Origin of the sequence: Xanthomonas boreopolis, from assembly GCF_046529185.1 — a bacterium.
Classification (GTDB): domain Bacteria; phylum Pseudomonadota; class Gammaproteobacteria; order Xanthomonadales; family Xanthomonadaceae; genus Pseudomonas_S; species Pseudomonas_S boreopolis.
The window spans coordinates 340,758-397,539 of the sequence record NZ_CP097162.1; the positions used below are offsets into that span (position 1 = coordinate 340,758).

General features: G+C 67.9%; 50 protein-coding genes (2 of these 50 only partly in view). 28 read left to right on the top strand and 22 right to left on the bottom strand.

The window, feature by feature from the left end:
* The 7 genes from M3M27_RS01465 to M3M27_RS01495 all read right to left on the bottom strand — a co-directional run.
* Positions 1-153, bottom strand: the 5' portion of a protein-coding gene (locus M3M27_RS01465; protein ID WP_434026934.1) for a hypothetical protein. It extends 87 nt beyond the left edge of the window; the window shows 153 of its 240 coding nt (coding positions 1-153); the start codon lies at positions 151-153; its stop codon lies off the left edge, out of view.
* 172 nt (positions 154-325) lie between these two features.
* The gene (locus tag M3M27_RS01470) at positions 326-1,330 is read right to left on the bottom strand and encodes a T6SS immunity protein Tli4 family protein (protein ID WP_434026935.1); all 1,005 of its coding nucleotides are present in this window, start codon (positions 1,328-1,330) and stop codon (positions 326-328) included.
* On the bottom strand, positions 1,327-2,973 hold the full coding sequence (locus tag M3M27_RS01475) for an esterase/lipase family protein (protein ID WP_434026936.1): 1,647 nt from the start codon (positions 2,971-2,973) through the stop codon (positions 1,327-1,329). The genes M3M27_RS01470 and M3M27_RS01475 overlap by 4 nt, the downstream gene beginning before the upstream one ends.
* An 11-nt stretch (positions 2,974-2,984) precedes the next feature.
* Positions 2,985-5,915 carry a type VI secretion system Vgr family protein gene (locus tag M3M27_RS01480; protein ID WP_434026937.1) on the bottom strand — a complete coding sequence of 977 codons (2,931 nt, stop codon included), beginning with the start codon at positions 5,913-5,915 and terminating at the stop codon, positions 2,985-2,987.
* 187 nt (positions 5,916-6,102) lie between these two features.
* Positions 6,103-7,137 carry an energy transducer TonB gene (locus M3M27_RS01485; RefSeq protein ID WP_434026938.1) on the bottom strand — a complete coding sequence of 345 codons (1,035 nt, stop codon included), beginning with the start codon at positions 7,135-7,137 and terminating at the stop codon, positions 6,103-6,105.
* A gap of 159 nt (positions 7,138-7,296) precedes the next feature.
* Positions 7,297-7,905: a TIGR00645 family protein gene (locus M3M27_RS01490; RefSeq protein WP_140725364.1), complete on the bottom strand. Its 609-nt coding sequence runs from the start codon at positions 7,903-7,905 to the stop codon at positions 7,297-7,299.
* A gap of 99 nt (positions 7,906-8,004) precedes the next feature.
* Entirely contained in the window at positions 8,005-9,261 is a 1,257-nt protein-coding gene (locus M3M27_RS01495) for a cation:proton antiporter (protein WP_140725367.1), read from the bottom strand.
* A gap of 272 nt (positions 9,262-9,533) precedes the next feature.
* On the opposite strand from M3M27_RS01495, the gene M3M27_RS01500 reads away from it, so the two are divergent.
* The 3 genes from M3M27_RS01500 (at position 9,534) to M3M27_RS01510 (ending at position 15,392) form a co-directional block, all read left to right on the top strand.
* Positions 9,534-10,223, top strand: coding sequence for a glutathione S-transferase C-terminal domain-containing protein (locus tag M3M27_RS01500; RefSeq protein WP_434026939.1), 690 nt, complete (start codon positions 9,534-9,536; stop codon positions 10,221-10,223).
* Between the two features lie 193 nt (positions 10,224-10,416).
* Complete coding sequence (locus tag M3M27_RS01505) at positions 10,417-12,651, top strand: DPP IV N-terminal domain-containing protein (RefSeq protein WP_434026940.1); 2,235 nt, start codon at positions 10,417-10,419, stop codon at positions 12,649-12,651.
* 962 nt (positions 12,652-13,613) lie between these two features.
* The gene (locus M3M27_RS01510) at positions 13,614-15,392 is read left to right on the top strand and encodes a DUF885 domain-containing protein (RefSeq protein WP_434026941.1); all 1,779 of its coding nucleotides are present in this window, start codon (positions 13,614-13,616) and stop codon (positions 15,390-15,392) included.
* 173 nt (positions 15,393-15,565) lie between these two features.
* On the opposite strand, the gene M3M27_RS01515 is transcribed toward M3M27_RS01510, so the two are convergent.
* Positions 15,566-15,994 (bottom strand): hypothetical protein, encoded by a 429-nt coding sequence (locus M3M27_RS01515; RefSeq protein ID WP_140725382.1) that lies wholly within the window; start codon positions 15,992-15,994, stop codon positions 15,566-15,568.
* Between the two features lie 178 nt (positions 15,995-16,172).
* On the opposite strand from M3M27_RS01515, the gene M3M27_RS01520 reads away from it, so the two are divergent.
* The 3 genes from M3M27_RS01520 to hemB all read left to right on the top strand — a co-directional run bounded on the left by M3M27_RS01520 (position 16,173) and on the right by hemB (position 18,496).
* Positions 16,173-16,421, top strand: coding sequence for a hypothetical protein (locus tag M3M27_RS01520; RefSeq protein WP_140725385.1), 249 nt, complete (start codon positions 16,173-16,175; stop codon positions 16,419-16,421).
* A 132-nt stretch (positions 16,422-16,553) separates the two neighbouring features.
* Positions 16,554-17,471 (top strand): bestrophin family protein, encoded by a 918-nt coding sequence (locus M3M27_RS01525; RefSeq protein ID WP_140725389.1) that lies wholly within the window; start codon positions 16,554-16,556, stop codon positions 17,469-17,471.
* A gap of 32 nt (positions 17,472-17,503) precedes the next feature.
* Entirely contained in the window at positions 17,504-18,496 is a 993-nt protein-coding gene (hemB, locus tag M3M27_RS01530; protein WP_140725392.1) for a porphobilinogen synthase, read from the top strand.
* Between the two features lie 48 nt (positions 18,497-18,544).
* Here hemB and M3M27_RS01535 read toward each other — a convergent pair whose 3' ends face one another.
* Positions 18,545-19,300 carry a DNA/RNA non-specific endonuclease gene (locus tag M3M27_RS01535; protein WP_434026942.1) on the bottom strand — a complete coding sequence of 252 codons (756 nt, stop codon included), beginning with the start codon at positions 19,298-19,300 and terminating at the stop codon, positions 18,545-18,547.
* 195 nt (positions 19,301-19,495) lie between these two features.
* Between M3M27_RS01535 and M3M27_RS01540 the strand changes: the two genes are divergently transcribed.
* Both M3M27_RS01540 and M3M27_RS01545 read left to right on the top strand, forming a co-directional pair.
* Positions 19,496-22,018 carry a PepSY domain-containing protein gene (locus M3M27_RS01540; RefSeq protein WP_434026943.1) on the top strand — a complete coding sequence of 841 codons (2,523 nt, stop codon included), beginning with the start codon at positions 19,496-19,498 and terminating at the stop codon, positions 22,016-22,018.
* Between the two features lie 51 nt (positions 22,019-22,069).
* Complete coding sequence (locus tag M3M27_RS01545; protein WP_434026944.1) at positions 22,070-22,507, top strand: GNAT family N-acetyltransferase; 438 nt, start codon at positions 22,070-22,072, stop codon at positions 22,505-22,507.
* Positions 22,508-22,519: 12 nt separating this feature from the next.
* Here the strand turns inward: M3M27_RS01545 and M3M27_RS01550 are convergent, their stop codons facing one another.
* On the bottom strand, positions 22,520-23,407 hold the full coding sequence (locus tag M3M27_RS01550) for a TolB family protein (RefSeq protein WP_434026945.1): 888 nt from the start codon (positions 23,405-23,407) through the stop codon (positions 22,520-22,522).
* A gap of 54 nt (positions 23,408-23,461) precedes the next feature.
* On the opposite strand from M3M27_RS01550, the gene aroE reads away from it, so the two are divergent.
* Genes aroE through dinG form a run of 3 tightly spaced genes read left to right on the top strand, consistent with a single transcriptional unit; the run spans position 23,462 to position 26,857 of the window.
* On the top strand, positions 23,462-24,310 hold the full coding sequence (aroE, locus tag M3M27_RS01555) for a shikimate dehydrogenase (protein ID WP_434026946.1): 849 nt from the start codon (positions 23,462-23,464) through the stop codon (positions 24,308-24,310).
* Positions 24,311-24,344: 34 nt separating this feature from the next.
* Positions 24,345-24,674, top strand: coding sequence for a hypothetical protein (locus M3M27_RS01560; protein WP_434026947.1), 330 nt, complete (start codon positions 24,345-24,347; stop codon positions 24,672-24,674).
* A 53-nt stretch (positions 24,675-24,727) separates the two neighbouring features.
* Positions 24,728-26,857, top strand: coding sequence for an ATP-dependent DNA helicase DinG (gene dinG, locus M3M27_RS01565; protein ID WP_434026948.1), 2,130 nt, complete (start codon positions 24,728-24,730; stop codon positions 26,855-26,857).
* Positions 26,858-26,893: 36 nt separating this feature from the next.
* Here dinG and M3M27_RS01570 read toward each other — a convergent pair whose 3' ends face one another.
* Positions 26,894-28,990, bottom strand: a complete 2,097-nt coding sequence (locus tag M3M27_RS01570; protein ID WP_434026950.1) for a TonB-dependent siderophore receptor — start codon at positions 28,988-28,990, stop codon at positions 26,894-26,896.
* Between the two features lie 469 nt (positions 28,991-29,459).
* Entirely contained in the window at positions 29,460-30,335 is an 876-nt protein-coding gene (locus M3M27_RS01575) for an SDR family oxidoreductase (RefSeq protein ID WP_434026951.1), read from the bottom strand.
* 159 nt (positions 30,336-30,494) lie between these two features.
* On the opposite strand from M3M27_RS01575, the gene M3M27_RS01580 reads away from it, so the two are divergent.
* Positions 30,495-30,878 carry a winged helix-turn-helix transcriptional regulator gene (locus tag M3M27_RS01580; RefSeq protein WP_140725426.1) on the top strand — a complete coding sequence of 128 codons (384 nt, stop codon included), beginning with the start codon at positions 30,495-30,497 and terminating at the stop codon, positions 30,876-30,878.
* 91 nt (positions 30,879-30,969) lie between these two features.
* On the top strand, positions 30,970-31,989 hold the full coding sequence (gene dusA, locus M3M27_RS01585) for a tRNA dihydrouridine(20/20a) synthase DusA (RefSeq protein WP_434026952.1): 1,020 nt from the start codon (positions 30,970-30,972) through the stop codon (positions 31,987-31,989).
* Between the two features lie 131 nt (positions 31,990-32,120).
* Here the strand turns inward: dusA and M3M27_RS01590 are convergent, their stop codons facing one another.
* Entirely contained in the window at positions 32,121-33,047 is a 927-nt protein-coding gene (locus tag M3M27_RS01590; RefSeq protein WP_434026954.1) for a phosphoribosylaminoimidazolesuccinocarboxamide synthase, read from the bottom strand.
* 177 nt (positions 33,048-33,224) lie between these two features.
* On the opposite strand from M3M27_RS01590, the gene M3M27_RS01595 reads away from it, so the two are divergent.
* The 6 genes from M3M27_RS01595 to M3M27_RS01620 all read left to right on the top strand — a co-directional run bounded on the left by M3M27_RS01595 (position 33,225) and on the right by M3M27_RS01620 (position 38,657).
* Entirely contained in the window at positions 33,225-33,554 is a 330-nt protein-coding gene (locus M3M27_RS01595) for a J domain-containing protein (RefSeq protein WP_434026955.1), read from the top strand.
* Positions 33,555-33,576: 22 nt separating this feature from the next.
* Complete coding sequence (gene rpe, locus M3M27_RS01600) at positions 33,577-34,269, top strand: ribulose-phosphate 3-epimerase (protein ID WP_434026956.1); 693 nt, start codon at positions 33,577-33,579, stop codon at positions 34,267-34,269.
* The gene (locus M3M27_RS01605; RefSeq protein ID WP_434026957.1) at positions 34,266-34,772 is read left to right on the top strand and encodes an N-acetyltransferase family protein; all 507 of its coding nucleotides are present in this window, start codon (positions 34,266-34,268) and stop codon (positions 34,770-34,772) included. The genes rpe and M3M27_RS01605 overlap by 4 nt, the downstream gene beginning before the upstream one ends.
* A gap of 221 nt (positions 34,773-34,993) precedes the next feature.
* Positions 34,994-35,920, top strand: a complete 927-nt coding sequence (yegS, locus tag M3M27_RS01610; protein WP_140725484.1) for a lipid kinase YegS — start codon at positions 34,994-34,996, stop codon at positions 35,918-35,920.
* A gap of 203 nt (positions 35,921-36,123) precedes the next feature.
* Positions 36,124-37,599, top strand: a complete 1,476-nt coding sequence (gene trpE, locus M3M27_RS01615) for an anthranilate synthase component I (RefSeq protein WP_434026958.1) — start codon at positions 36,124-36,126, stop codon at positions 37,597-37,599.
* A complete protein-coding gene (locus tag M3M27_RS01620) occupies positions 37,599-38,657 on the top strand; it encodes a threonine aldolase family protein (RefSeq protein WP_434026959.1) in 1,059 nt (352 codons plus the stop codon). The genes trpE and M3M27_RS01620 overlap by 1 nt, the downstream gene beginning before the upstream one ends.
* 74 nt (positions 38,658-38,731) lie before the next feature.
* Here M3M27_RS01620 and M3M27_RS01625 read toward each other — a convergent pair whose 3' ends face one another.
* Entirely contained in the window at positions 38,732-40,735 is a 2,004-nt protein-coding gene (locus M3M27_RS01625) for an acyltransferase family protein (RefSeq protein WP_434026960.1), read from the bottom strand.
* A 595-nt stretch (positions 40,736-41,330) separates the two neighbouring features.
* Here M3M27_RS01625 and M3M27_RS01630 point away from each other — a divergent pair.
* A complete protein-coding gene (locus M3M27_RS01630) occupies positions 41,331-42,611 on the top strand; it encodes a tyrosine-type recombinase/integrase (RefSeq protein WP_217109930.1) in 1,281 nt (426 codons plus the stop codon).
* Here the strand turns inward: M3M27_RS01630 and M3M27_RS01635 are convergent.
* Entirely contained in the window at positions 42,585-43,277 is a 693-nt protein-coding gene (locus M3M27_RS01635; protein WP_434026961.1) for a LysR family substrate-binding domain-containing protein, read from the bottom strand. The genes M3M27_RS01630 and M3M27_RS01635 overlap by 27 nt on opposite strands.
* A 119-nt stretch (positions 43,278-43,396) precedes the next feature.
* Between M3M27_RS01635 and M3M27_RS01640 the strand changes: the two genes are divergently transcribed.
* Positions 43,397-43,690: a helix-turn-helix domain-containing protein gene (locus tag M3M27_RS01640; RefSeq protein ID WP_217109932.1), complete on the top strand. Its 294-nt coding sequence runs from the start codon at positions 43,397-43,399 to the stop codon at positions 43,688-43,690.
* A gap of 22 nt (positions 43,691-43,712) precedes the next feature.
* On the opposite strand, the gene M3M27_RS01645 is transcribed toward M3M27_RS01640, so the two are convergent.
* From M3M27_RS01645 to M3M27_RS01675, 7 genes are all read right to left on the bottom strand, one after another.
* Entirely contained in the window at positions 43,713-44,603 is an 891-nt protein-coding gene (locus M3M27_RS01645; RefSeq protein ID WP_217109933.1) for a LysR family transcriptional regulator, read from the bottom strand.
* Positions 44,604-44,877: 274 nt separating this feature from the next.
* Positions 44,878-45,894: a zinc-dependent alcohol dehydrogenase family protein gene (locus M3M27_RS01650; protein WP_217109934.1), complete on the bottom strand. Its 1,017-nt coding sequence runs from the start codon at positions 45,892-45,894 to the stop codon at positions 44,878-44,880.
* 2 nt (positions 45,895-45,896) lie between these two features.
* Positions 45,897-46,670, bottom strand: coding sequence for a carboxymuconolactone decarboxylase family protein (locus M3M27_RS01655; RefSeq protein ID WP_434026962.1), 774 nt, complete (start codon positions 46,668-46,670; stop codon positions 45,897-45,899).
* Complete coding sequence (locus M3M27_RS01660; RefSeq protein ID WP_217109935.1) at positions 46,660-47,175, bottom strand: (R)-mandelonitrile lyase; 516 nt, start codon at positions 47,173-47,175, stop codon at positions 46,660-46,662. The genes M3M27_RS01655 and M3M27_RS01660 overlap by 11 nt, the downstream gene beginning before the upstream one ends.
* 41 nt (positions 47,176-47,216) lie before the next feature.
* The gene (locus tag M3M27_RS01665; RefSeq protein WP_217109936.1) at positions 47,217-47,642 is read right to left on the bottom strand and encodes a (R)-mandelonitrile lyase; all 426 of its coding nucleotides are present in this window, start codon (positions 47,640-47,642) and stop codon (positions 47,217-47,219) included.
* Positions 47,643-47,939: 297 nt separating this feature from the next.
* The gene (locus tag M3M27_RS01670) at positions 47,940-48,833 is read right to left on the bottom strand and encodes a LysR family transcriptional regulator (protein ID WP_434026963.1); all 894 of its coding nucleotides are present in this window, start codon (positions 48,831-48,833) and stop codon (positions 47,940-47,942) included.
* Between the two features lie 15 nt (positions 48,834-48,848).
* Complete coding sequence (locus M3M27_RS01675; RefSeq protein ID WP_217109938.1) at positions 48,849-49,742, bottom strand: LysR family transcriptional regulator; 894 nt, start codon at positions 49,740-49,742, stop codon at positions 48,849-48,851.
* A gap of 550 nt (positions 49,743-50,292) precedes the next feature.
* Here M3M27_RS01675 and M3M27_RS01680 point away from each other — a divergent pair.
* The 7 genes from M3M27_RS01680 to M3M27_RS01710 all read left to right on the top strand — a co-directional run.
* A complete protein-coding gene (locus M3M27_RS01680) occupies positions 50,293-51,312 on the top strand; it encodes an aldo/keto reductase (protein ID WP_434027933.1) in 1,020 nt (339 codons plus the stop codon).
* A 54-nt stretch (positions 51,313-51,366) separates the two neighbouring features.
* On the top strand, positions 51,367-51,870 hold the full coding sequence (locus M3M27_RS01685; RefSeq protein ID WP_434026964.1) for a DUF2255 family protein: 504 nt from the start codon (positions 51,367-51,369) through the stop codon (positions 51,868-51,870).
* A gap of 10 nt (positions 51,871-51,880) precedes the next feature.
* Positions 51,881-52,903 carry an alpha/beta hydrolase gene (locus tag M3M27_RS01690; RefSeq protein ID WP_434026965.1) on the top strand — a complete coding sequence of 341 codons (1,023 nt, stop codon included), beginning with the start codon at positions 51,881-51,883 and terminating at the stop codon, positions 52,901-52,903.
* A 26-nt stretch (positions 52,904-52,929) separates the two neighbouring features.
* Complete coding sequence (locus M3M27_RS01695; protein ID WP_434026966.1) at positions 52,930-53,997, top strand: PQQ-dependent sugar dehydrogenase; 1,068 nt, start codon at positions 52,930-52,932, stop codon at positions 53,995-53,997.
* 4 nt (positions 53,998-54,001) lie between these two features.
* Positions 54,002-55,120 (top strand): amidohydrolase family protein, encoded by a 1,119-nt coding sequence (locus M3M27_RS01700; protein WP_434026967.1) that lies wholly within the window; start codon positions 54,002-54,004, stop codon positions 55,118-55,120.
* Positions 55,121-55,233: 113 nt separating this feature from the next.
* Positions 55,234-55,998, top strand: coding sequence for an SDR family NAD(P)-dependent oxidoreductase (locus M3M27_RS01705; RefSeq protein ID WP_434026968.1), 765 nt, complete (start codon positions 55,234-55,236; stop codon positions 55,996-55,998).
* A 115-nt stretch (positions 55,999-56,113) separates the two neighbouring features.
* Positions 56,114-56,782 carry the start of a membrane-bound PQQ-dependent dehydrogenase, glucose/quinate/shikimate family gene (locus M3M27_RS01710; protein ID WP_434026969.1) on the top strand. It continues 1,743 nt past the right edge of the window, so 669 of the gene's 2,412 nt are visible here — the first part of the coding sequence; the start codon lies at positions 56,114-56,116; the stop codon falls past the right edge of the window.

Here is a 56,782-nt window from a genome sequence, read left to right on the forward strand (position 1 = left end):
ATGTTCGTAGCCCGGGACATGCTTGCAAACCAATCTTGCATGTGGATCAAGACCCGCAGCGGATGACTTCATCGGCACGGTGGAATCTCCGGGATCGGCCTTGCGCAGTATCGTTGCTTTCAACTCGATCCCGGACTCGTTGCGGAGATCCATCCTGTCGTTGCCATCGTGCCTGAAACGGACGAAAGCGGGCGTGCGGGATATCCGGTCCGAGGGGCCGCTTCGCATCGGGTTGGGGTTCTCGGACACGGCGAGCGAACCACGCCGGTGGTCGTCGATGCCCGCGCCGGCCACCTGGATGGTGCAGGGCGCTTCGGCCCGGCCACTACGTGGCGCCGGGCCTCGGCCTCAGCGTCGCAAGGATCGAATCCCAGATCTCCAGCATCTCCTCGTCGGAAGCCGGGGAGGCCGCGGTTTCGCCCGACGTGCTCAGTTCGAGCGACATGAAAGGAAACGCGAGCGAGTTCGCCCGTCCCTGGGTCTCCCACAGGAAGTGGTAGCTGCGCCGTCCGCCGTCATCGCCGCGCACCAGCAGTTCCTGTCCCTTCAGCGGCCCGATGTTCCGCTCGCCGCGACGCAACGTCTTCATCCGCGCCACGGCGCCCTCGAACCCGGGCGGGACGTTCGATGCGCGCTTCAGCAGGTCCATGTCCGGCTTGCCGGTGACGTAGGACATCAGCTTGATCGAAACGCCGGGGTATCGTTTCAGCCCGATGCCGGCGGTGAACTCCTCCTGGTTGAGTTCACGGTCCGCGATGAACCCGCGGTCGAAGCAGAACCCCGCCTCGTCCGGGATCTCTTCGTTCGCGCGATAGCGCAGCGTCCGCGTCAGGAGCTCCTGGCCGAACGCCTGCGCATCCGCGCGCGCCTGCGGCGTGGCATCGCCATCGCCTTCGAAAACGTAGAGCACCTGCTCGCCGCGGAAGTAGGCGACGTCCTGGTACCGGTACAGCCCGCGGCTGTTCGGGCTCGCCCAGGACACGTACATCCGCCGCCCGGGCGCGAACTCCACCCGGTCGACCAGCATCCCGCCGCCATGCCCGTGGCGGCTGCCCTCCAGTTCCGCTTCTCGGGCAGCCATCCTCCGGTCGAACTCCTGCTGGGTGACGCCGGGAAACGACGCGATCGTGCCGTCCGCGAACTTGTAGCGGGAGCGCAGGCTCGCGTCTGCCGGCAGGTCGATGAGGTAGCGGCCAAGGCAGTGCGTCTTCTTCCCCGGTTCACTCTGCTTCATGCGATCTCCTCCGCCATAGTCCGTTGCGATCACGCAGCCGCTCAACACCAAGGCCAGGAGGGCGAACACGTTGGCCCGCTTCGATTGGGTTCTCATGCCCAGTCGGCCCCCTTGGCAATCCTGACGATCCCATACAGGGTCGCCCACTGTGCCCGCACGTCGTTGTAGGCGGACTGGTGCTCATATCCCTTGTCCTTTCCATTGCCGTTCTTCCTGACGTATGCACCTATGCCTTGGTCGCCTTGCCTGAAGATCGCCTCCACCCCCGCGTCTCCGGGAGCGCCGCCGGACTCGCTCGGCACCGTGCCGTCCCCGGCCCCGATGGGATCGGCGAATTCCAGCCTTATGCTTCCTGCGCCGCCCGTGACCGAAAGACGCCCGTTTCCGTCGTCGTTCTCCACTTGAAGTTCGTCGGGCAGCCCGGACAAGCGGCCTTGCCATCGCGTTTCCGACCAGGTCTTGCTTCGCGTATCCGCGCCGTAGTGGCAGAAGGCGGGTTTGGCATACTTCATCGAGAATTGCCTGTGAAACGCCTGGACATCATCGATCTTGGCATCGAATGCAGTAAAGCTGCTCCTGCTCCCGCCGATGGACTTGATCTTCTGCGTGTTCGAAGCCAGCTTCCCTGGCTCGATGAGGTCCTCGTTGTGCTTCGGGATGAGGCCATACCACGCCCTGTTCTTGTAGATCTCTTGATAAGGATCCCCCGATGCCGGCAATGCGCATCCCGGCATCGATTCGGCGGCGTCGCCGAGCTTCAACCATGCACGCCCGCCTGCATAGTCGAACGTGGGGGTCAACTCCAGTGCGCCGGGGGCATTGGCGGCGACAGCCACGACTTCGGCCGCGTCCCGCCCGAGGATCACGCTCTCGATACCTTCGTACCCGCAACGGACGTGATGATAGAAGGCCGGCGCGCCCGTGGCGGGCATGGCGCCGTGCACGACACCCAGAACCTTGTCGAAGCCATGGATCTCGGTCAGGGCGCGCGCCACGAATCCCCCCATGGAGTGGGTAACGAGGATGACCTTCATCTTTGCGCGCTGGTCTTCGGGATAGCTCGCGAGGATCTTGTCTTCGATATAGGCCTTGATGTCAGCTGCCGACTGTATGTTCGACTGCAACCAGTTGTAGCCCCCGGCCCACACTTCGTAACGATACCGGGCCGCTTGCTTCAACTCGTCTTCGGAGAGCTTCGGGTTGCCGTGTTGCTCCCCATAGTCGGAGGGTTCGCGCTGTCCTTCGGCATCCCACCATTCCATGGCTTCGCAGGCTTTCAGAATGTTATTAAGACGAAGCTCCATCTGGGCCATGATCGGGTTGTAGGCCGACCTCATGACGCTTCCCCAGCCGCGCTGGCGGGCAAGTTCCTCGTTGATCGTATCCTCGGCGTTGATCGAGCCACTTGGGTCGACCTCGACGTTCGTCGGGTCCAACTGTCGCTTGCGGGTGGCAGGCCCTTTGAACCAGAAGGCGAAGAGCTGGGCCAACGCGTCCAGAATGGATCCGACGCCGTCCATGTTCGGCGGGCGCCACACGGAGTTTCCGCTGTCCAGCGCCTTGAGATTGGTACCCATGATGCCGGGCAGGAACACGATCGGGATGACCGCGGCGGGTGGCATCAAGCACACCTTGTCGCGCGTGTCCTGGCTCGGGGTCAAGCGAGGCCTCGCGATCGGCCGGCCTTGTTCGTCCCTGTCCGATGCGTCGATGATGTGGTCGTTGCCGTTCTGGGTCATCGGATATCCGTTCATGCCTTGCCGATGATCTTGATCGCGATGTCTTCCGGACCCAGGCCTTTCTGTACCGGAAGTCGCCCTTCGCCATCCGTCACCAACTGCAGTCGCGCGCCATCCGCGCGCGTCAGTTCGACGCGCATGTTCCGCAGAGGTTCGTTGGTTGCGCGATGTCGCAGGATGTAAGGATCGTCGAATTTTGCCTGAGGCCACTCGTTCATTTCGCGGCTCAAGTGCGTAGCGCCCAGGAACGACTTCTTGGCGGCATGCACGGTGATCTTGCCCGGGCAGGCGATGCTGATGTTGCCGCCCTCGATCGTCACGCTCGCCCCGCCCGCCGTCGCCAGCCGCACCCGCTTGCCCGCCGCCAGTTCCACCGCCGCGTTCGCGCTGACGACCTTCAGCCCCTGCCGCGCCTGCAGCCGCACCTCGTCGTTCTGCGCCTGCAACTCCAGCTCGCCCTCGCCGCTGACCACGCTCAGGGTGTGGCCCTGCGTGTTGCCGCCTTCCACCGCCGCCGCCAGCACCCCGATCGCCTGGCCCGCATGCAGCCGCGCATCGCCGGCCACCGCCACCTCGCTGCCTCGCCCACTCGCCAGCGTCAGCGTCTCCCCCGCGCTCCAGTGCAGCGCCTGGCCCGCCACCAGCCCGATCCCGGCCGGGGCCGCCAAGCCCAGCAGCGGATCGCCCGTGTGCGGCACCCGGTCCGCCCCGGGGCTGGCGCTGCGCTCGTGCGCCGCCCCTTCGGCCTCGCCGTAGGCCGTGCCCGGCACCGTCGTCGACACGCTCGTCAGCGTCGCCTGCAGCGGCGCCTGGTCCGGGACCAGCTGCGACACGCCAGCCTGCTTGACGCCCTCGGCCGCCGCCAGCCGCGCGGTCTGGTGCGTGCCGGCCGCCTGGGTGAAGGTCTTGCCCAGGGTCTGCAACTGCTTCAGCAACGCCGCCGGTTGCGCCGCCGTGCCGGCCGGACGGGTTCCGTCATGGCCGTACGCGCTCAGCCACAGCCCGCGTTCGGCCCGGACCGCGCCCCACGCGTCGGTGCGCAGTTCGAAGCCTTCGCCGCGGAAGCTGCCGCGGTAGTTGTCCGCCTGGTGGATCAGGTGCCCCAGGTTGAGCTGGCTGGCGTACTGGCTGCTCGACAGCTGCAGGCGCAGCTGCCCGTCGCTGTCGTCGAACAGCAGCCGGTTGTGGCCCGACCCGCCCCATTCCTTGGACTGCACGCCCCACAGGGCGCCGGCATGCCGGTGCGCCTGCTCGCCACCGCCGGCCGCATGCCAGGCCGGGGCATGGCCGCCGGCCAGGTTGGCCTGGGCACTGGCGCGCGCATCCGTGGCCTGGGCGTACAGGCTGGCCGGGTCCTGCCCGGCCGCCTCGCTGCGCCCGCCCGGCGTGGCCGCCACCCCGGCCTCGCCGCGGCCGTTGTACAGCGCGCCCAGCACCACCGGGCGGTCGATGTCGCCTTCCAGGAACCCCACCAGCACTTCCTGGCCGATCCGCGGCAGGAACTGGCTGCCCACGCCCGGGCCGGCATAGCGCTGGCTCACCCGCAGCCATGCCGTGTCGCGGTCGTCCGCCGCCTGGCCCTGCTGGAAGTGCAGCTTCACCCGGATCCGGCCCTGCGCATCGGCATACACCTCCTGCGCGCCGTTCGGCGTGGTCGCCCCGTCCGGGCCGACCACGATCGCGCTCTGGTAGCCCGGCGCGGTCGGCCGCGGGTTCGTGCGGGCGCCGGTCTCGTCCTCCAGCACCGGCCGCCATGGCCGGTCGCGCTCCACGGCCTGGAACCGGTGGGCATAGCCGACCCGGGCCGCCAGCGCTTCCACCTCGGCCGGCACCGCCAGCGGCGGCGTGGCCGGGGGCAGGGCCTGCTCGAGCGCTTCGCGCGCGTCGGTGGGCAGGTTGTTCACGCCCACGTGTTCGATCCGGCTCAGCCACAGCTGCGCGGCCCCGCCCGGCCACTGGCTCACGGCGAACCACTGCCCGGCGGTGAAGCTGCGCACGGTGCCGCGTCCTTCCCAGGCCGACCAGGACGCTTCCTGCGCCTGCGCCATCAGCCGGGCGTAGCGTTCGGCCTCGGCGCTGCTGGCGTAGGCGTATTGCCCGGCCGGCTCGTACAGCTCGCGCGGCGTGGCGTCCCCGCCGGCCAGCGGCAGCTGCGCGCTCAGCGCCCGGCTGCTGCGGTAGTCGTGGCTGAGCACGGTCAGCTGGCTCGAGCCCAGCGTGCGCCGCCGCCCCAGCGCCAGCACGCTGTCGCTCGCCTCGGTCGCATCGCCGCGGTGGAAGCGCACCCCGCCTTGCGCCGCCGAGGCCGCCTCCTGCGGTTGCTCCCCGCTGGCGGCGAAGATCACCAGCCGGTGGCCGCTGGCCGCCTCCCCGTCCGTCTCCCAGCGCCAGCCCAGCCCTTCCTCGGCCAGCAGCCGCGCCACGAACGCCAGGTCGCTCTCGCGGTACTGCACGCAGTAGCGGCGAGGCCGCGCCTCGGACAGGAACCCGGCCACCTCCTCGCTCCAGCGCCAGCTCGCCTGCGGCGCATACCCGGCGAACACCGCCTCGACGATCTCCACCACGCTGCGGTCCTGGAACACCCGGCTGTGGCGGCCCTGCGAGAGCCACCAGGTCCAGCCCACCAGCCGCACCCGGTAGCGCGCCAGCCCGCCTTCGCTGTCCAGCAGCGTCGCCTCGTTCACCAGTCCGCTGCGGGCGACCTGCCCGCCCCGCGCATCGCGCGTGTACAGCGTCGCCCGCTGGCCCAGCCAGCCCTCCAGCGCCAGACCCGCGTCCGCGGACAGCACGTCCACCCAGTAGTCGTACCCCCGCGAGACCTCCTCGCGCCCGTACCACCGCTCCACCACCTGCGCCGGCAACCCCGCCAGCTCCAAGCGGTGCAAGCGGCTCGCGTCGGTCAGACGCGCCGACTGCGTCAACCACGTCCTCAACGCTTCCATTGCGTCACCTGCAAAAGCTCGGCCCGGCCGACACGTGATCCGGCCAGGATTGCCCCCTGCGGGACGGAAAGTAGCAGGTTCGGGGCAGGCCGGCATCCGCGGCCTGCCCGGCACGAGCCCGGGCCTCGGCGAGGCGATAGGAGCCGCCGGGACGCCCGGCCGTACCGGGCTCCCGGATGGGCCGGGATCAGTTGCCCGGATTGAAGGACAGCGTGCGGCGGGTGGTGACCGGGGCCGGCACCGGCTCGAATCTCCAGCGCTTGACGGCATTGAGCGCTTCGCGGTCGAACACGCGCGGCGGGGTGGCGCGCAGGACGCGCGAGTTGGTCACCGAACCGTCGGTGCCGACCGTGATCTCCACCAGCACTTCGCCGGCGGTACCGGCGCGCAGCGCATCGGGCGGATACCGCGGAGCGGGCGTGCTGATCGGACGCAGCGACGGTGCCGTGGCCGCGGCCGGCGCGGCGGGCCGTGGGGCCGCCGGTTGCGCGGAGGCGCGCTGGTCGGCTTCGCGCTTGGCCGCGGCCTGGCGCTCGGCCTCGGCGGCCTGCTGGCGCGCGGCTTCCTGCTGGGCGGCGATCTGCTGGGCCGCGGCGGCCTCCTTGGCCTGCTGCTCGGCGAGCCTCTTCTGTTCGGCTTGCTGCTGCGTCCTCTGTTCGGCTTCCTTCCTGGCGCGTTCGGCTTCCTGCGCGGTGCGCGAAGCGGCGTTCTGGAGGCCATTGGCGATGCCGGACTTCAGGCGCGGCAGCGCCGGGGCCTTGGCGTCGACGCGCTCGATCAGCGCGACCAGGCGCTGGGCTTCCGGGAAGTCCTCGCGGGCGATGCCCTGCTCGGCGGCGATCAGCGTATAGGGCAGCAGGTCGGTCAGTGCGCTGGCGACGCTGGCATCGCCGGGCTGCTTGTCGCGCAGCGCGAGGTAGTACTCGACGGCGTTGTCGCCGGCCGGGGCGTACATGCGGTTCTCGCGCAGCGCCCGGGTCGCGGCCTCGCGCAGCTGGTCCACCGACATCCCGGCGACCTGCGGCGAAAGCGCGGCATCGGCGGCGGGTGCGGCCGGCGTACCGGCGGGAGCAGCGGCCGGTGCGGCGGCGGGCGCGTTCTCCGCCGGTGCCGGCGACTCGGCGGCCGGCTTGTCGCCCTGGCCGGAACAGGCCGCAAGGCCCGCCAGCAACATCAGCGGCACGATCCGTCGTGCCTTACGGCCCATCTTCAGATCCGACATGTTTCCCCCTTGGCGCGATTGCGAATGAACGGCTGCGGCGTTGGAACGCCGCCGGCTTCTCCCGGAACCGGCGGCGGATTCCGCAATCTAGCATCGACCGGCGCGCTCCGGTCGGCCCGGAGTGCGCCGGTCGTGGAAAAAACCGTGATCCCCGCCACGTCAGTGGGCGGTCTCGCGTCCGTGCGCCGACGGGGCCATCAGCCGGTCGGTCCAGGCGATGCCGATCGCCGAGAGGATGAAGACGCAGTGGATGATGGTCTGCCACAGCACGCCCTCCCCGGTCAGGGTGGCGCAGCTGGCCTGGCCGACCTGGCCGGCGGTCTTGCTCAGCACCTCCGGGGCGCACAGCGGCATGCCGCCGAGCGCGCCGGCGGCGATGAAGGTCTTGAGCAGGTGGATCGAGGAGATGCCGATGATCGCCATCGCCAGCTTCACCTTCAGCACCGAGGCGTTGACGTGGCTCAGCCACTCGGGCTGGTCCGGGTGGCCTTCCAGGCGCAGCCGCGAGACGAAGGTCTCGTAGCCGCCGACGATCACCATCACCAGCAGGTTGGAGATCATCACCACGTCGATCAGGCCGAGCACGATCAGCATGATCTGCTGCTCGCCCAGGCTGGGCGCCTCGTGGACCAGGTGCCACAACTCCTTGCCGAACAGGAACACGTACACGCCCTGGGCGAGGATCAGGCCGAGGTACAGCGGCAGCTGCAGCCAGCGCGAGGCGAAGATCAGGGCGGGAATGGGCGAAAGCTTCTGCGAGGACGACATCGGGCAATGGCAGTGCGGGGAAGGAGCCGCAGGGTAGCGGCGCATCCATGAGCTGCCAAGCATCGCCGGCAGGCATGCGGACGGTGCGAAGGCGGCCGGTCAAGGACCTGCCCGGGTGTTGCCGTGCGCGGTTCCCGGGCCTGCGTTCCGGTGGCACAGCGCCAGCAGCGGCGAGGCCATCAGCGTCGTGACCAGGGTCATGCCGAACAGCAGCGTGAACAGGGCGGGGCCGATCACGCCGCTGTCCAGGCCGATCTTGATCACCACCAATTCCATCAGGCCGCGCGCGTTCATCAGCGAGCCGACGGCGAGGCTGTCGCGCCAGCCGTATCCGCTCAGGCGCGCGCCCACCGTGCAGCCGAGCACCTTGCCGGCGATCGCCATCGCCAGGATCAGCGCGAACGCGCCGATGCCCGCGCCGGCGAACGCATCGGGCGTCGTGGCCTGGCCGGCCAGCGCGAACAGGACCGGCATCAGCAGCGTGACCGCGATCGGCTCGATGCGTTCTGCCAGGTACCGCAGCAGGCGGTCGTCGCGCGGCAGGCAGGTGCCGAACAGGAAGGCGCCGAAGATCGCGTGCAGGCCGATCCACTCGGTGACGGCGGTGCAGGCCAGCAGGCCGACCAGCACCCAGGCCAACGCCTGGCGCGGGAATGCGTCGTCGCCGGCATGCGCCTGCAGCAGGCGTGCGTACAACGGCTTGAGCAGCACGAACACCACCGCGACGGTGGCGATCGCGCCGGCGGCGGTGAACAGGATGCTGCCGTGTTCGTTGCGGCCGGTCAGGGTCAGCACTACCGCCAGGAAAATCCACACCATCGCATCGTCGATCACCGCCGCGCCCAGGGCCAGCCGCCCCGCGGTGGTGCGAGTCATGCCGCGGTCCTTGAGAATGCGTGCCAGCACCGGGAACGCCGTCACCGACATCGCGGCCGAGATGAACAACGCGAACGGCCAGAAGGCCACGCCCGCCGGCGCGAAGCGCGGATGCAGCCAGGGGGCGATCGCCAGGCCGAGCGCCATCGGCAGGACGATGCCGAGCAGGCCGGTGGCGAACGCCGAGCGCACCTGGGCGCGATTCCCTTCCGGCGCGCGCAGCTCGAGGCCGACGACGAACATGAAGAGCACCACGCCGAGGGTCGACAGGCTCGACAGCGCGGGCAGGCTGTCCCTGGCGAACAGCGCCGCATGCAGGCCTGGTTGCCAGGCGCCGAACACGATCGGGCCGAGCAACAGGCCGGCCGCCATTTCCCCGATCACCGGCGGCTGGCCGAGATGCCGGAGCAGTCTCCCGCACAGGCGCGCCGCGCCCAGGATGACGATGAGCTGGACCAGCAACAACGAGGTCGGATTCATGCTGTGCATCCTGTCAGGATCGAGGTTCCCCATGCGCCCGCGCCGGGCGGCCGCGTCCCCGGGCGGCAGGCGCGGAAGCGTAGCGCGGCGAGGGGCGGGAATTCACCCGTTCCGGGCAGGCATGGAAGGCGGATCCCGGCGGCGCGTCCTCGCCGCGTCATTGCCCGGGTGTGCAAAACGCTGTGTTGCCGCCGTCTTCCCGTCCGCTTGGCCTACTATCGCGGTCTTTCCCGCGCCGCGGCGCGATCCTCGTCCACGATCGGAGCCTTGCCATGATCGACCTGTACTACTGGCCCACGCCGAACGGCCACAAGATCACCCTGTTCCTGGAGGAGGCCGGGCTGGACTACGCGATCAAGCCGGTCAACATCGGCGCCGGCGACCAGTTCAAGCCGGAGTTCCTGCAGATCTCGCCCAACAACAAGATGCCGGCGATCGTCGACCACGCGCCTGCCGACGGCGGCGCCCCGGTCAGCGTGTTCGAGTCCGGCGCGATCCTGCTGTACCTGGCCGACAAGACCGGCCGGTTCTCCGGCGCGAGCGTGCGCGAGAAGGTCGCGGTCAACCAGTGGCTGATGTGGCAGATGGGCGGGCTGGGCCCGATGACCGGCCAGTACGGCCACTTCAACGTCTATGCGCCGGAGAAGATCCCCTACGCGATCGAGCGCTACACCAACGAGGTCAAGCGCCTGCTTGGCGTGCTCGACCGCCAGCTGCAGAAGCATGCGTTCGTCGCCGGCGGGGACTACAGCATCGCCGACATGGCGATCTATCCGTGGATCAACCCCTACGACGGCGCGCCGCTGGACATGGCGGCGTACCCGAACGTGCAGCGCTGGCGGGACGGGATCGCCGCGCGCCCGGCCACGCAGCGCGCCTACGCGCTGAAGCGGCAGGTCAACCCGAACGCCGGCAAGCCGCTCAGCGACGAGGAACGCAAGCACCTGTTCGGGCAGCGCTGATCGAGGCGCGGCGGGCCGCCGGGATCCGCCGCGTCCTGCGGAGGGCCGCGGCCAAGGCGGCCGCGACCGAAGCCGGCATGGGCATGCGGCGCAAGTAGCCGAGGGGTGGTTCACCCGCGCAAGCGGTTGCGCTTACCCTCGTGCCCACGCCCTCGCGCCAGCGAAGGGCTCCCGCCCGTTGCCAGAGACCCCGATGCGCTCCCTGTTGCTCGCCGCCTGCATGCTCGCCACGCCCGTCGCCGCCCACGCCGAAAAGCTCACCCTGGAAGCCATCACCGGACCGTTGCCGCTGTCCGGACCTACCTTGATGAAGCCGCAGGTGGCGCCGGACGGCTCGCGCGTGACCTTCCTGCGCGGCAAGGCCGAGGACCGCAACCGGCTCGATCTGTGGGAGTACGACATCGCCAGCGGGCAGACCCGCCTGCTGGTCGATTCCACGGTGGTGCTGCCGGGCGCCGAAACGTTGAGCGACGAGGAAAAGGCGCGCCGCGAACGCCAGCGCATCGCCGCCTACAGCGGCATCGTCGATTACCAGTGGGCGCCGGACGCGCAGCGCCTGCTGTTCCCGCTCGGCGGCGAGCTGTACCTGTACGACCTGCGCAAGCGAGGGCCGGAAGCGGTGCGCCGGCTCACCCATGGCGAGGGTTTCGCCACCGATCCCAAGCTCTCGCCGCAGGGCGGCTTCGTCAGCTTCGTGCGCGGGCGCGACCTGTGGGTGATCGACCTGGCCAGCGACGCGCAGGTGCGGCTGACCCGCGATGGCAGCGACACGATCGGCAACGGCGTGGCCGAGTTCGTCGCCGACGAGGAAATGAACCGCCATACCGGCTACTGGTGGGCCCCGGACGATTCGGCGATCGCCTTCGCGCGCATCGACGAGGCGCCGGTGCCGGTGCAGAAGCGCTACGAGGTCTATGCCGACCACACCGACGTGGTCGAGCAGCGCTATCCGCAGGCCGGCCAGCCGAACGTGCGCGTGCAGCTGGGCGTGATCGCGCCGAAGCAGGGCGCCGCGCCGCGGTGGATCGGCCTGGGCGCCGATCCCGACATCTACCTGGCGCGCGTGGACTGGCGCGACCCGCACCGGCTCACCTTCCAGCGCCAGTCGCGCGACCAGAAGCGGCTCGACCTGGTCGAGGCGGACCTGGCCACCGGCGCGCAGCGCACGCTGCTCAGCGAGACCTCGCCGACCTGGGTGCCGCTGCACGACGACCTGCGCTTCCTGAAGGATGGCCGCCTGCTGTGGAACTCCGAGCGCAGCGGCCATTCGCATCTCTACGTGGTGTCGGCCGACGGCACCGCCTCGACGCCGCTGACTTCCGGCGAATGGGTGGTCGACCAGGTCGAGGCCGTCGACGAAGCCGCGGGCAAGGTGTACTTCACCGCGACCAAGGATTCGCCGACCGAGAGGCAGCTGTACGTGGTGCCGCTGGCGGGCGGGCCGGTCGAGAAGCTCAGCCGCGTCCGCGGCACGCATGCCATCAGCTTCGCGCGCAACGCCAGCGTCTACGTGGACAGCTGGTCGAACACCGCGACGCCGCCGCAGATCGAGTTGTTCAAGGCCGACGGCAGCAAGCTGGCCACCTTGGTGGACAACGACCTGGGCGATCCGCGGCACCCGTTCGCCAAGTACCGCGATGCGTTGCGCCCGGTCGAGTTCGGCACGCTCACCGCCGCCGACGGGCGCACGCCGCTGCATTACCGCCTGCTGCGCCCGGCCGGTTTCGACCCGGCGAAGAAGTACCCGGTGATGGTCTACGTCTACGGCGGCCCGGCCGCGCAGACCGTCGTCGACAGCTGGCCCGTGCGCGCCGACGCGATGTTCGACCAGTACCTCGCCCAGCACGGCTACGTGGTGTTCTCGCTCGACAACCGCGGCACGCCGCGGCGCGGCCGCGAGTTCGGCGGTGCGCTGTACGGGCGCCAGGGCACGGTGGAGGTGGACGACCAACTGCAGGGCGTGGCCTGGCTGAAGTCGCAGCCGTGGGTGGATCCGGCGCGGATCGGCGTGCAGGGCTGGTCCAATGGCGGCTACATGACGTTGATGCTGCTGGCCAGGCACAGCGAGGCCTATGCCTGCGGCGTGGCCGGCGCGCCGGTCACCGACTGGGCGCTGTACGACACGCATTACACCGAGCGCTACATGAACCTGCCGGCGGCCAATCCGGACGGTTACCGCGAGGCGCGCGTGGCCGAGCACCTGGACGGGTTGTCGTCGAAGTTGCTGCTGATCCATGGGATGGCCGACGATAACGTGTTGTTCACCAATTCCACGGCGCTGATGAGCGCGTTGCAGAAGCGGGGCACGCCGTTCGAGCTGATGACGTATCCAGGGGCCAAGCACGGGCTTTCCGGGCAAGATGCGCTGCATCGTTACCGCACTGCCGAGGCGTTCATTGCGCGCTGTTTGAAGCCTCGGGACGATTGATGGCCCAGGCGTGGCGTGTTGCGGGGGGGGCGGGGGTGCGGCGAGGTGCTTCGGTTTTCCTTCTCTCTCTGGGGGTGAAGGCGTGTTGCATGCGAGTCATTGGCTTGCGCGGCGTTGAGCGCGATCGGGTTATGTCCGATGGCCGGCGATCGAAGATCCAGCGTCTTTGCCTTTCACGCTATCGGTCCGTTCTCCGACATCTATCTACCGTCATCCCCGCGAAGGCGGGGATCCAGGGACGTTGCTTTTGTGGCTTTTGGCGAGCAAGCCAAAAGCTTTCGCCTTCGGCGAGTCACTTTTCTTTGCTTGTGCACGCGCGCTGCAGGAGCAGCGCCGCACGGCGAAGCCGCCCCAAGGGCGCGGCACAGGGATGTGCCGCGTAAAGAAAAGTAACCAAAGAAGCGCTTCACAGCAGCCGAAGCGCTTCACAACAGCCGAATGGCTGGTCATGGCTGATCAAGCACACCCCGCCTTCGCGCCCGCAGCTACGCTGCGGGTCCGCGGAGCCGGCGGGATTTTTCGACGGGGCTCGTCCGCTATGCGGCCGAGTCCGGGGCATTCGCCGCACGGCGAATGCCCGCCCGCCGGGGCGAAGCGGTGCTTCGCCTTTTTCCGGCGAGCCCTGCCCCGGCGAAAACGACGTGCATCCATGCACGTCGCCCTTCGGGCGTTTCCCGCCGTCTCCGCCGCTTCGGAGGGGCCCGCGCCGCAGTGACATTTGTGGGCCATAGTGGTTGGCGCGCCGCCGCGCGAGGAGGTGTTATCCAATCCAGAGCAAAATCACGAGCAACGGCAACGGCAACGGCAACGGCATGGCTCATGGGCTTGCCAGCGGTTGTCGGCCGTCGTCCCCAGCTCTCCAGCGCCGCCGCTACAGCCGTCGCCATGACCTTTGGCCCGTTGCCGGCGCCCGGCCGGGCACGTAGGTTGCCGGCTACCGTTCCTGTGCAGGAAACCACCCGATGAAACCGCTCGTCCTGGCCGTTTCGCTGGCGCTGCTGGCGCCGTTGTCCCCGTCCGTGCAGGCCGCGGCGCCGGCCAAGGCGGCCGCGCCCGCCGTGCCGCAGTGGGTCGCGCGCAGCAACGAGTACGCGCAGATCCTGTTGCAGGCGCAAGCGCCGTTCCAGCCGGAATTCGTCAGCTTCTTCGGCGTGCCCGGCTACGACGACAAGGTCGTCGATCTCGGACCGAACCACGACCAACGCGAGCGCGATGCCTTGGCCAAGGCGCGCGCCGCATTGCATGAGAAGCTGGCCGTCGAGCGCGACGCCAACGTGCGCCAGGACCTGGAGATCATGCTCGCCGCGATCGATCGCCAGGTCGAAGGCAGCCAGCTGCAGGAGCGCTACCTGCTGCCGTGGGTGGACGTGCCCAAGCTGGTGTTCGGCGGCATCAACAACCTGCTGTCCGACCAGACCCCGCCCGAGCGCCGCGCGCGCGCGCTCGATCGCCTGCGCAACTACGCCGGCCTCTCTCCGGGAGGCACCTCGACCGCCGCGCAGGCGCGGGCGCGCTACGAGGAGCGGCTCGGCGACGCGCAGTTGCTGCAACCGACCCGGATCGAGGTGGAGCAGGCGCTGGCCAACGTCGATACCTACATCGCCGGCATCGGCCAGCTGTTCGCCAAGTACGGCATCAAGGACGACGGCGCGCTGGCCGCCGTTTCCAGGCAGTTGAAGGACTACGCCGCCTGGACCCGCGCCGAGGTGCTGCCCAAGGCGCGCGAGGACACGCGCCTGCCGGAGCCGCTGTACGCCTTCCAGCTCAAGGAGGTCGGCATCGACATCGATCCGCGCCTGCTGATGCAGCGCGCGCAGCTGGAATTCATGGAGACGCGCTCGGCGATGCGCCAGCTCGCGCCGCTGGTGGCCAAGGAGAAGGGCCTGCCTGCCGGCGACTACGTCGACGTGATCCGCGCGCTCAAGCGCGACAGGATCGCCGACGACAAGCTCGAGTCGCACTACCGCGGCGTGATCGACCGGATCGACCCGATCATCCGCGAGCAACGCATCGTCGACGTGCCGAACCGGCCGATGCAGATGCGCCTGGGATCGCCGGCCGAGAGCGCCGCGCAGCCGGCACCGCACTTCCTGCCCGCGCCGCTGGTCGGCAACACCGGCCAGCAGGGCCAGTTCGTGCTGCCGCTGGGCAACCCGGATGCGGGCGGCAAGGGCCAGCAGTACGACGACTTCAACTTCGGCTCGGCGGCGTGGACGCTGAGCGCGCACGAAGGCCGGCCCGGCCACGAGCTGCAGTTCACCGCGATGGTCGAGCGCGGCGTGTCGCTGGCGCGCAGCCTGTTCGCGTTCAACTCGGTCAACGTGGAAGGCTGGGCGCTGTACGCCGAGGCCGAGATGGTGCCCTACGAGCCGCTGGACGGGCAGCTGATCGCGCTGCAGTTCCGCCTGTTGCGCGCCGCGCGCGCGATGCTCGACCCGATGCTGAACCTGGGCCTGATCGACCGCGAGCGCGCGCGCCTGGTGCTGGAGAACGACGTCGGCGTGTCGCCGGCGATGGCGCGGCAGGAGCTGGACCGCTACATGGTGCGCTCGCCGGGCCAGGCCGGCAGCTATTTCTACGGCTACTCGCGCATCATGGAGCTGCGCATGCGCACCGAGCTGGCGCTGGGACCGAAGTTCGACCGGCTGAAGTTCAACAACTTCCTGCTCGACCAGGGCATGCTGCCGCCGGACCAGCTGGCCAAGGCGGTGGAGGAGGTCTTCGTCCCGTCGCAGCGCTGAGCCAGCGGAGGTACCGCCGCCGGAATCGCGGCGGTATCGCAAGACATGACACTGTGAGGCGCTTCTGTGGGAGCGACTTCAGTCGCGACGGGCTTTATCGGGAAGGCCCATCGCGACCGAAGTCGCTCCCACGAAAAAACACCCTTGCGGGACTCTGTCCGCTGGTACCCGAGTCAGGGCTGCTGCTGCGCGCCCGGCGGCACCCAGATCGCCACGCCGGCCGCATGCTTCTGCGTGGTCGGGATGCCGATGCCGAGCCCGCCGCCGACGTGGCCGCCATAGCTGCCGGCGCCGACCGATACGCCGCCGCCCGAGCGCTGCGAGCCCACGCCCATCAACACCACGCCGTTGGCGCCGAGCTTGGCCGCCTCGCGCTTGAGCCGGTCCACCGCGGCGTTGGTCTGGCCCTGGGTGCCGAAACCGGCCGCGCTGGTGGCCTCGATCTGCGCGATCTCCACCGAGCCGACCGGCGCGGTGTTGTAGATGCGCACGAACGCCGGGTCGATCGGCGGGCGTGCCTGGCCCATCATCACTTTCGAGGAGCTCGCGCAGCCGGCCAGGGCAAGGCCGAGCAGCGCGGCGGTCAACAGGCGTATGGTCATGGCGATTCCCCTCAGCAGTCGGGTGGCATGATCCGGCGCGGCCGCTGAATGCGGCCGGACCTGGCGGGAGCGAGCATGCGCTCCCGGGCGTGAAGCGGCCGGCGAGGCATGACCACCGGCCCGGTTGCCAGCCCGGCCCGGCGCGCTATCGTGCCGGTTCCGACCAAGGAGCACGAAGATGGGACTGATCAGCCTGCTGTGGGGCATCGTGGCGCTGTTGTGGATGATCCTGGCGTTCATTCCGCTGCTGGGCTGGGGCAACTGGTTCCTGATCCCGTTCGCCGCGGTGGGCGCGATCATCGCCGCGATCGGCATCCTGTTCACTTCGCCCGGCAACCGCGGGCGCGCCAAGGCCGGACTGTTGCTCAACGGCATCGTGATCGTGGTCGGCGTGTTCCGGTTGATGCTCGGCGGCGGCATCGTCTGACCCGGCGCGGAGCGCCGCGACAATCCGTCGCAGGTCCGTCCGGCGGCGCGCGGCGGAGGCGTAGAATGCGCGGCCTGTTCCCCCGACGATCCCAGCCGCGCCGGCGCCGGCCGCCGCGCGGCGATCTCCGCGATGATCATCCGCCCGCGTCCCCACGGTTGGCAGCTGCTCTACATCCTGCGCGGCTCGATCGTGCCGGCGATCGCGCCCAAGGTGCTGGCGATCGGCGTGCTCGCGCTGGCCGTGGCCGCGTTCGCCGAGCTGGCGCACCCGCCCGGCATCGAGCGGATCTCGGTGGTGCCTTTCAGCCTGCTCGGCCTGATGCTGTCGATCTTCCTGAGCTTCCGCAACAACGCCTGCCACGAGCGTTGGTGGGAAGCGCGCAAGCAATGGGGGCAACTGGTCTACGAATCGCGCAGCCTGGCCCGCCAGTGCGCGGTGCTGCTCGCCGGCGACCCGGCGCGGCGCCAGCGCGTGGGCTATCTCGTGGCCGGGTTCGCGCAGGTGCTGGCGGCGCGGCTGCGCGCGCGCGACATGCAGGCCGCGGCGCTGCCGTGGCTGCCGGGCCGGGACGCGGCGCTGCTGCGGGGTCGCGGCAACGTGCCCGACCAGATGCTGACGCTGATCTCGGCCGAACTGGCGCAGCCGCTGCACGAAGGCCGGCTGGACGCCTACCTGTACGGCCAGCTCGAGGCGCGCGTGCACGCGCTGTCGGCGATCCAGGCCGCCTGCGAGCGCATCGCCGGCACGCCGTTGCCGTTCGCCTACACGCTGCTGCTGCATCGTTGCGCCTGGCTGTTCTGCGTGCTGCTGCCGTTCGGGTTGGTGACCGCGCTGGGCTGGGCGACGCCGGTGGTGTCGATGCTGCTGGCCTACGCGTTCTTCGGGCTGGACCGGCTCGGCGACGAACTCGAGGAGCCCTTCGGCCTGGAGCCCAACGACCTGCCGATCGACGCCCTGGTGCGCACCATCGAGATCGACCAGCGCGAAGCGCTCGGCGAGCGCGACCTGCCGCCGCCGTTGCTGCCGCGCGACTACCTGCTGCAATGACCCCCTTCAATCCAAGCCAGAGGAATCCCGCCATGGCCCACCCGCATTACCGCCCGCGTCGCATGCGCCGCCACGACTTCACCCGCCGGCTGATGCGCGAGCACACGCTGACCGTCGACGACCTGATCTGGCCGGTGTTCGTGCACGAACTGCCGGGCCGCGCGCCGGTGGCGTCGATGCCGGGCGTGGAGCGGCTGTCGATCGACGAGCTGCTGCGCGAGGCCGAGCAGGCGCTGGAGCTGGGCATCCCGGCGATCGACCTGTTCCCGGTGGTCGATCCGGCGGCCAAGAGCCTGGACGCGGCCGAGGCCTGGAATCCGCAAGGCCTGACCCAGCGCACGATCCGCGCGCTGAAGTCGCGCTTCCCGGAACTGGGGGTGATGACCGACGTGGCCTTGGATCCGTACACCACCCATGGCCAGGACGGCATCATCGACGAGAGCGGCTACGTGCTCAACGAAGTCACCGTCGAGGCGCTGGTGAAGCAATCGCTGTCGCATGCCGAGGCCGGCGCCGACATCGTCTCGCCCAGCGACATGATGGACGGCCGCATCGGCGCGATCCGGCGCGCGCTGGATGCCGACCCGCGCTTCCTCAACGTCAGCATCATGGCCTACTCGGCGAAGTACGCCTCGGCGTTCTACGGCCCGTTCCGCGATGCGCTCGGCAGCTCGGGCAACCTCGGCAAGGCCGACAAGAAGACCTACCAGATGGACCCGGGCAACGGCGAGGAAGCGCTGCGCGAGATCGCGCTGGACCTGGAGGAGGGCGCGGACATGGTGATGGTCAAGCCGGGCATGCCGTACCTGGACGTGGTGCGGCGGGTGAAGGACACCTTCCACGTGCCGACCTATGCCTACCAGGTCAGCGGCGAGTACGCGATGCTCAAGGCCGCCATCGCCAACGGCTGGCTGGACGAGCGCAAGTGCGTGCTGGAATCGCTGCTGGGCTTCAAGCGCGCCGGCGCCGACGGCGTGCTGACCTACTTCGCGCCGCAGGTGGCGCGCTGGCTGCGCGAGGGCTGAGCACCGCGGCGGGCGCGGCCCGGTTGCCGCGCCCGTGCCCGCGCCGCATCACGGCATCGGCAGCGCGATCGCGGTGGCCTTGGCGCTGGCGCCCAGGCCCGGGAACGGGTCCAGGCTGGCCATCGTGATCACGTCGTCGATCGACACCACGTCGCAGGCGATGCTGTCGTCGTTGAGGCAGAAGTACGCCGCCGCGCCCACGCCCGGCTCGTACACCGCCTTCCATACGTAGTCCGGCACGCGCACCGCGTCCGCGCCGATGGTCGCCGGCGTGCCGGTGTCGAAGGCCGGGCCGGTGACCACGTAGACCTCGCCGTTGTCGCGGGCGAGCTGGCGGACCTGCTCCTCGATGGCGGCCCACTTGCCGGTGTTGAGTTTGTGGTCCTGCGGTACGACGTTGGCCATCGAGAAGGTCTCCTTCTCCGAGGTGGTGGTGGAGGCGTCGCCGGCCGGGGTCATGTGGCCTCGGTCGTAGCCGCTGTTGGTGTAGTCGCTGCTTTCGGAGCGGTCGGCGGCCGGGATGCCGGTCTCCTCGTGGAACGAGCCGGTGCGGCCGATCGCGTCGGCGCCGGCGACCTGCTGGTCGGTCAGGTGCTCGGCCGAGTACAGCGGGCCCTTGGTCACGCCCGAGGCCATCAGCACGTACTCGCTGTGGCAGACCTCGGTGGTGCGCGCGGCGATGGCAGCGTCCAGCGTCGGCGCGGCGCCGCGGTAGTACAGCGAGGGGCATCCGGTCGCCGCCAGGGCGGCCGGGGCGGCGAATGCGGCGATCAGGACCAGGGCGCAACGCTGGAACGTCTTCATCTCAGGCTCGTCGGTGGGAGTGGAGCCGGCAAGCTCGCGGCGCGCGATGGCAGGACCGTGACCGCGCGGTGGCGGCGGCGGCCAGCCCCAAGCGGGTCACGGGCCCGGCGTGATCCGCGGCGCACCTGACTGCGTTCGATAAGCGTTCTCATTTAGAATGCGCACCTCCCATCCCTCCGGCCGCCGTCCCCTCGCGTGATCAAGTCCCTGCTCTTCCAGTTGCACTGGCTGTTGGGCATCAGCGCCGGCGCGGTCCTGGCGCTGATGGGCCTGACCGGCGCCCTGCTGGCGTTCGAGGACGAGGCCCTGCACGCGTTGAACCCGGCGCAGGCCGCGATCAGCGAGCGCCATGCCCGCGGCGAGACGCCGCTGCCGCTGCCCGAGCTGCTGCGCCGGCTGCAGGTCGGCCCGGAACAGCGACTGGCCCGGCTGATCGTCGATCCCACCGGCGACCGGCTTTCGCGGCTGCGCGCGCAGCAAGGGCCGGGCCAGCGCCTGGAGTTCTATTTCGACCCGTATACCGGCCAGCGCCTGGACGACCTGCGCGGGGTGGACGCCTTCCAGTTCATCGAGGAACTGCACCGCCATCTCGCCGCCGGCGAGCGCGGCAAGGCGGTGACCGGCGCGTGCGCCTTCATCCTGCTGTTCTTCTGCCTGTCCGGGCTCTACCTGCGCTGGCCACGGCAGTGGTGGAACTGGCGCGCCTGGGCCGTGGTGGAGTGGCGGCGCCAGGGGCGCGGTTTCCTGTGGAGCCTGCATTCGGTGATCGGCACCTGGTGCCTGCTGCTGTACGTCGTCATCGCGCTGACCGGGCTCAACTGGTCCTACGACTGGTACCGCAAGGGCCTGGTGCGCGTGTTCGGCGACACGCCGGCGGCGGCGGCCGGGCGCGGCGCGCGCCCGGGCGATGGCGAGCGCAAGCCCTGGAACCTGGAGCGGATGCAGGCCGCGCTGGACGGCGTGCCCGGCCTGGCGCGCGATCTGTACGACCTGCGTTTCCCCGAGCGCGGCACCCAGGTGGCGGTGCGCTACCGGCCGGCCGACCCGGCGCACTCGCGCGCCTACGACCTGGTCGAGATCGACGGCATCCGCGGCCTCGTGCTGCGGCGCCAGCCGTATGCCGGCCAATCGGCCGGCGAGCAGCTGTTGACCAGCCTCTACGCGCTGCATACCGGCAGCTTCTTCGGCCTGCCGGGGCGCATCGCCTGGATGCTGGCGGCGGCCTGCATGCCGCTGTTCTTCGTCACCGGCTGGCTGTTGTACCTGGACCGGCGCCGCAAGAAGCGCGCGCTGCGCGAGGCCCGCCAGGCGCTGGTGCCGGCCGCGCCTGCGGGCGAGCCGTGGCTGGTCGGGTTCGCCAGCCAGAGCGGTTTCGCCGAGCGGCTGGCCTGGCATGCCGCGGGCCAGTTGCAGGCCGCCGGCCTGCCGGCGCAGGTGCGGCCGCTGGCGCAGCTCGACCCGGCCACGCTGGGAGCCGCCCGGCGCGCGCTGTTCGTGGTCAGCACCTTCGGCGACGGCGAGGCGCCGGACGCCGCCCGCGGCGTGGAGAAGCGCCTGCTGCGGCAGGCCCAGGCGCTGCCCGAGCTGGGCTATGCGCTGCTCGCGCTGGGCGACCGCCAGTACGCGCGCTTCTGCGGATTCTCGCGGCGGCTGGAAGCCTGGCTGACCGCGCAGGGCGCGCGCGCGCTGTTCCCGACCGTGGAAGTGGACAACGCCGATCCGCAGGCACTGGCGCACTGGCAGGCGCAACTGGCCGGCGTCACCGGCACGGCGGTCGCCTCGTTCGAGTCGCACCGGCCCGCGTACGCGAGCTGGCGCCTGCGCGAGCGTCGCTGGCTCAATCCCGGCAGCGAGGGCGGCCAGACCTGGCGGATCGACCTGGAACCGCCCGCGGGCACGTACTGGCGGGCGGGCGACATCCTCGAGATCGAGCCGCAGCAGGCACCCGACGTGGTGCGCGAGTGCCTGCGCGCGTGGCGGCTGGAGCCGGGCACCCCGGTGCAGGTGGACGGCCGGACCCTGGCGCTGGCCGAGGCCGCGGCCCTGCGCGCCTTGCCGCCGCCTGCGCCGGAAGCCGCGTTGCCGGAGCCGCAGGCCTGGCTGGACGCGCTGGCGCCGCTCGGCACGCGCGAGTACTCGGTCGCCTCGGTGGCCGAGGACGGCGTGCTGCAACTGGTGGTGCGGCTGATGCACGACGAAGCCGGTCGTCCCGGCCTGGGCTCGGGCTGGCTGGCGCTGCATGCGCCGCTCGGCGGCGAGGTACGGGCGCGGGTGCGCGCCAATCCCGGCTTCCGCCGCAGCCCGGGCGTGCCGATGGTGCTGATCGGCAACGGTACCGGTATCGCCGGCCTGCGCAGCCTGTTGGTCGAGGCGCAGCGCGCTGGCGAACCCGGGCATTGGCTGCTGTTCGGCGAGCGCAACGCGGCGCACGATCGCCTGTTCGGCGAGGAACTGGATGCGTGGCTCGCGCTGGGGCACCTGCAGCGGCTCGACCTGGCGTTCTCGCGCGACCAGGCGCACAAGGTCTACGTGCAGGATCGCCTGCGCGAACGCGCCGGCGAGCTGCGGGCATGGCTGGCGCGCGGCGCCGTGATCCACGTCTGCGGCAGCCTGCAGGGCATGGCCCAGGCGGTGGATGCCGAACTGCGCCGCCAGCTCGGCGAGGACGGGCTGGATGCGCTGGTGGCCGAGGGCCGCTATCGCCGCGACGTTTACTGAGCCGTCCGCCGCCGGCATCGTATCGGGATCTTCCATCCCGGAGTCCTGGACATGTCCTTCCTGGTCCGCCCCGCACGCGCCGAGGATGCGGCCGAGATGGCCCGGCTGCTGACGCAGCTCGGCTATCCGGTGGGCGAAGCCGAAGCGGCGGCGCGCTGGCGGGCGATCACCGCTTCGCCCCGCCATGCGGTGTTCGTCGCGGCCGCCGCCGAGGGCCCTCTGGCCGGCCTCGTCGCCGTGGAGCGGCGGCTGATGCTCGAACTGGGCGAGCGCTGCGAGATCGTGGCGCTGGTAGTGGACGCGCACCTGCGCCGCGGTGGCGTCGGGCGCGCGCTGGCCGACGCGGCCCGCGCATGGGCGCAGGCCGGGCCCGGCGGGGCGATGATGGTGCGGTCCAGCGTGGCCCGGGAGGCATCGCACCGGTTCTACGAACGCGTGGGCTTCCGGAACATCAAGACCCAGCACGTCTACGAGCTGCGCCTGGAGTGAACGGTCGCCGCTTCAGCGGCAGCGATCGTCCCCGCTCGCGGCCGGCGCCTTCATCCGGTAGATGTCGAGCTTGCCGGCCTTCGGCGCGCGGGCACTGCCGCTCAGCAGCAGTTCGCCGGGCTTGGAGGCGTCCACCACCGGGCCGAGCGTGGTGCCTTCGGCGTCGTTGAACGACACCGCCAGCGCCTGCGCCTCGCCATAGCGGCCGTTCGCGCATTGCGCCAGCCACAGCCGCACCGGCTTGGTCGCGGGATCGGCCGAGCGCGCGAACACCAGCGCGCGGCCATCGCCCAGCCAGGCCGCGTCGAACTCGTCGGCGTCGGTGTTGACGCCGGGCACCGGGCGCGGATCGACGAAGGCGCGGCCGTCCCAGCGCGCCACGAACAGGTCGTGGTCACCCGCGCCGCCATGCCCGTCGCTGGAGAACAGCAGGCGGGTGCCGTCCAGCGACAGCGTCGGCGCCCATTCGTCGCCCGCGGTGTTGACGCCGGCGCCGAGGTTCTCGACCGGGCCGAAGCCGTCCGCGCCGACCGCGGCGCGGTACAGGTCGTCGCCGCCGAAGCCGCCCGGCCGGTTGGAGAAGAAGTACAGCCAGCGCCCGTCGGCGCTGAAGAACGGATCGAAATCGTTGGCCGGCGAATTCAGCGGCAACGGCACGGGATCGCTCCAGCGCCCGCCGGCGAGGGTGGCTTGCCACAGGTCCCAGCCGCCCGCGCCGCCTGCGCGGTCGGTGCTGCCCCAGACGATGCGCCGGCCGTCCGGCGACACCGTGGCGCGCACTTCATTGGCGGGCGTGGACACCACGCCCATGCCTTCGATGCCGAACTCGGCCAGTCCCGTTGCCGACGGGACGCAGAGTACACTCGCCGCCAGCGCGAGCAGCGATCCTCGCAATCGCATGCGGTTCTCCTGCAGAGAAGGGACGCGCAAGTCTAGCCAATCGAGAGTGCCTCCATGCCCGCTTCCCGCTACGCCGTGTTCGGCCACCCCGTCGCCCATTCGCTGTCGCCGCGCATCCATGCCGCGTTCGCGCGCCAGCACGGGATCGCGCTGGAATACACCGCCATCGATGCCGCCCCGGACGCGTTCGCCGCCACGCTGGAGCGCTTCGCCGCCGAGGGCGGCGCCGGCGCCAACGTCACCTTGCCGCTGAAGGAGCAGGCCTTCGCGCTGGCGGCCACGCTCAGCGCGCGCGCGCGCCGGGCCGGGGCGGTCAACACGCTGGTGCGCGACGGCGACCGCTGGCACGGCGACAACACCGACGGCGCCGGGCTGGTGCGCGATCTCACCGATCGCCACGGCCTGGACCTGCGCGGCCGCCGCGTGCTGCTGCTCGGCGCGGGCGGTTCCGCGCGCGGGGTGGCGCCGGCGCTGCTCGACGCCGGCGTGCTGGAGATGGTGATCGTCAACCGGACCCCGGAGCGCGCCGACGCGCTGTGCGACGTGCTCGGCGAGCCGGCGCGCGCGGTGTCGCGCTACTGGGAGGACCTGCACGACCTGGGCGACTTCGAGCTGATCGTCAACTCGACCTCGGCCGGCCGCCAGCCGGATGCGGCGTTCTCGCTGCCGCTGTCGCTGGTCAACAGCATGACCACTGCGGTCGACCTCAACTACGGCGACGCGGCGATCGCCTTCCTGGCCTGGGCGCGCGCGGCGCGATGCCGCAACAGCGTGGACGGACTGGGGATGCTGGTCGAGCAAGCCGCGGAGAGTTTCGAACGCTGGCATGGCGTGCGTCCGGATACCGCGCCCGTCTACGCGGCGTTGCGCGAGCGCAGCGCGTTGCTGGTGGGCGAAGACTGAAATCCAAAGGGAGATTGGAATGGAAATGATGAGCATGTTGGCCGTCGTACTGGGCGGCCTGTTGGTCCACCTGCCGCTGTTGGCCGCGCTGGTGGCCGGATTCGTGATGCTGGCGGTGGCGCCGGCGGGCCGTCCGCGCCGTGGCGGCCTGTGGGGGATATCGCTGATCCTGCTGGCCTTGCTGCTGGGCACACTGACGAGCGCGCTGCCGATGATGTTGATGCACTTCGGCAGCGAGTCCGTGAGCATGATCCGCACGGTCGCGATCGCGGTCGGTTTCCTCGTCTCGGCCATCCAGGCGACGGGCCTGGTGCTGCTGGTGCTGTCGCTGGTGCGGGCGCTGCGTCCGCCGCACGCGGCCTGAGCCTCGGAGGGCCCGGTTTCGGCCGGTGCGACCGGGCATGAGAAAATAGCCGGATGAACGATGCAGCCAGTCCGGGTACGGACACGACCCCGTCCGAGCCCCGGCGCCAGCTGGGCGAGCCGCTGAAGGCGAGCATCCGCGCGGCCTACGCCAGCCTGCAGGCCAACACCCCCGGCTTCGCCACCCGTCGCGCGCAGAGCCAGATGATCGGCGTGGTCTCGCGCGCGCTGGCGACCTCCGGCGGGATCGGCATCGTCGAGGCGCCGACCGGCGTCGGCAAGAGCCTGGGCTATCTCACCGCCGGCGTGCCCATCGCGCTGGCCAGCAAGAAGAAGCTGGTGATCAGCACCGGCACCGTCGCGCTGCAATCCCAGTTGGTCGAGCGCGACATCCCCGCCTTCCTCAAGGCCACCGGGCTGGAGGCCAGCGTGGCGTTGGCCAAGGGCCGCACCCGCTACCTGTGCACGCGCAACGCCGCCGAGCTGCACGGGGAGGCCAGCCAGGAGTCGATGTTCGAGGACGAGCAGGCGCTGTACGACCGGCCGCTCAGCCCGGCCGACGCCGAGATCGCGCACCGCCTGGCCAAGGCCTACGCCGACCGCAAGTGGAACGGCGACCTCGACGAGGCTCCCGAGCAGGTCCCGGTATCGCTGCGGATGCGCATCACCACGCCGGCTTCCGGATGCGCCGGCCGGCGCTGCAGCTACTCGGCGCAATGCCCGGTGCTGAAGGCGCGCAGCGACGTGCGCGAGGCGCAGATCGTGGTCACCAACCACGCGCTGCTGCTGTCGGCGCTGTCGCTCGGCGATTCGGACAACGGCCAGCCGTTGATCGCGCCGCCCTCGGACATGCTGCTCGTGCTCGACGAAGGCCACCACATCGCCGGCGTGGCGATCGACCAGGGCGCGGCCAACCTGCCGCTGGACGACATGGCGCGCCGCACCGGCAAGCTGCAGATCCTGATCGCCGCGGCCTACCGCGCGATCGACAAGGAGAAGATCGGCAACCTGCTGCCGAACGAGGCGATCGAACTGGCCGCACGCGTGAGCAAGCTGCTCAGGGCGTTCCATGCCATGGTCGGGCAGGCCTGGAAGCCGGATCCCGCCGAGCGCGATCCGCAATGGCGCGCGCCGAACGGCCAGCTGCCGCCGGACTGGCGGCCGGCGATCGAGGAACTCGGCGAGGATACGCGCGCGCTGTTCAACTGGGTGCACGCCGCGCACGGGCTGGTCGCCAAGGCCAAGCAGGACGACGCGGCGCGCGAGCGATTGCAGCGCAACCTCGGCATGGCGCTGGAGATGGTCGAGCAGCAGCACGCCCTGTGGGGCGGCTGGCGCCGCGAGGACAGCGAAGGCCAGCCGCCGATGGCGCGCTGGATCACGCTGTCGCGCGACGGCGATCTGGTCTGCCACTGCTCGCCGGTGTCGGCCGCGCAGGTGCTGCGCAAGCTGCTGTGGAGCGAGGTCGACTCGGTGGTGATGACCTCGGCGACGCTGACCGGCGGCGGCGATTTCCAATCCTTCGCGATCGACAACGGCGTGCCCGAGCATGCCGAGATGACCGCGCTCGCCTCGCCGTTCGACCTGCCCAACCAGGCCGAGCTGGTGGTGCCCAGCTTCCCGGTGACGCCGGACGACCGCGAAGGCCATCCCAGGGAAGTGGCGCGCTACCTCGTGCGCGAACTGGACTGGGGCAAGGGCAGCATCGTGCTGTTCACCTCGCGCTGGAAGATGGAGAAGGTCGCCGACCTGCTGCCGGTGGCGCAGCGCAACCGCGTGCTGGTGCAAGGCGAGGGCAACAAGAGCCAGCTGATCGGCGAGCACCTGCGCCGCATCGCGGCCGGCGAAGGCTCGGTCCTGTTCGGCCTGAATTCGTTCGGCGAAGGCCTGGACCTGCCCGGCGAGGCCTGCACCACGGTCGTCATCACCCAGGTGCCGTTCGCGGTGCCGACCGACCCGCAGACCGCCACCCTCGGCGAATGGATGGAAAGCCGCGGCCTCAACCCGTTCAACCTGATCGCGATCCCGCACGCGCTGCGCACGCTCACCCAGTTCGCCGGCCGCCTGATCCGCAGTTCCACCGACCACGGCCGCGTCGTCATCCTCGACTCGCGCCTGCTCACCCGCCGCTACGGCCGCCGCATCATCGACGCGCTGCCGCCGTTCCGGCGGGTGATCGGCTGAGTCGTCGGGACGCGGCCCTTCGGGCTGCGCCGCCGCTCAGAAGTCCAGCTGCGCGCCCAGCGTCCACTGCCGGCCGAGCCCGGGAATGACGGTCAGCGCGCCCCACGAGGCGGTGTAGTACTCGCGGTCGAACAGGTTGTAGACATCGGCGCTGAGCTTCAGGCGCGGTAGCGGCTGCCAGTACGCGGTCAGCCGCGCGGTGGTGTAGGCCGGCAGGCGATAGGTATCCGTGGCGGTGCCGGTGCGCTCGCCCACGTGCGTGATGCCCGCGCCGACGCCGTAGCGGCCCCGGGCCAGCTCGGCCTCGCGGATCGCGAACAGGCTGCCGCTGAAGTCGGGAATGTTCAGCAGTCGCTTGCCGACCAGCGCCGCGTTGTTGTCGCGCAGCACGTCGGTGTCGAGGTAGGCGGCGCTGGCGGTCACCCGCCAGTGCTCGCCGAGCTGCCCGGACACGTCCGCCTCCACGCCGCGGCTGCGGACCTCGCCGGCGGCGATGCTGAAGTTGGCATTGGTCGGGCTGCGGGTCAGCACGTTGCGCTTGCGGATGTCGAACAGCGCGAGGCTGGCCGAAACCCCCTCGTCGGCCGAGAGCCACTTGCTGCCGAGTTCGAACGAGCGCCCCGACTCGGGCGCGAAGGCGTTGCCGTTCTCGTCGACGCCGCTGTTGGGACGGAACGACGAACTGGCATTGGCGTAGAACGACAGCTGTGGGCCGGCCATATAGAGCACGCCCAATCGCGGCGACGCCTTGGAATGCCGCTGGCGTTGCCGCGTGCCGGCCAGGTTGTTCTCCACGCGCTGCTCGAACCGGTCCAGGCGCACGCCGGCCAGCAGCTTCCAGCGCTCGCCCAGGCCGATCTGGTCCTGCAGGAACAGGCCGGCCGCGCGCTGCACGTCGTCGGTACTCGTGGTGAACGCCAGCGGCGGATGCGCTTGCCCATAGACCGGCGCGTAGATGTCGATCGGGTAGCGATCGGCCGAGAGCGCGGAGTAGGCGAGGTCCATGCCGGTGGCCAGCCGCGAGCCCTCGATGCCGGCCAACATCCGATGCTCCAGCATGCCGGTGTCGAGGCGGCCTTCGACCTCGAACTGCAGCATGCTGTCGCGCGCCGGAAGCGTGCGCCAGCTGTCGCGGCGGCTCAGCGTGCGGCCGTCGGCGGCCAGCGTACCGAGCAGGTCGGCGGCGCGGCCGTGGAAGCTGGTTTCGCGGTGCGAAGCGCCGGCACGCAGCGTCCAGCCCGTCGCGAGTTCGTGCACCAGCCGGAGCTGGTGGGTATCGCCGTTGACGTGCAGGTCGGGATCGCCGGGTTCGCCCAGGAAGCGATCGCGCGGCAACAGGCCGAGCTTGCCGCCGACGTTGATCAGGCCGCGGTCGAGCTGCGTACGGATGCGGATCAGCTCGCCGTCGTAGTCCAGCGTGGTCGCCTCGCCCAGCTGCCAGGTCAGCGCCGGTGCGAGCACGTACTTGTGGCTGTCGATCAGCGTGCTGCGGCTCGCGCCGTCCTCGGCGGCCAGGTTCAAGCGATAGGCCAGGCGCTGGCCGAGCGGGCCCGTGCTGTCGAGGGTGGTGCGGGCGTAGCCGAGATTGCCGCCATCCACGGTCAGGCGATTGAAGGGCGCGAACAGCGGCTTCTTGGTGATGACGTTGTAGGTGCCGCCGGGCTCGCCGCTGCCGTACAGCGCGGCCGAGGGGCCCTTGAGGAATTCGACCCGCTCCACCGACACCATGTCGCGCTGCGGGCCGTAGCCGCGCGAGGACGCGAAGCCGTTGAGCAGCGAACCGCCGTTGGCGTTGCTGAAGCCGCGGATCGCGTAGTTGTCCCATGTGCCGCCGAAATCGTTGAGACGGGTGACGCCGCTGACGTAGTCGACCGCGTCGGCCAGGCGGTTGGCGTTGAGATCGTCCAGCTGCCTGCGCGACAGCACCCGCACCGCCTGCGGCACTTCCAGCAGTGGCGTGTCGGTGCGGGTGGCGCCGCTGGCGCTGCGTTCTTCGCCGGCCGGGCGCTGGCTGCGGACCTGCACGGCATCGAGCGTGGTCGGGTTGGCCGTCGGCTCGGCGGCGCCAGCCGACGCGGGGAGGAGGGCAAGCGCCGCGGCGATGCAGTGGGAGATGCGGGTTGGGGTGGGCATGCGGGGAAGAGGGGCAGCGAGCGGGGGCCTGCCTGGAATCCGCTGCCACGGACGCAACCGATCCGCCTGCCAGGCGCCTTGCCCGAATGCGAAACGGCCGGCTCGCGGCCGGCCGGCGTGCCACTCCTGGCGGAAGATCGCGGCGGACCCATGCAGGATCTCAAACAATAATGATTATTGTTATCTGGAACCCGCAACCCTGCAAGCATCTCCCGCGTGGGCCTCGGCCGGTGCCAATTGGCGTGGCGACGTCATGCCGTGGCCGAGTCGATCGAAGCGGTCGAAGTCGAACGGGCCTCCAACTTCGAAGCCGGCGCTCGGATCATGGATGCAGCGGACTGGCTGCGGGCAACATCGGCGCGCCGATCAACCGGCAACTGCGGGAGCGGCTTCAGCCGCGACAGGCTTTGCCGGTAGGGCCCATTGCGGCTGAAGCCACTCCCGCGAGGATGTCCCGTCCTCTACTTCTTCAAACTGCCGCCAACGCGGCCCGCAACGTCTCCGCCAACGGCGTGGTCGGCCGCCCGATCAGCGCACTGAGCTGGCGGCCATCGTCGAACAGCGCGCCGCGCGCGGCCGCGGCGTCGTTGTCGGCCAGCATCTCGGCGAACGGCGCCGGCAGGCCGGCCTTGAGCAGGCTTGCGCGGTAATCGGCCTGCGACAGGTCCTGGTAGGCCACCTGCTTGCCGGAGAGCCGGCTTACTTCGGCGGTGTATTCGGCCAGCGTATAAGCGCTGTCGCCGGCCATTTCATAGGTCTTGCCGGCATGGTCGTTCCCGGCGAGCACCGTCGCGGCGGCTGCAGCGTAGTCGTCGCGGCTGGCGGTCGAGATCAGGCCGTCGCCGGCGCTGCCGAAGCGCACGCCGCTGGCAAGTTCGTGCGCCAGCGAATAGGTGAGGTTCTCGGTGTACCAACCGTTGCGCAACAGCACCACCGGCAGGCCCGAAGCACGCAGCAGCGCCTCGGTCTCGCGGTGCTCCACGGCCAGGCCGAGTTCGCTGGTGTCGGCGCGCAGCACGCTGGTATAGCCGATCAGCGCGACGCCGGCGCGCACCGCCGCATCGATCACGTTGCGGTGCTGGGCGACGCGCTGGCCGACCTCGCTGGAGGAGATCAGCAGCACCCGTTCGATCCCGGACAAGGCTGCATCCCAACCCTCGGCGCGCGCGTAGTCGGCGACGCGCACGTCCACGCCGGCGCTGGCCAGGTCAGCGGCCTTGCCGGCGTTGCGCACGGCCACGGCCAGGTCGGTGGCGGGGACTTTCCTGAGCAATTCGGCGACCACCTTGCGGCCGAGCTGGCCGGTGGCGGCGGTAACGAGCAAGCGGGGAGATGTGCGGGGCATGGCGCGGTTCCTGTCAGGTTTCGGGACCGAATCCGCGCACATGAGCGTGTGCTGCTTCGTGCGGGGATTCGCGGGAGAGACATGGTCTAGAATAGAGACCGAAACCGAGCCGCGTAAGAAGGCAGTTTCCCCTCCCTTGGTTACCTGCAAGGAACCCGCATGTCCATCCCGATATCCGCCGTGCTCGGCAATGCCGAGCTGCAGGGCAAGTGCCCGGTGCGCGACGTGCTCGACCACCTCGCCGCCAAATGGACCACGTTGATCCTGGTCGCGCTGGGCGAGAGGCCGCTGCGCTTCGGCGAGCTGCATCGCGCGCTGCCGGACATCTCCAAGCGCATGCTGACCCAGAGCCTGCGCGACCTGGAACGCGACGGCCTGATCACCCGGCATGTCTTCCCGACCAAGCCGCCTAGCGTGGAATACCGCCTGTCCGGGCTCGGGCGATCGATGCTGGTGCCGCTTGGCGCCCTGATCGACTGGGCCGCACAGGTGCACCCGGCGATCCTGCAGGCGCGCCAGGCCTATGACGCGCAAGCCGCGTGAATGCCATGTCCGTTCAGACGCCGCATGTAAGCTATCGGCCCTCGTCCCGTTCCCACCGCCTCGCCCGCCCCGTGCGACAGGCGCTTTTGTCATGACCCAAGCGATTCCCTCCGCACCGGCCCGCTACGCCGATTCCCTGCGCCTGTCCGTCGCGCCCATGATGGATTGGACCGATCGCCACTGCCGCGTGTTCCACCGGCTGCTGGCGCCGTCGGCGCGGCTATATACCGAGATGGTGCACGCCAATGCGGTGATCCATGGCGACCGCGAGCGCCTGCTTGGGTTCGATCCGGCCGAGCATCCGGTGGCCCTGCAGCTTGGCGGCAGCGATCCCGCGCTGCTGGCGCAGGCGGCGCGCATCGCGCAGGACTGGGGCTACGACGAGGTCAACCTCAATTGCGGCTGCCCGTCCGACCGCGTGCAGGCCGGACGGTTCGGCGCCTGCCTGATGCGCGAACCGGCGCTGGTCGCCGACTGCGTCGCCGCGATGCGCGCCGCGGTTTCGATCCCGGTGACGGTGAAGTGCCGCCTCGGCGTGGACGAAGACGACGATTACGCGCTGTTCGCCAGCTTCGTCGATCAGGTCGTCGCGGCAGGCAGCGCGATGGTCGTGGTGCATGCGCGCAATGCCTGGCTGCAAGGCCTTTCGCCCAAGGAAAACCGCGAGATCCCGCCGCTGCGCTACGACTGGGCGTACCGGCTGAAGCAGGAGCGCCCGGCATTGCCGGTCGTGCTCAACGGCGGTATCGCCAGCGTCGCTGCCGCGCAGGACCACCTGGCCCGCGTCGACGGCGTGATGATCGGGCGCGCCGCCTATCACGAACCCTATGTGCTGCACGAGATGCAGTCCGCGCTGTACGGTACGCCGCTACGGGCGCGCGCCGATCTGCTGCGCGCGCTGCGTCCCTACGTGGAAGCGCGCCTGGCCGAAGGCCTGGCGCTCAAGCACATCACCCGCCACGTGCTCGGCCTGTTCCATGGACAACCAGGCGGCCGCGCCTTCCGCCAGATACTGAGCGAAGGCGCGCACCGCCCGGGCGCGGATTGGTCGCTGGTCGAGCAAGCCCTGGATGTCACGCACGCGCAGGCGTTGCGCGTGGCGGCCGCGTAAAGAGAAGCGCGTTCCGCACGCGACGGTATGCGCCATCGCATGCGCGGTGCGTCGCGCCAAATGAAAGGCCGCGCATGGCGCGGCCTTTTGCATGATCGGCAGGGCTTGCGATCCCTTCGGAGATCGCTGCCTCAATCCACGCTGATCCCCGCCAACCGCTGCAGCGCCTCGGCGTACTTCGCGCGGGTGCGGTCGATCACGTCCTGCGGCAGCTCCGGGCCGGGGGCGGTCTTGCCCCAGTCCAGGGTTTCCAGGTAATCGCGCACGAACTGCTTGTCGTAGCTCGGGGGGCTGGTGCCGACCTCGTACTGGTCGGCCGGCCAGTAGCGGGAGGAGTCGGGGGTCAGCATCTCGTCCATGATGTACAGGCGGCCGTCGGCGTCGGTGCCGAACTCGAACTTGGTGTCGGCCAGCAGGATGCCGCGCTCGGCCGCGTAGTCGGCGGCGAAGCGGTAGATGCGCAGGGTGGCGTCGCGCACGCGTTCGGCCAGTTCGGTGCCGACCGCCTTCACCATGGTGTCGAAGTCGATGTTCTCGTCGTGGTCGCCGACCGCGGCCTTGGTGGAGGGGGTGAAGATCGGTTCGGCCAGTTTCTCGGCCTGGCGCAGGCCGTCGGGCAGCTCGATGCCGCTGACCTTGCCGGTGCGCTGGTAGTCCTTCCAGCCGCTGCCGATCAGGTAGCCGCGGGCGATGGCTTCCACCGGCACCGGCTTGAGCTTCTTGGTCACCACTGCGCGCTTGGTGTACAGGGCCTTGTCCACGCCCTCGGGCAGCACGCTGGCCACGTCGATGCCGGTGAGGTGGTTGGGCATCAGGTGCTCGGTCTTGCGGAACCAGAAGTTGGAGACCTGGCACAGCATCTCGCCCTTGCCGGGGATCGGGTCGGGCAGCACCACGTCGAAGGCGGAGAGGCGGTCGGTGGCGACGATCAGCAGGTAGTCGCCGGGCGGCGTGCCGGCCGGCAGCCGTTCGCGGGGGATGTCGAAGACGTCCCGGACCTTGCCACGGTGACGCAACGGCAGGCCGGGGAGATCGGATTGCAACAGCGTGGTCGACACAGGCACTCCTCTGGAACTTCGCGTTGGCGCTGTCCCCGGGACCCGGCGGGCCCGCGGCTGGACGGCGGGCCGCGTAGTGTACGGCGCTTCGGGGGCTGCCGCAGGGGTTTTTGCAGGGCCGTCCATGGGGCGTTCGGTTAAACTGGCAGGCCCGCCTCCCGGCCCTGCCCACGCCCCATGCCCTGGTACGGAAAACTGCTCGGCGCCCTGCTCGGCGCGTTGCTGTTCCGCGGTTCGCCGTCGCTGGGAGTGCTGCTGGGCCTGCTGGTCGGCCACGCGGTCGATGCCGGCTGGTTCAAGGCCCGGCGCGACGATCCCTACCGGGCGCTGGGGCTGACCCCGGATGCCAGCAATGCCGAGATCGAACTGGCCTATCGCCGGTTGATGTCGCAGTACCACCCCGACAAGGTCGCACGTGCCGATCCGGAGCAGCGCCGCCAGGCCGAGCGCCGCGCCAGCGAGATCAATGCCGCCTACGACCGCATCCAGCGCCTGCGCCGGCGCTAGCCATTCCGCTCCGAGAACCGCCATGTCCGACTGCATCATCGCCCCGTCCATCCTGTCCGCCGATTTCGCCCGCCTCGGCGAGGAGGTCGACGCCGTCCTGGAGGCCGGCGCCGACTGGGTGCACTTCGACGTGATGGACAACCACTACGTGCCGAACCTGACCATCGGCCCGATGGTCTGCCAGGCGCTGCGCAAGCACGGCGTCGTCGCGCCGATCGACGTGCACCTGATGGTCGAGCCGGTGGACCGCATCGTGCCGGACTTCGCCGAGGCCGGCGCCACGCTGATCAGCTTCCATCCCGAGGCCAGCCGCCACGTCCATCGCACGATCCAGTTGATCAAGTCGCATGGCTGCCAGGCCGGGCTGGTGCTGAACCCGGCCACCCCGGTGGACATCCTCGACTGGGTGCTGCCGGAGCTGGACATGGTGTTGCTGATGTCGGTCAACCCGGGCTTCGGCGGCCAGGCGTTCATTCCTTCCGCGCTGGAGAAGCTCAAGGTGGTGCGGCGGAAGATCGACGCGCTCGGCAAGCCGATCCGGCTGGAGATCGACGGCGGCGTCAAGGCCGACAACATCGGCGCGATCGCCGCCGCCGGCGCGGACACCTTCGTCGCCGGCTCGGCGATCTTCAATGCCCCGGGCTCCACGCAGGAAAGTTACGCGGAAGTGATCGGCAAGATGCGCGCCGCGGTGGCCGGGGCCAGGCGCGGATGAGCGCTCTCGGCATCCGCGCCGCCACGCCGGACGACGCACCGCTGCTGCACGAACTGGTCACCGCGCTCGCGGTCTACGAGCGCGAGCCCGACGCGGTCAAGGCCAGCGTCGAGGACCTGCGCGCCAGCCTGTTCGGCGAGGGCGCCACCGCGCATGCGCTGGTGTGCGAGCACGAAGGCGTGGCGATCGGCTTCGCCGTCTACTTCTTCAACTACTCCACCTGGCTCGGGCGCAACGGCCTCTATCTGGAGGACCTGTTCGTGCGCCCCGAGCATCGCGGCCTCGGGGCCGGGCTGGCGCTGCTGCGCCATCTCGCGCGGCTGGCGGTGGACAAGGGCTGCGGCCGCTTCGAATGGTCGGTGCTGGACTGGAACCGGCCGGCGATCGACTTCTACCGCGCCGTCGGCGCCAGGCCGATGGACGAGTGGACGGTCTATCGCCTGGAGGGTCAGACGCTGGCGGATTTCGCCGCCGGGCGCTCGCCCGCGCCCCGCGCCCGGTAGCCGGCGCAATAGAACCACGCCTCGAAGAAAAACGGGGACCGCGCCGCCCGACGCGATCCCCGCTGGAAAATTGGAGGCTTATCCTGCCTCCGCCCATCGTCCCTGCTATGGCCTTCCATGTTCCGGATGGGCGATGACACGGTGATGACAGGCGCGGCGTTCACGATGCCCGGTTCCGCGCGCTGCTAGCCTGCCGCTTCCTTCCTCGTGGCCGGATGCCGATGCCCCCCCACTGGCGACTGATCCTCAACGGAAAATCCGCGGGCGACGACGCGCTGCGCGCGGCGGTGGGCCACATGCGCGAGCGCGGCGTCCGGCTGGACGTGCGGGTGACCTGGGAAGACGGCGATGCCGAGCGCTACGTCGCCGAGGCCATCTCCGCCGGCGTGGATACCGTGATCGCGGCCGGCGGCGACGGCACCCTGAGCGAGGTGGCGACCACGCTGGCGCACCGCGACGAACCGGCCGGGGCGTTGCCGACCCTGGGATTGGTGCCGCTGGGGACGGCGAACGACTTCGCGGCCGCGGCGGGCATCCCGGAGGAGGCGTTGGCGGCGCTGCGATTGATCGCCGGCAGTCCCGCCCGCGCGATCGACCTGCTGCGCGTGGAGGCCGACCACGGGCCGCATTGGTGCGCCAACGTCGCCAGCGGCGGCTTCGGCACGCAGGTGACCGTGGAAACCGACGAGGGGCTCAAGAAGATGCTCGGCGGGCTGGCCTACCTGATCACCGGCATGTCCCGCCTGGGCCGGATCGAGCCGGTCCAGGCTTCGCTGCGCGGGCCGGACTTCCACTGGCAGGGCGGCTTCATCGCGCTCGGCATCGGCAACGGGCGCCAGGCCGGAGGCGGCCAGGCCCTGTGCCCGGAGGCGCGGATCGACGACGGCCTGCTCGACGTGACGATCGTGCCGGAACTGAGCGGCGAGGTCGCCGGCACGCTGGGGGCGCTGGTCACCGGCGGCAAGCGCGCGGCGCTGGAGCGCGTGGCCGAGCGTGCGCAGTTGCCGTGGCTGGAGATCGACGCGCCCGAGCCGCTGACGCTCAACCTGGACGGCGAGCCGGAGACCTCGCGGCATTTCCGCATCGACTGCGTGCCCGGCCGCCTGCGCATGCACCTGCCGGCCGATTGCCCGTTGCTGTCGGATTGAGGCCGGGCGGCCCGCCGCCGCGAGGGACCCGCCGACGGTTTCGGCTGCAAGCGAGCCTGCATCGCGCACGCGGGTGCGGTACAGTAGCCCGGTGTCCAGCCTGACGACCCCGCGTTCCTTCTCTTCCGCTCGCCGCTGGTGGCGATGGTGGCCCGTTGCCGTCGTCCGCTTCGTCACCGCCGCCCCCCGGAAGGAAAGTCGTCTTGATCACCGCAGAGCAGTTCCAGCGCCAGGCCGCTGAAGGCCACACCCGCATCCCTGTCGTCCGCGAAGTGCTGTCCGACCTGGACACGCCGCTTTCGGTCTACCTGAAGCTCGCCGACGGCCCCTACACCTATCTGTTCGAATCGGTCGAAGGCGGCGAGCGCTTCGGCCGCTACTCCATCATCGGCCTGCCGGCGCGGCGCGTGTACAGCTTCCGCGGACACACGCTCGAGACCTGCGAGCTGGGCGAGGTGGTGGAGACGCGGGAGGTCGCCGACCCGCTGGCCGAGGTCGAGGCGCTGCGCGCGCGGCACTCGGTGCCGAAGCTGGACGGCCTGCCGGGCTTCACCGGTGGCCTGGTCGGCTGGTTCGGCTTCGAGTGCATCCAGTACATCGAGCCACGCCTGGCCGCCGGCGACAAGCCCGACGAGCTCGGTACCCCGGACATCCTGCTGATGCTCTCCGAGGAGCTGGCGGTGTTCGACAACCTCAAGGGCCGGCTGTACCTGATCGTGCATGCCGATCCGCGCCAGCCGCAGGCCTTCGCGCGCGCCAACCGGCGCCTGGACGAACTGGCGCACCGGTTGCGCCAGGCCGGCGCCGGCTATCCGCAGGCGCAGGTCTCCGACGCGATCGACGAGGCCGACTTCCGCTCGTCCTTCACCCGCGAGCAGTACCACGACGTGGTGCGCAAGGCGCAGGAGTACGTGCGCGCCGGCGACATCTTCCAGGTGGTGCCCTCGCAGCGCCTGCGGGTGCCGTTCCGCGCCCGCCCGATCGACGTCTACCGCGCGCTGCGCGCGCTCAACCCGTCGCCGTACATGTATTTCATCGACGTCGGCGGCACCCAGGTGGTCGGTTCCTCGCCGGAGATCCTGGCGCGCCTGCGCGACGGCGAGGTCACCGTGCGCCCGATCGCCGGCACCCGTCCGCGCGGCGCCACGCCCGAGCAGGACAAGGCGCTGGAAGAGGAGTTGCTGGCCGATCCGAAGGAGCGCGCCGAGCACGTGATGCTGATCGACCTGGGCCGCAACGACGTCGGTCGCGTCGCCGAGGCTGGCAGCGTGCAGGTCAGGGAATCGTTCGTGATCGAGCGCTACAGCCACGTCATGCACATCGTCAGCGAGGTCACCGGCACGCTGAAGGCCGGGCTCAGCTATGCCGACGTGCTGCGCGCGACGTTCCCGGCCGGCACCGTGTCGGGCGCCCCCAAGATCCGCGCGCTGGAGATCATCCGCGAGCTGGAGCCGGTCAGGCGCAACGTCTATTCCGGCGCGGTCGGCTACATCGGCTGGCACGGCGATGCCGACACCGCGATCGCGATCCGCACCGCGGTGATCCAGGACGGGCATCTCTACGTGCAGGCCGGCGGCGGCGTGGTCTACGACTCCGATCCGGACCTGGAATGGCAGGAGACGATGAACAAGGGGCGCGCGCTGTTCCGCGCGGTGGCGCAGGCCGCCAAGGGGCTGTGATGGACGGACAATCCGGCACCGGCAGGATCAGCTTCCGCAACGACTACAACGACGGCGCGCACCCGCGCGTGCTGCAGGCGCTGGTCGCCGCCAACGCGGAACGCAACGCCGGCTATGGCCTGGACCGCCACAGCCTGCGCGCGGCCGAGCTGATCCGCGGCGCCTGCGGACGGCCCGACGCCGAGGTGCACTTGCTGGCGGGCGGCACCCAGACCAACCTGGTGGCGCTTTCCGCGTTCCTGCGGCCGCACCAGGCGGCCATCGCCAGCGTGCAGGGCCACATCGCCACGCACGAGACCGGGGCGATCGAGGCCACCGGCCACAAGGTGCTGACCGTGCCGACCGCGGACGGCAAGCTCTCCCCGGGCGACATCGCGCCGCTGCTGGCCGCGCACGACAACGAGCACATGGTGCAGCCGCGCCTGGTGTACATCTCGCAGAGTACCGAGCTGGGCACGATCTACTCGCGCGCCGAACTGCAGGCGCTGTCCGATTTCTGCTGCATCGAGGGGCTGCTGCTGTTCGTCGACGGCGCGCGCCTCGGCGTGGCGTTGACCGCGCCGGGCAACGACCTGTCGCTGGCCGACATCGCCGCGCTGAGCGACGCCTGCTACATCGGCGGCACCAAGAACGGCGCGTTGCTCGGCGAGGCGCTGGCGATCTTCAATCCCGCCCTCAAGGCGGACGTGCGCTACCTCGTCAAGCAGCGCGGCGCGATGCTGGCCAAGGGCATGGTGCTGGGCACGCAGTTCGAGGCGCTGTTCGAGGACGGGCTGTACTTCGAGCTGGCGGCGCATGCCAACGCGATGGCGCAGCGCCTGCGCGAGGGCCTCGCCGTCGCCGGCGCCGATTTCGCCGTCGATTCGCCGACCAACCAGCAGTTCGTGGTCGTGAGCCCGACGCAGTTGCAGGCGCTGGCGCAACGCTATGACTTTGAATGCTGGGAGACCCGCGCCGACGACGAGGTGGTAATCCGCTTCGTCACTTCATGGGCGACCACCGCCGCTATGGTCGATGCCTTGTGCGACGTTTACGCCGCGCTGCGAGGCCGATCCTGATGTCCAGCGCTGCCCAGGTGATCGGGACAGGCCGCAGCAGTCATGTGCGTCGTCGTCGTTGGTTGCAGGCACATCTAATGCGCCTGCGTCGGAACAGGAAAGCCCAGGTCGGCCAAGTCGCGTCTGTGCAGTTCCACAATCCTGTCGCCCATGTACTCGGCGAATCCCAGCGAGAGATGATGCTGGTCATAGAACGCGGGCTCGCCGTTCGCGAATGTAGCGCAGGTATCCATCCTGTTATCGGTGCAGAACAGCTCGTACTTGCTGATGTACAGGTAATCCAGCGTCTTCACCTCGGGGATCGGGGAGCGTGCCCGCTCGTCGGGTGCCCAGTAGTTCACGAATTCTTCGCTCTTGCAGGCGTCGTAGGTTCGGTACTTGTTGTAGAGCGAGGAACACTCGGCGGAGGTCTGCAGATACGATCCGATCGCCACGAGGCGCAGCGATGGGTTCTTCTTCAGCAGCAACGCCATCGTTTCCCAGAGGTTGCGCGCAACCTCGTCGAAGCCCATGTGGGTGTTGTACACCACGATGTCGAGTTGCCTGACGAACGCGGGGTCATTCAATACCTTGAAGCGCTGGTCACACGCCAACTCCGGCGTGTTCGAGGAGACCGAGGTGGCGGTGAGCTTCATGTCGCAGTTGTTGACCGTGCCGAAGCTGATCAGGTTGACCCGTTCGTCCTTGCCGAAAATGTGGTGAAACGCGTTGTATGCGTCCGGCTCGTGCGAGTTTCCGAAGATCAGCACCTGGACCGGCCGGTCCATGAAGCATTGGTTCCTGTCCTGGAGCGACTCGATGTGGCAGGCGGCCGGCAGATAGGTGAACCGCCGGCCCTTGCCGGCATCGATTTCGGTCGAGCTGAGCGGCGTGAAAGGCCGAACGACCGATTCGTCCGCGGCCTGGGCGGCCGGCGTCCCCTGCGCCGCGGCGCTGGAAATGGCGAGCAATGTGGTGCTGCCTGGCAAGGTGCCGGGCGTGAAGAGCCGGTAACGCCATGTCATCCCATCGGAGGTCAGTATGACGGCACCCAACACACAAAGCGTCGCCGCGGCGGTGACGGCCTTGCCGACGATCCGCCGGGTTTCCGTAGACGGGCCTGCATGCCGGAACCGGACCTCGACGTAGTAGTGCAGGATGACCGCGCTGGCCAGCGACAGCAGGGCCATGAACGCGAATCGAATGCCCCAGTCCGCGGTCGGCAGGTATTGCGTGATAAACACGACTACCGGCCAGTGCGTCAGATACAGCGAATAGCTGATTTTGCCGATCCAAACCGATACTCGGTTGGTGAAAAGCACCCCGACGACCGTCGATTCGCGGGCGAGAATGATCAGCAGCGTGCCGACGCAGGGCGCGATCGCATTGGCATAAGGGAAGACGATGCCCTCGCGCAGGGTCGCGATCGAATGGACGACGAGTGCCAGGCCTGCGGCCATCATCAGGTCGTGCAGCCGACGCGAGGAGGGCAACTTCCCTTGCAGGAAGCAGCCCGTTGCACCGATCGCGAACTCGAAGACGCGATACTGTGGCAGGAAGAACAGCGATGCCTTGTAGCCCACGTGCTGGTGCGATGCCACCAGGTGGTTGGCCAGATAGCTCAGCAGTCCGGCGACGATGATGCCGCCCAGCAGGCCCTTCCTGCCGAACCAGCGGAAGCACAGGTAGATGAGCGCCGGCCAGAACAGATAGAACTGCTCTTCAACACTAAGAGACCAGGTGTGGAGGAGCGGCTTGGTCTGGGATGCTGCATCGAAGTAGCCGCTTTCCGACCAGAACAGCAGGTTCGAGACGGATGCCGCCGAAGCCGCCAGGGACCTCCCATAGGCTACGAGGTCGGCAGGAGTCAGGCTCAGGAGGGCGAGGAGCGTAGTGGCCGCCAGCGTCGCGAGCAGCGCTGGTACGATGCGCCGAATGCGCCGCGAATAAAAGTTGCGGAAGCTGAAGCCGCTCGTGGACAGGACCTCGTCCACGATAATGTTGGTGATCAAGAAGCCGCTGATGACGAAGAAGACGTCTACGCCGATGTAGCCGCCACCCAGTCCCGGCACGCCGAAATGGAACAAGAGCACCGACATGACGGCCAGGCACCTCAACCCGTCTACGTGCGGCATGTAGCTCCGCTTGCGCGCTGTCGTCGATTCCATGCTTCCCCTTGGGTGATTTTCCATCCGGCTGTCGCACCGAAGCTCGTTACTGGCCAGTCCTGTAGCGGCCACCCCTGCTCCATGCGACAAAAGCCACGTCCTCGCGCGCCAGAGGGCGCCGAGAGTCGGTGCGTGCACGTCCCCAACATTATCCGGGACCCCGGCGCAGGCTGGCAAACTGTGCCGCATCCCGGGTGGACTAGAACGGGTGAATGCCCCCAGATTATTCCCGAGATCCCGCCATGATCGAGGCCTGGAGGTCGCGCCAACTGCGCCATGTGCCCGCGATGCGCCTTGCCCCCGCTTACGCCCAGAAACCAAGCCGCTACCAGGACCAGATTCCATGCTGCTGATGGTCGATAACTACGATTGGCGTCCACCGGCCTCCATTGACCTCCACTGAATATTCATAAGTCCATGTTTTTAAAGGGTTGATGATCCATCAAGCGCTTCCAAACGCTAGACAAATCCAGTGCTCTTGTGTGTAATAGAGTGTGTAACGGGTCAGTTTGGAGGCGTTATACACATGGCACTTACTGCTCTCAATCTTCTCTCGGCGCGCAAGGTGGAAACGGCGCAGCCCAAGCCAAAGGTGTACCAGCTCCGGGACGGAGGCAGCCTCTTTTTGCGCGTTCAGCCCAATGGCTCCAAGCTCTGGTGGTATCGCTACCGGCTAGGTGGTGCTGAACAGGTGTACTCGATCGGGGTGTACCCAAAGATCACGTTGGAGGCAGCTCGTACCGAACGTGACCGGGCAAAGGCGTTGGTCAAGAAGGGACTTGATCCCATCGTGGAGAAAAAGGCGGCGATAGCCCTCCAGGCCGACACATACGAGCGCACGTTCGAGACCGTTGCTCGGGAGTGGATCGCTAGCAATGCCCACTGGAGCGAGTACTACGCCAACCAGGTCACCAGTTACCTTGAGAAGGACGTATTTCCCCGGATCGGCAAGCTGCCGATCAGCACCATCAGGGCCCCGCATCTGCGTCCCATCATTAAGGATGTGGCTGCTCGTGATGCGAAGACTGTGGCGATCCTTATCCGCCAGTGGAGTGGACAGATCTTCAGCTATGCGGCCGCCCAGGGTCTCTGCGAATTCGATCCTGCCGCCTTACTCAAGGGACTGGTCAAGCGCCCTCAAGTCCGCCATAACCCTCCGCTAACGTGGGCTGAGATCCCGGACTTTCTGAATCGAGTGGACAACGAAGGGGGGTATCGAACGACGGTGCTCGCCCTCAAGTTGATGGCCTTGACCTATGTGCGCACGGTCGAACTGCGCAAGGCATCATGGGAAGAGTTCGATTTGGACAATGCCATGTGGTCGATTCCTGCCGAGCGTATGAAGATGCGGCGCCCTCATCTGGTTCCGCTGTCGCGGCAGGCGGTGGCTGGGCTAAGGGAGCTTCATGCTCTAACTGGCGGTGGAAAGGTCTTGTTCCCGAGCTACAGGAAGCCGGGGCAGGTGATGTCGGCAACGACGCTCAACCAAGCACTCAAACGCATGGGCTATGCCGGGCGGTTTTCGTCCCACGGCTTTCGTTCAACTGCCACGACGATTCTCGGATTGCTGGGATACCCTGAAAAACGGGTTGATCTCCAACTCGCGCACTCCAAGAAGAACAAGGACTCCTCGCGTGCCCCCTACGACCACACGAAGTTCGTGGAATCGCGCAAGGTGATCATGCAGGACTGGGCCGACATCCTCGACGCATTGCAGGCAGGGAAAAGCGTTGAAGACGTCACGAAGGCGTTTGGTCCCATGTCGAAGCGTAGAACGGCACTACTCCGGGTCATCGAGCGCGAGTGATGTGCTGCGCAGCCGGCTAATCGGATAGGTTGCGCTCTCCCTGGCAACGTGCATCGCCCGGCGCTCGAACCGCTCGGAAACAGCATTGGCGCGCCCGCTGGGCCGTTGCAGATGAGTCACGACCTCGTAGGGCCCGTCGGAAAGCGGCCGCACGGCGATCCCCCAGGCACGAGCGTGCTCAATGCGTGATTGCGTGGATATCCCAACACCATAGCCAGCGGCGACCCAGAGCGCCATCATCTCGAACGAAGTCACATGCTGAATGCTTTGCTGGCCCAATGGCGGCCAGGAGGACAGCCCTTGGTCCAGCAGTGAACATGTCTCGACCGGCCAGCGAAACACGGGGTAGTCAAGAAGCTCGGCGAGCGTAAGTTTCGCCTGACCAAGCAGAGGGGACTGCAGTGGCATGGCAACAGCCATGCTCTCGATCCACAACGGTTGGCTTTCCAGGGACGGAGTACTCACGCTTCGAAGCGACATCCCTGCGTCGTAGCGGCTTTCATGAAGGCCTGTCACCAGGTCGTCATCCGAAACCTCAAAGAACGAGATCGTGATTTCCGGCTCTTCCGTACGCTGACGCGCAAGAAGCGTGGAGAGATATGAGGACGGCACCCCAGGCGCTATCGCGAGCCTGAAATGGGAAAACTGGCTGGTGGCGTCATGCATGAGGGCCCCCAAGAAGGAATGTGGTCAGAACGACGAGCCAACATGATAGCTAAGAGTGAAGTTTAACGTCGTTAACAATAACGTGGTTAATTACGGTGGATTGTTCGACGCTTCTGCTAATGCAGAAATCAACAATTCAGCCAGGTCGTCCTTCTGGCACATCCACGTATGAATCCGAGGTGGCGTTAGCCTTCGGACAGGCCGTGCGCGCTGCGCGCGTCGCTCAAGGAATCGCTCAAGACGAGTTCGCATCTCGGGCAAGCATTTCGCGCTCGCACATGGGCAAGATCGAGCGTGGTGAACACGTGCCCACGCTTCCCCTAATACTGAAAATTTCTGTGGCGCTCAAAGTGAGCGCCGCTGAACTGATGACGGCCACCGAACGCAATCTGCGTGCCGAAACTGATGCTTGAAGGGGCCCGAGGCTGGAATCCGTCAACTGCCCGCAGAGTCGCGTAAGCGGACGATAAACCGCTCCAGCGAAGCCGACAAACTGGTGCTGTCGGGCCGAAGCAGATAGGTGGTGATCACGGCTGAATCCATCGCCAAGGGACGGATCACCACATCAGGCCGTTGGGAGACCGGAATCTTGGTCGCCGTCATGAACCCAACGCCGTAGCCTGCTCCGACCAAAGTGAGCATCATATCCAGCGAGGACACCTCCTCGACGACGTTCAGCTTGGGCTCTAGCCCTTGCAGGAGCCGAGTAAGTTCGCGGCAGTATCCCTCGCATGCCTTCGGGTCGCACAAGACAAGCGGGTGCCCCCCGAGTTCATGGAGCGGAACCCTCTTGTGGGCGAGCAGTGCGTGCCGGGCTGGCACGGCGATCACCAACGGGTCTTGCCAGATGGGCTCGGCAACAATGCCCAAACCGACATCGGCCGTGTGCGCGAACCCGATCGTGAAGTCGCCCGATCGCAGACCGCGCAACTGCTCGGCCAAGTGCACTTCGGACAAGCGTATCTCGATCTCTGGTTCCTCCTCGCGGCAACGGGCGAGAAACACCGACAGTCGAGGATCGATCGCGCCGTCTGATATCGCGATGCGGATGCTGCCCCGCAAGCCTGAGCCGATGGCCTTAGCGTTCTCTCGTGCCTGCTCCAACACGGTGAAAAGACGGCGGGTGTCTTCTAAGAACGCTGTGCCCGCCGCAGTCAACGCGGTTCTGCGGCGGTTCCGATCGAAGAGCTGCACACCCAATTCTTCCTCAAGCTCCTTGATAGCTCGCGACAAAGGCGGCTGTTCGATATGCAAGCGCTCGGCTGCGCGCGTGAAATGCAACTCCTCGGCCAGAACAACAAAAAAGCGAAGATGTCGCAATTCCACAGGTAAGCCTCCTTTGGTATGAACATCCTTTTATGCGACTGCTTCGCGGATTAACCCCTCCCGTGATCGGTCAGCGGCCCTCGTAAAAATCTGCCGAGTCAGCTAGCGCTATTCATCGCTATCTCGAATATCCGGTGCGAGCCAAGCGATGCGCCCCCTGAACGGCTGAGGCTCAGCAACCTTTGGCATGCGCAGGGCCACCTGTAGAGGCCCTTTTAGCTAGCTCACGAGACAGAAACGCCTGAAGCATCCGTGTTCTGCGCTTGCACGGGCATCAGGGAATCAACAAGGTCTTGATCGCACGACGTTCGTCCATCGCGCGGTAACCTTCGGCCACTTGATCCAGCGGTAGGGTCAGATCAAACACTTTGCCGGGATTGATCCTCTCCTGCCAAACCAAGTCGATCAACTCGGGAAGGAACTGACGAACTGGTGCCGGTCCACCATGGAGATGAACGTGCTCGAAGAACAATTCTTCGCCGTTGAGTTCGACGCCATGTGGAACGCCGACATAGCCAACATATCCGCCTTGCCGAGCGGAATGAATCGCTTGCATCATGGATTCCTGGGTGCCAACGCACTCCAGGACGGAGTCGGCTCCGAGGCCATCGGTCATTTCCATGATGCGTGCCACGCCGTCTTCTCCACGCTCGGTCACGATGTCGGTCGCGCCGAATTCGAGAGCGAGCTTCTGACGGGAGGCATGCCGGCTCATCGCGATGATCCGTTCAGCACCCATCTGCTTGGCAGAAAGCACGCCGAGGAGCCCCACCGCACCATCACCGACGACCACGGCTGTTACGCCTGGCTTGACGTTCGCCGCCACGGCCGCATACCAGCCTGTGCCCAATACATCGGACGTGGCCAGCAGGCTTGGAATCAACTCCTTCGAGGGAGTGCCCGGCGTGGCAACCAAAGTACCGTCGGCGAGGGGGACGCGCAGCAGCGGTGCCTGGGCGCCGCCGACAAACTCCGCCTGTTGGCAGGAGGATTGGTAGCCGTGCTGGCAGACCGGGCAGGCATTGTCCGAGGCGAAGAACGAGCCGATGACGAACTGGCCCGGCTTGATGTGGCGCACCTCGCTGCCGACGTCTTCCACCACGCCACAGTATTCGTGCCCCATCGGCATGGGTTCGGTGATGGGCTGGATGCCACGGTATGGCCACAAATCCGAGCCGCACACGCAGGCTGCGGCGATGCGCACGATGGCGTCCGTGGGCTTGAGAATCTGTGGGTCGGGTCGATCCTCGAAGCGGATGTCCCGCGGACCATAGAGCATGGTGGCTTGCATGGTTATTTTGCTCCCGACTTGGTGGCCAGTTGACGCTCCAGCGCCTCGCGCGCACGGCGGGCATGCTCGGCATCCACGCGGTCGGCCAGCACCTGGGTGAGTTGGCGCAGTTGATCGGCCGTCAGGCCGGTGTTCAAGCTGATGCCCATATGCGATTGCAGTTGCGACTCGGCGCCCGGGAACGCCGACAGCATGCCCACCGTGGCCAGCTCGCGGCTTTGCCAGTCGAGGTTGTCGCGCTCAAAGATGTCACCGAACAGATGCGTCTTGAGGTAGTCATCGATGGCGGGAGCGAAGTCGAAGAGCGGTCCCTTGACCGGCGCGCCCGCCAGCTTGGTCTGGTTGGCCGTGCCCGCGGCGAGCAGCGCGTCACCCTTCGGAATGGCGCGGCTGGGTAGATGACCGGGGGCGTCCTGGATGCCGCGCTGCTTGCGCGCTTCCAGTACCTTCATCAGTTCGCCCAGCGCATTGAGGCTGCGCGGGAAGCCCGCGTAGGCGTAAAGCTGCACGAGGATTTCCTTCGTGTCACTGACAGTCAGGCCGGCGTCCAGACCTTGATTCAGGGCCGTATTCAGTTTGGCGATGTCACCCGCTGCAGCGAAGGCCCCGATGGGAACGATGGCCTGCTGCCGGGCCGACAGGGTTGCAGATGCGGTGGATGCACTGACCATATCTTTGGACTCCTGCGTATTCGGGGCGGCCTGGCACAGCGCTGTCGTCATGCCCAGGGCGATGATGGCCAGTACCTTGGCCATGGGGCGCTTTTCATCGCGCATGTTTGCCCTCGTATTGGTCATCCGTGACTTTCTCCATCCAGTCCACATTCTTGCCATCCACGGTGCCCGTGACCGTCAGGTAAGTCACGGCGGTCTTCGGCGCAGCGCCGTGCCAGTGTTTGACGCCCGGCGGGCACCAGATCGCATCGCCCGGGCGCACGATCTGAACAGGCTTGCCCCATTCCTGGACGAGCCCGACGCCCGAACTCACCACCAGACGCTGCCCGTAGGGATGGGTGTGCCAGGCTGAGCGCGCGCCGGGCTCGAAAGTGACCATGGCGCCCGCGGCGTTGATGTCCTTGTTGGGTGACCACAGCGGGTCAATCCGCGCCCGGCCGGTGAAGGTCTCGGCAGGACCGGCGATCGAAGCCTGACTTCCTGCAAGCACGATCTCCTGCTGGGCGGGCGCCGATGCGGCGCTCTCGGCCTGGGGGGCGGCAACAGCAGCCGTGGCAACCTGTAGCGCGGCGGCGGTCAAGAGAAGGTTGAAGAATGGGATTCGCATAAAGGAACTTTCCTTGTAGAGAGAGGCCTATCGGCGGCGGTTCAGCCGTTCTCGCCAGCTCTGCGCGGCGGACCTGCCAGGTATTGCTCGTCGGTCACGTGCTCCAGCCAATCGACGTTCCTTCCATCGAGGGCTTCCTGGATCGCGATGTGGGTCATGGCGGTGGTTGGCGTAGCGCCATGCCAGTGCTTATGCCCAGGCGGGCACCAGATGACATCGCCTGCTCGGATCTCGACGATGGGCTCTCCCTCGCATTGCGTCCAGCCGCAGCCTGCCGTCACCACAAGCGTTTGGCCGAGCGGATGGGTATGCCAGGCTGAGCGGGCCCCCGGCTCAAAGGTGACAGCGGCACACGACACACGGGCCGGTGCCGGCGGGTTGTTCAGCGGGTCGATGCGTACCGTGCCGGTGAACCATTCGGCAGGTCCTTTGGCGGAAGGCTGAGATCCAGCGCGTTTGAGTTCCATGGTCGGTTCCTTTCAAGAAATGTCAGGTCCCTCTCGCTGGGCCGACCGCCTAGGTCGGCACATCAATCCTCGCACTTGACGAGTCCCTAAGGCCCTGGGGCGAGCCGCGTGCCAAGAACGCCCGAACGGGGCTTGGGGTAGCGGGATTGACGAAAGGACGTCGAGAACGCTCCCTATGTCTCATGAGCGTTTCTACTCAATGTAGTTGGAGCCGCCTCGCGCGACTAGATGTCAGAAACTACATGCCGCTATAAATCATGCTCATGAATCGGGTCGCAGCGCTGCCCCCTGATCGGGCTAGCGCCGATAGCGCAATGCCTCGACGATCAGCGACAGTGCGGGCGACGATTGGCGCCGGCTGGCGAAGAAGATATGGAGCCCAGGAAAGGTCGGGCACCAATCCTTGAGCACGGTTTGAAGTCGGCCGGTCTTGATATGTGGGCGTGCCAGTTCTTCTGGCATGTACGCCAGGCCGAATCCCGCCAGCGCGGCGTCGATAACCGGGTAGATGCAATTGAATGTCCACGAACCCTCGACCCGTACCTGCAGGTTTCGTTGGCCCTTCCTGAGTTCCCAGGCATACACCCCGCCACGCATGGAGAAGCGCATGTTGATGCACTCATGCTCGGTCAGGTCCGATGGGGTCTTGGGCAAAGGTCGTCCTTCCAGATAGGACGGTGCCCCAACGATCACCATTCGGATGTCCTTCGAAATCCGAACCGCCGTCATGTCCTTGGCGATCTGGTCGCCGAAACGAACACCGGCGTCGAAGCGCTCCGCCACGATGTCGGTCAGTCCCGGTTCGATCGCGATCTCGATCTTGACGTCGGGATACTTCGGCTGGAGCTTGGAGAGCTTGGGCCAGAGGATCGTGTTCGCCGCGAAATCAGACGCGGTGATGCGCACGGTTCCCGCGGGCCTGTCGCGAAGCTCCTCGAATGCAGCCAGCTCGTCGGTGATCGCCTCGAACCGGGGGGCCACTCGCTGGATCAGCCGTTCGCCTGCCTCCGTCGGCGATACGCTGCGGGTCGTGCGGGTCAGCAAACGCAGCCCGAGCCGCGCTTCCAATGCGCGAATGGTGTGGCTGAGCGCCGACTGAGACACGCCCAACTGAGCCGCCGCGCGGGTAAAGCTCCGCTCCCGCGCAACAGCGAGAAAGGCCAGGATGTCGCGAAAGTTCTCACCAGACATACCAGTACTCCGCAGCTATGGCCTGTAGCGCAAGGCTTCGACCAGCAAGGTCATTGCGCGCGAAGGCTGGCGCCGGTTCGGATAGTAGAGATGGAACCCGGGCCACACCGGGCACCAGTCCTCCAGTACCGAAACGAGTTGCCCCTTTGACACCAAGGGACGAACCATGTCTTCCGGCAGGTAAGCCAGTCCGAAGCCAGCCTTGACCGCCTCGAAAACGTCGTAGGCGTTGTTGAAGGTGACCGCTCCATCCACCCTTGCATTCACGGCGCGCTTGCCCTTGGTGAACTCCCATTCGTAGAGGCCACCATACGTGGACGTGCGCAGGTTGACACAAACGTGATCGGTGAGGTCGCGCGGCGTCTTGGGTGGCCGGCGCCCCGCGAAGTAGGACTTCGATCCCACCACCAAGTTGCGAACGTCCGGGCCGATCCGCACTGAAATCATGTCCTGAGCCAGTTCCTGGCCGAACCTCACGCCGGCGTCGTAGCCGCGCGCAACGATATCGACGCTCTCGTACTCGTTGACCAGCTCGACCTTGATCCTGGGGTACTTCGGCAGGAACTTCGCCAGCTTGGGCCACAGCGTGCTTCGGATGGCGTAGTCGATGGCAGTGATGCGGATCGTTCCCATGGGCTCGTCCCGAAGCTCGCCGAGCGACTGGATCTCGGCCTCGATTTCGTCGAACTCCGGCGCGAGGCGATCCAGCAGCCGCTGGCCCGCCTCGGTAGGAGACACGCCCCGCGTGCTGCGCGTGAGAAGGCGAACGCCCAGCTTCTCCTCCAACGTCCGGATGGTGTAGCTCAGGGCGGGCTGTGTGACCCGAAGCTGGGCTGCCGCGCGCGTGAAGCTGCGAGCGCGCGCTACGGCGATGAAGGCCAGCAGGTCGCTGAAGTTGTCGCGCGACATTGATGAACTTCCTTTATGGGATGGGCTGTATTTTACAGGCTTCATCTGATCTTCGCTCGAAAACCGACCGTGTTTGATGCCTCTATTAATGAGTGCAGCTTATGGTGGTATGCGAATTCTGCCGTCTATTCAATGTCGGGCGCGCGACCTAAAGTCCAGTATCAGCCAAGGAAGGCAGGCCTTCTGCCCCAAAAGCCAAGCCCTGCAAGCGAGCATTGAGGCATCGCAGAAGCACTCGCCGCAGCCGTCATGGGCCTCTCGCATGGGTTGCCCGATTGAATGATTCGGATGAGCGTCAGCATGGCGCTGAACGTCACGACCGGCCGAATTGGGAGCGCCTGGTGCAGGCTGGATCGTCGCGTCGCTATACGGCGCTTTTTGTCCTCTGAATAGTGAAGGAGCAGACCCGATGAACGAGAAAATTTCCTCCAGCCGACGCGACCTGCTGAAGGCAAGCGCAACGGTCGGCGCAGCCGTATGTGCCACGCCTCTCATGATGGGAACGGCCGTCGCACAGCAAGCCACAACGACTTCATCGGAGAGCAATGCCATGGACCTGCCCAACATCACCAAGCAACGAACCCTTGGTTCAGGCGACTTCCGCATGGAGGTCTCCGCCTTGGGCTTCGGCGTCATGGGCATGAACTACAACCGCGGCTACCACCCTGACCGCAAGGCCATGATCGAGTTGCTGCATCAGGCAGCCGAGCGCGGTGTCACGCTGTTCGACACCGCCCAAGTCTATGGTCCTCTGATCAACGAAGAACTGGCCGGTGAAGGGCTGCACCCGTTCCGGGGCAAGGTGAACATCACCACAAAGTTCGGACACCGCATCGTTGACGGCAAGTACTTCGAGGGCGAGCTGGACAGTACGCCCCAGAACATTCGGCGTGTCGCGGAAGAATCGCTCAAGCGTCTGCGGGTCGAAACCATCGAACTGTTCTATCAGCACCGTCTCGATCCCGCTGTGCCGATCGAGGACGTCGCGGGCACCGTCAAGGATTTGATCCAGGAAGGCAAGGTCAGGCGCTTTGGGCTTTGCGAGGTCAATGCGCAGACCATCCGCCGCGCCCATGCCGTGCAGCCGGTGACCGCCGTGCAGAGCGAATACCACCTGATGTGGAGGGGCCAGGAAAGGGAAGTGTTTCCGGTGCTCCAGGAATTGGGGATCGGCTTCGTGCCCTACAGCCCGCTCAACCGAGGATTCCTTGGCGGCGGCATCACCGAGTACACGCGCTTTGATTCCGGCAATGACAACCGCAACACGCTGCCGCGTTTCACGCCGGAAGCCATCCGGGCGAATCTGGCGGTGGTGGAAGTGCTCAACACCTTCGGCAGAACCCGGGGGCTCACCTCCGCGCAGGTGGCACTGGCCTGGATGATGGCCAAGGCCCCGTGGATCGTGTCGATTCCCGGCACCACCAAGCTGGCCCATCTGGACGAGAACCTGCGCACCGCCGAGGTGACGCTGACCCCGGCCGAAGTGCAGGAGCTGGAGGCCGCCGTCTCCAAGATTCAGATCGTGGGTGATCGGTATCCGGCGGCGCAGCAGAAGCAGGTCGAAAGCTGATGGTGAAAGGTGGCGGCGCATTGCCACCCCCTTCGCCACCCCGGAGCCACGAACATGATGATGAGCAGAAGGAGTCTTGTGGGATTCGGCGCCGCCGTGGTGCTAATCGGCAGCGCGCTGCTGGCCGCTCCCCAGTCGAGCAAGGCCGCCACCGCACAGGCTTCAGGAGAATCACAAATGAAATGGTCAAGTGAAGCACTCAGCAAGATCGTCAAGGCCGACGATCTCCACATCGCGCCGTTCCGCGAGGATGGCGTGACCTATGGCACGCCCACGTGGATCTGGTGCGTGGCCGTCGATGGCGATCTCTACGTGCGCGCCTACAACGGGGTCAACTCCCGGTGGTATCAGGCTGCGATACGCGAGAAGGCGGGCCGAATCGTCGCTGCCGGCATGACAAGGGAGGTTTCCTTCGAGCCGGTCGCAGGGCCGATCAACGACCGGATCGACGACGCCTACCGGACAAAGTATTCGGGAAGCCAGTATCTACAGCACATGATCGGCGAGCGCTCGCGCGCCGCGACGGTGCGGATCATTCCCCGCGACGCCAAGCAGTGAAGGAATCGAAATGTCTATCTTGAAAAACTCATTGATGTCCGCCGCGATCCTGTTCGCGATACCCACGTTTGCGCACGCCGCCGAACCGACCACCGTGGCACAAGGCGTCAACGTGGTCGGCTCCCAGAAGGTCACATTCAACAATAGCGGTGTCCAGATGGCTGGCAACCTGTACCTGCCCGCCAATTACGACAGCAGCAAGACGTACCCGGCGATCGTCGTGGCGCACCCCTGGGGCGGCGTGAAGGAGCAGACCTCCGGCCTGTACGCGCAGCAACTGGCCCGCAAGGGCTTTATCACGCTGGCCTACGATGCCTCGCACTACGGCGAAAGCGGCGGCGAGCAGCGTGACCTGGAAGACCCGGCCGAGCGTGTGCAGGACATCCGCAGCGCCGTGGGCTACCTGGCCAGCCTGCCGCAGGTCGATGCGAACCGCATCGGTGCGGTCGGCGTCTGCGCCGGCGGTGGTTACACGCTGCACGAGGCCCAGACCGATCTGCGCGTGAAGGCGGTGGCCAGCGTGGTTGCCTACGATATCGGGGATGCGACCCGCACCGGCATCCAGGGACTCCCTGTCACGGCCGAGGATCGTCAGAAGCTGCTGCAGAGCGTGGACGAGCAATTGAACAAGGAAGCCGCCGGCGCGCCCGTGCTGGTGCAGCAACTGCTGCCGTCGCGCGATCAGGTGAATGCCAGCACCGACAACTTCACCCGCGAGGCGACCGAGTACTACCTGACGCCGCGCGGCGCGCATCCGAATGCCCGCAACCGCTTCGTCGTGACCAGCCCCGGCTTGCACATGGCGTACTACCCGCTGGAACACATGGAACTGATCTCGCCCAGGCCGGTGCTGCTGATCGCGGGCGAGCGCGCCGAGACGCGCAAGTTCAGCGAAGCGGCGTATGCCAAGGCCCAGCAACCCAAGGAACTGATGATCGTCCCCGGCGCCTCGCACTTCGACCTGTACGACAAGCCGCAGTACGTGACGCCTGCCGTGGACAAGATGGCCGAGTTCTTCGGCAAGCACCTGTGAACAACGGATGACAGGGAATCACTGACATGAGGCCATTGCTCATCGCCCTGTGCGTTCAGGCGCTGTCGGTGTGTGCCGCCCCGGCGGCCCTGGCACAGGACGCGGCCGGCACCGTGCGCATCCAGGCCACCGCGCCCGGCGACTGGGCCATGCAGGTGGTGAGCGACGGCCTCGACTATCCCTGGGACATCGCGCGTTCCGGCGACCGGTTCGTGCTGACCGAGAAGGCCGGCAACATCGTCGTGATCGAGAACGGCCGGCAGCAGCGCTATCCGCTCCAGACCTCCGACCCCATCGTTCATGAAGGCGGCGCGGGCCTGCTCGGCATGGCACTGTCGCGCGATTTCGCGCAAAGCGGCATCGCCTACTTCTACCATTCGTACCGGGCCAGTGCGGGCCTGACCAACAAGGTCATCCAGGCGCGGTTCGACGGCACCGCCTGGCGCGAAACCCGCGTGCTGCTGGCGGGCATCCCCGGCCATCGGCTCTACAACGGCGGGGCCATCGCCATCGGGCCGGACGGACACCTGTACGTGACCACGGGCTGGACGGCCAACCGCGAGCGGCCGCAGGACCGGGGCAACCTGGCCGGCAAGGTGCTGCGCATGACGCTGGACGGCCGGGCGCCGCAGGACAACCCCTTCCCGGGCTCGCTGGTCTATTCCTACGGCCACCGCAATCCGCAGGGCATGGCCTGGAATCCGGCCGGCGAGCTGTTCGTGGTCGAGCACGGCGAGTTCGGCCACGACGAGATCAATCGGATCAGGCCGGGCGCGAACTACGGCTGGCCGCTCGCCGAAGGCGCCGAGCGGCGCAGCGGCATGGAACCGGCCTGGATCGAATCCGGCCGCGGCACCTGGGCACCCGCAGGCGCCGCGTTCGCCGGCAACGAGCTGTTGGTCGCAGCGCTCGGCGCACGGGGGCTGTTCGTCGTGGACGAAGAGGCCAAGGCGCTCAAGCCCGTGTTCAGTTCCGGCGACCGTATCCGGGGTGTGCTGCCGGTCGGGCGCGACCTCTACGTGATCACGACGAACCGGTCGCCGAGAGGGGAAGGTCCCTCGAAGGACCGATTGTTGCGACTGTCGCCGAGGTGATGACATGAAGCGCCGGAACCTGCTCGCACTCGCGCTCGCCAGTCCCGTGGCCTTCTCCGTGGCACGCGCTCAAACGTTGTCGTCCGGCGACTATCGCCAGATGCAGGTGGGGCGCGACGAACCCATCCTGGAGCCGGATCTCCCGATCATCGACGCGCACCACCACCTGTTCGATCGGCCCGGGCTGCGCTACATGATCGACGACTATCTGGCGGACACGCACGCCGGCCATCGGGTTGTCGCTTCGGTGTACGTGGAGACCTTGGCTTTTGCGAGGACGGACGGCCCCGAAGTGCTGCGCCCGCTCGGCGAGATCGAATTCGCCAACGGCATCGGCGCGATGTGCGACAGCGGCCGCTACGGCTGCCGCGTCTGCGCCGCCATCGTGGGCCACGCCGACCTGCGGCTGGGCGACCAGGTGGCCGAACTGTTGGACCGGGCGATGGAGCGCGCACCGGACCGTTTCCGGGGCGTGCGCCAGGTCACCATCGAAGACCCATCCGAGGCGCCATACCGCTTCATTCCGACCCGGCCGCCGAGCGGCGTGATGCAGAGCGCGGGTTTTCGTCCGGCCTTCGCCCACCTCGCCAGGCGGGGTCTGAGCTTCGACGCGGCGGTCTTCCATCACCAGTTGCCGGAGGTGATCGCGCTGGCGGATGCGTTCCCCGACACCACCATCGTGCTGAACCACTGCGGCCATGCGATGGCGATGGACCTGGACGCGCCGGCACGGGAACAAGTGTTTCGGGAGTACCGCCGGCTGATGACCGAGGCGGCCCGGCGCCCGAACATCCACTGCAAGGTGGGTGGCCTGGGCATGCCTTTCTGGGGCTTCCGGTTCGAGGAGCGCAAGGACCCCATCGGATACCGCGAGCTGGCGGCGGCCTGGCGCCCCTATGTGGAAACCACCATCGAGGCGTTCGGCGCCGACCGTTGCCTGATGGAAAGCAACTACCCCCCGGACGGTCGCTCCGCGGGCTTCGTGCCGCTGTGGAACGCACTGAAGTACATCGTCCGGTCGGCTTCGGCCGATGAGAAGGCTGCACTGTTCCACGGCACGGCCGCGAAGGTCTATCGCATGCGCGTGCCGGTTGCGCAGGCCGGGAAGGCTCCAAACACGTAGGCCCAGGGGCGAGGCACCCGGGAGCAGTCGCAAACGCAGCGCACCCAGGTGCCGGGTCCATTTCGTCGCCCCATCTTTATCCAGAACACATCTCCAACAGAGGAACTGACATCATGAAAATCTCCTTCGAAAACCAAGTGGCACTTGTCACCGGCGCGGCGTCGGGTATCGGTCTGGCGACCGCCAAGGCCTTCGCGCAGGCGGGAGCTTCCGTTGCGCTGGCGGATGTGAACGGCGACGGCGCACGTGCCGCTGCCGACGAGCTGGTCGCGGCTGGATTCAAGGCCATCGGCATCCGCTGCAACGTGGCCGATCTGGGCGAGGTCGAGGCGATGGTCAAGGAAACCGTCTCCACCTTCGGCCGCCTGGACGTGGCCTTCAACAACGCCGGCATCCAGAACGCTCTCGCGGAGACCGCCGACGCCACGGTCGAGGACTTCGACCGTGTGAATTCGGTCAATCTGCGCGGCATCTGGGCGTGCATGAAGTACGAACTGCAGCACATGCGCCAGCAGGGAAGTGGCGCCATCGTCAACTGCTCGTCGCTGGGTGGGCTGGTCGGCGGTGCCGAGCGTGGCACCTACCATGCCGCCAAGCACGGTGTTCTCGGGCTGACCAAGAGCGCGGCGTTGGAATACGCCACGCGCAACATCCGCGTCAATGCCGTATGCCCGGGCCTGATCTGGACCCCGATGGCAGACCAGATGGTTGCCGCCGGCCAGAAGGAGGCACTCGACGCCATGCTCCCCGGCATCCCCATGCGCCGGCACGGCCGCGCCGACGAGATCGCCGACGCCGTGCTGTGGCTGTGCAGCTCGGCTTCCAGCTACGTGACCGGCCAATCCATCTCGGTGGATGGCGGACTCATCATGCGCTGATCGCACTTCGTGGACGAGCGTTCCTGCCACGCCGGCGAACGCTCGTCCGTTGCTTTTTTAACCCGATGGCGGCGCTCATGCGAGCCGTGCCAAGACAAATCAGGAGACACGCCGCATGCTCGAAGATTCCACTTCCCCCAGCCGTGCCAAGGCGAAAGCCCTTGGACTCAGAGGCATTGCGCTGATCGCGCTCGGCCTGGTGATCGTGGCCTTCGGGCTGTTCATGCTCGTGGGCGGGGTTCGCCTCATCACCCTCGGCGGCTCCTGGTACTTCGCGCTGGCCGGCATCGGGTTCGTTGCCGCAGGCATCCTCGCCATGCTGCGGCGGCCGCTGGGCACGGTGGTCTATCTGGCGGTCCTTGCCGCCACGGCCGTCTGGGCGGTATGGGATTCGGGATGGGCGTTCTGGCCGCTGTTCTCGCGCCTCTTTGCGCTGGCCGCGATTGCAGTCCTATTGCTCTTGCTCATGCCTGCCTTGCGCGGCGGTGAACCTTCGGCATTCCGACGGCCGGGCTACGTCTTGGCAGGGCTGATCGCCGTGGCCTTGGGCGCAACGCTCTACACCGCCTTGCAGCCGCAGCCGGTCCAGACGGCGGACGGCGCACCTGCGCCCGTGCCGGGCAACGCGGTCGGTGCTGCGGCGGGCGGCGACTGGCGCCACTGGGGCCGCACGCCCTCCGGCACGCGGCATGCCCCACTGGACCAGATCACCCCCGAGAACGTGGCCGGCCTGCAGGTCGCCTGGACCTACCGGACGGGCGAGATTCCGAAAGGTGGAAGCCAG

Excerpts from the sequence above, each read along its gene's own strand:
- M3M27_RS01470 (WP_434026935.1), bottom strand. The coding sequence starts at position 1,330 with ATGAGAACCCAATCGAAGCGGGCCAACGTGTTCGCCCTCCTGGCCTTG.
- M3M27_RS01475 (WP_434026936.1), bottom strand. The coding sequence starts at position 2,973 with ATGACCCAGAACGGCAACGACCACATCATCGACGCATCGGACAGGGAC.
- M3M27_RS01480 (WP_434026937.1), bottom strand. The coding sequence starts at position 5,915 with ATGGAAGCGTTGAGGACGTGGTTGACGCAGTCGGCGCGTCTGACCGAC.
- M3M27_RS01485 (WP_434026938.1), bottom strand. The coding sequence starts at position 7,137 with ATGTCGGATCTGAAGATGGGCCGTAAGGCACGACGGATCGTGCCGCTG.
- M3M27_RS01490 (WP_140725364.1), bottom strand. The coding sequence starts at position 7,905 with ATGTCGTCCTCGCAGAAGCTTTCGCCCATTCCCGCCCTGATCTTCGCC.
- M3M27_RS01495 (WP_140725367.1), bottom strand. The coding sequence starts at position 9,261 with ATGAATCCGACCTCGTTGTTGCTGGTCCAGCTCATCGTCATCCTGGGC.
- M3M27_RS01500 (WP_434026939.1), top strand. The coding sequence starts at position 9,534 with ATGATCGACCTGTACTACTGGCCCACGCCGAACGGCCACAAGATCACC.
- M3M27_RS01505 (WP_434026940.1), top strand. The coding sequence starts at position 10,417 with ATGCGCTCCCTGTTGCTCGCCGCCTGCATGCTCGCCACGCCCGTCGCC.
- M3M27_RS01510 (WP_434026941.1), top strand. The coding sequence starts at position 13,614 with ATGAAACCGCTCGTCCTGGCCGTTTCGCTGGCGCTGCTGGCGCCGTTG.
- M3M27_RS01515 (WP_140725382.1), bottom strand. The coding sequence starts at position 15,994 with ATGACCATACGCCTGTTGACCGCCGCGCTGCTCGGCCTTGCCCTGGCC.
- M3M27_RS01520 (WP_140725385.1), top strand. The coding sequence starts at position 16,173 with ATGGGACTGATCAGCCTGCTGTGGGGCATCGTGGCGCTGTTGTGGATG.
- M3M27_RS01525 (WP_140725389.1), top strand. The coding sequence starts at position 16,554 with ATGATCATCCGCCCGCGTCCCCACGGTTGGCAGCTGCTCTACATCCTG.
- hemB (WP_140725392.1), top strand. The coding sequence starts at position 17,504 with ATGGCCCACCCGCATTACCGCCCGCGTCGCATGCGCCGCCACGACTTC.
- M3M27_RS01535 (WP_434026942.1), bottom strand. The coding sequence starts at position 19,300 with ATGAAGACGTTCCAGCGTTGCGCCCTGGTCCTGATCGCCGCATTCGCC.
- M3M27_RS01545 (WP_434026944.1), top strand. The coding sequence starts at position 22,070 with ATGTCCTTCCTGGTCCGCCCCGCACGCGCCGAGGATGCGGCCGAGATG.
- M3M27_RS01550 (WP_434026945.1), bottom strand. The coding sequence starts at position 23,407 with ATGCGATTGCGAGGATCGCTGCTCGCGCTGGCGGCGAGTGTACTCTGC.
- aroE (WP_434026946.1), top strand. The coding sequence starts at position 23,462 with ATGCCCGCTTCCCGCTACGCCGTGTTCGGCCACCCCGTCGCCCATTCG.
- M3M27_RS01560 (WP_434026947.1), top strand. The coding sequence starts at position 24,345 with ATGTTGGCCGTCGTACTGGGCGGCCTGTTGGTCCACCTGCCGCTGTTG.
- dinG (WP_434026948.1), top strand. The coding sequence starts at position 24,728 with ATGAACGATGCAGCCAGTCCGGGTACGGACACGACCCCGTCCGAGCCC.
- M3M27_RS01570 (WP_434026950.1), bottom strand. The coding sequence starts at position 28,990 with ATGCCCACCCCAACCCGCATCTCCCACTGCATCGCCGCGGCGCTTGCC.
- M3M27_RS01575 (WP_434026951.1), bottom strand. The coding sequence starts at position 30,335 with ATGCCCCGCACATCTCCCCGCTTGCTCGTTACCGCCGCCACCGGCCAG.
- M3M27_RS01580 (WP_140725426.1), top strand. The coding sequence starts at position 30,495 with ATGTCCATCCCGATATCCGCCGTGCTCGGCAATGCCGAGCTGCAGGGC.
- dusA (WP_434026952.1), top strand. The coding sequence starts at position 30,970 with ATGACCCAAGCGATTCCCTCCGCACCGGCCCGCTACGCCGATTCCCTG.
- M3M27_RS01595 (WP_434026955.1), top strand. The coding sequence starts at position 33,225 with ATGCCCTGGTACGGAAAACTGCTCGGCGCCCTGCTCGGCGCGTTGCTG.
- rpe (WP_434026956.1), top strand. The coding sequence starts at position 33,577 with ATGTCCGACTGCATCATCGCCCCGTCCATCCTGTCCGCCGATTTCGCC.
- M3M27_RS01605 (WP_434026957.1), top strand. The coding sequence starts at position 34,266 with ATGAGCGCTCTCGGCATCCGCGCCGCCACGCCGGACGACGCACCGCTG.
- yegS (WP_140725484.1), top strand. The coding sequence starts at position 34,994 with ATGCCCCCCCACTGGCGACTGATCCTCAACGGAAAATCCGCGGGCGAC.
- M3M27_RS01620 (WP_434026959.1), top strand. The coding sequence starts at position 37,599 with ATGGACGGACAATCCGGCACCGGCAGGATCAGCTTCCGCAACGACTAC.
- M3M27_RS01625 (WP_434026960.1), bottom strand. The coding sequence starts at position 40,735 with ATGTCGGTGCTCTTGTTCCATTTCGGCGTGCCGGGACTGGGTGGCGGC.
- M3M27_RS01630 (WP_217109930.1), top strand. The coding sequence starts at position 41,331 with ATGGCACTTACTGCTCTCAATCTTCTCTCGGCGCGCAAGGTGGAAACG.
- M3M27_RS01635 (WP_434026961.1), bottom strand. The coding sequence starts at position 43,277 with ATGCATGACGCCACCAGCCAGTTTTCCCATTTCAGGCTCGCGATAGCG.
- M3M27_RS01640 (WP_217109932.1), top strand. The coding sequence starts at position 43,397 with ATGCAGAAATCAACAATTCAGCCAGGTCGTCCTTCTGGCACATCCACG.
- M3M27_RS01650 (WP_217109934.1), bottom strand. The coding sequence starts at position 45,894 with ATGCAAGCCACCATGCTCTATGGTCCGCGGGACATCCGCTTCGAGGAT.
- M3M27_RS01655 (WP_434026962.1), bottom strand. The coding sequence starts at position 46,670 with ATGCGCGATGAAAAGCGCCCCATGGCCAAGGTACTGGCCATCATCGCC.
- M3M27_RS01660 (WP_217109935.1), bottom strand. The coding sequence starts at position 47,175 with ATGCGAATCCCATTCTTCAACCTTCTCTTGACCGCCGCCGCGCTACAG.
- M3M27_RS01665 (WP_217109936.1), bottom strand. The coding sequence starts at position 47,642 with ATGGAACTCAAACGCGCTGGATCTCAGCCTTCCGCCAAAGGACCTGCC.
- M3M27_RS01670 (WP_434026963.1), bottom strand. The coding sequence starts at position 48,833 with ATGTCTGGTGAGAACTTTCGCGACATCCTGGCCTTTCTCGCTGTTGCG.
- M3M27_RS01675 (WP_217109938.1), bottom strand. The coding sequence starts at position 49,742 with ATGTCGCGCGACAACTTCAGCGACCTGCTGGCCTTCATCGCCGTAGCG.
- M3M27_RS01680 (WP_434027933.1), top strand. The coding sequence starts at position 50,293 with ATGGACCTGCCCAACATCACCAAGCAACGAACCCTTGGTTCAGGCGAC.
- M3M27_RS01685 (WP_434026964.1), top strand. The coding sequence starts at position 51,367 with ATGATGATGAGCAGAAGGAGTCTTGTGGGATTCGGCGCCGCCGTGGTG.
- M3M27_RS01690 (WP_434026965.1), top strand. The coding sequence starts at position 51,881 with ATGTCTATCTTGAAAAACTCATTGATGTCCGCCGCGATCCTGTTCGCG.
- M3M27_RS01695 (WP_434026966.1), top strand. The coding sequence starts at position 52,930 with ATGAGGCCATTGCTCATCGCCCTGTGCGTTCAGGCGCTGTCGGTGTGT.
- M3M27_RS01700 (WP_434026967.1), top strand. The coding sequence starts at position 54,002 with ATGAAGCGCCGGAACCTGCTCGCACTCGCGCTCGCCAGTCCCGTGGCC.
- M3M27_RS01705 (WP_434026968.1), top strand. The coding sequence starts at position 55,234 with ATGAAAATCTCCTTCGAAAACCAAGTGGCACTTGTCACCGGCGCGGCG.